Origin of the sequence: Paenibacillus sp. FSL R7-269 (assembly GCF_000517865.1) — a bacterium.
Classification (GTDB): Bacteria; Bacillota; Bacilli; order Paenibacillales; family Paenibacillaceae; genus Paenibacillus_AQ.
Genome location: NZ_ASPS01000047.1, coordinates 115,344 through 173,014 on the forward strand (window position 1 = coordinate 115,344; position 57,671 = coordinate 173,014).

Annotated in this window: 59 protein-coding genes (2 of these 59 cut by a window edge); 11 read left to right on the forward strand and 48 right to left on the reverse strand. The window is 54.5% G+C overall.

Translation table 11 applies throughout. From position 1 onward, the window contains the following. From C162_RS20910 to C162_RS21000, 19 genes are all read right to left on the reverse strand, one after another. A protein-coding gene (locus C162_RS20910) for a B12-binding domain-containing radical SAM protein (RefSeq protein ID WP_036697286.1) crosses the window boundary here: on the reverse strand, positions 1-423 show its beginning. The gene continues 864 nt to the left of window position 1, outside the view; the window shows 423 of its 1,287 coding nt (coding positions 1-423); it begins with the start codon at positions 421-423; its stop codon lies off the left edge, out of view. Between the two features lie 26 nt (positions 424-449). Then, positions 450-1,733 carry a B12-binding domain-containing radical SAM protein gene (locus C162_RS20915; RefSeq protein WP_051493799.1) on the reverse strand — a complete coding sequence of 428 codons (1,284 nt, stop codon included), beginning with the start codon at positions 1,731-1,733 and terminating at the stop codon, positions 450-452. A gap of 2 nt (positions 1,734-1,735) precedes the next feature. Then, on the reverse strand, positions 1,736-2,494 hold the full coding sequence (locus C162_RS20920; RefSeq protein ID WP_036697292.1) for an alpha/beta fold hydrolase: 759 nt from the start codon (positions 2,492-2,494) through the stop codon (positions 1,736-1,738). 39 nt (positions 2,495-2,533) lie between these two features. Next, positions 2,534-3,712, reverse strand: coding sequence for a flavodoxin family protein (locus tag C162_RS34530; protein WP_051493800.1), 1,179 nt, complete (start codon positions 3,710-3,712; stop codon positions 2,534-2,536). Continuing rightward, positions 3,709-5,151 (reverse strand): U32 family peptidase, encoded by a 1,443-nt coding sequence (locus C162_RS20930; RefSeq protein WP_036697293.1) that lies wholly within the window; start codon positions 5,149-5,151, stop codon positions 3,709-3,711. The genes C162_RS34530 and C162_RS20930 overlap by 4 nt, the downstream gene beginning before the upstream one ends. After that, positions 5,148-6,530 (reverse strand): radical SAM family heme chaperone HemW, encoded by a 1,383-nt coding sequence (hemW, locus tag C162_RS20935; RefSeq protein WP_036697296.1) that lies wholly within the window; start codon positions 6,528-6,530, stop codon positions 5,148-5,150. Before hemW (C162_RS20935) ends, C162_RS20930 begins: the two co-directional genes overlap by 4 nt. Further along, positions 6,520-6,837 (reverse strand): carboxymuconolactone decarboxylase family protein, encoded by a 318-nt coding sequence (locus C162_RS34535; RefSeq protein ID WP_051493801.1) that lies wholly within the window; start codon positions 6,835-6,837, stop codon positions 6,520-6,522. The genes hemW (C162_RS20935) and C162_RS34535 overlap by 11 nt, the downstream gene beginning before the upstream one ends. Positions 6,838-6,851: 14 nt before the next feature. Beyond that, positions 6,852-8,228 (reverse strand): radical SAM family heme chaperone HemW, encoded by a 1,377-nt coding sequence (gene hemW / locus C162_RS20945; RefSeq protein WP_036697298.1) that lies wholly within the window; start codon positions 8,226-8,228, stop codon positions 6,852-6,854. Between the two features lie 16 nt (positions 8,229-8,244). Continuing rightward, positions 8,245-8,553 carry a TIGR04076 family protein gene (locus C162_RS20950; RefSeq protein WP_036697299.1) on the reverse strand — a complete coding sequence of 103 codons (309 nt, stop codon included), beginning with the start codon at positions 8,551-8,553 and terminating at the stop codon, positions 8,245-8,247. A 64-nt stretch (positions 8,554-8,617) separates the two neighbouring features. After that, on the reverse strand, positions 8,618-9,379 hold the full coding sequence (locus C162_RS20955) for a cyclase family protein (RefSeq protein WP_036697300.1): 762 nt from the start codon (positions 9,377-9,379) through the stop codon (positions 8,618-8,620). Between the two features lie 8 nt (positions 9,380-9,387). Then, positions 9,388-10,353, reverse strand: a complete 966-nt coding sequence (locus C162_RS34540) for an amidohydrolase family protein (RefSeq protein WP_051493802.1) — start codon at positions 10,351-10,353, stop codon at positions 9,388-9,390. A gap of 50 nt (positions 10,354-10,403) precedes the next feature. Next, positions 10,404-10,784 (reverse strand): cupin domain-containing protein, encoded by a 381-nt coding sequence (locus C162_RS20965; protein ID WP_036697305.1) that lies wholly within the window; start codon positions 10,782-10,784, stop codon positions 10,404-10,406. Positions 10,785-10,794: 10 nt separating this feature from the next. Then, positions 10,795-11,994: an MFS transporter gene (locus tag C162_RS20970; RefSeq protein ID WP_036697307.1), complete on the reverse strand. Its 1,200-nt coding sequence runs from the start codon at positions 11,992-11,994 to the stop codon at positions 10,795-10,797. A gap of 20 nt (positions 11,995-12,014) precedes the next feature. Further along, on the reverse strand, positions 12,015-12,395 hold the full coding sequence (gene acpS / locus C162_RS20975; RefSeq protein WP_036697309.1) for a holo-ACP synthase: 381 nt from the start codon (positions 12,393-12,395) through the stop codon (positions 12,015-12,017). Next, entirely contained in the window at positions 12,392-12,610 is a 219-nt protein-coding gene (locus C162_RS20980; RefSeq protein WP_036697310.1) for a phosphopantetheine-binding protein, read from the reverse strand. The genes acpS and C162_RS20980 overlap by 4 nt, the downstream gene beginning before the upstream one ends. A 45-nt stretch (positions 12,611-12,655) precedes the next feature. Next, positions 12,656-13,903 carry a beta-ketoacyl-[acyl-carrier-protein] synthase family protein gene (locus tag C162_RS20985; RefSeq protein ID WP_036697312.1) on the reverse strand — a complete coding sequence of 416 codons (1,248 nt, stop codon included), beginning with the start codon at positions 13,901-13,903 and terminating at the stop codon, positions 12,656-12,658. Further along, positions 13,900-15,222: a beta-ketoacyl-[acyl-carrier-protein] synthase family protein gene (locus C162_RS20990; protein WP_051493803.1), complete on the reverse strand. Its 1,323-nt coding sequence runs from the start codon at positions 15,220-15,222 to the stop codon at positions 13,900-13,902. The genes C162_RS20985 and C162_RS20990 overlap by 4 nt, the downstream gene beginning before the upstream one ends. A gap of 8 nt (positions 15,223-15,230) precedes the next feature. Then, on the reverse strand, positions 15,231-15,686 hold the full coding sequence (locus tag C162_RS20995) for an SRPBCC family protein (protein WP_036697313.1): 456 nt from the start codon (positions 15,684-15,686) through the stop codon (positions 15,231-15,233). A gap of 172 nt (positions 15,687-15,858) precedes the next feature. Further along, a complete protein-coding gene (locus tag C162_RS21000; RefSeq protein WP_162174489.1) occupies positions 15,859-16,458 on the reverse strand; it encodes a winged helix-turn-helix domain-containing protein in 600 nt (199 codons plus the stop codon). 764 nt (positions 16,459-17,222) lie between these two features. Here C162_RS21000 and C162_RS21005 point away from each other — a divergent pair. Both C162_RS21005 and C162_RS21010 read left to right on the forward strand, forming a co-directional pair. Next, on the forward strand, positions 17,223-18,062 hold the full coding sequence (locus C162_RS21005) for an aldo/keto reductase (RefSeq protein WP_036697318.1): 840 nt from the start codon (positions 17,223-17,225) through the stop codon (positions 18,060-18,062). Positions 18,063-18,139: 77 nt separating this feature from the next. After that, positions 18,140-19,135, forward strand: coding sequence for an S-layer homology domain-containing protein (locus tag C162_RS21010; protein ID WP_083678201.1), 996 nt, complete (start codon positions 18,140-18,142; stop codon positions 19,133-19,135). 175 nt (positions 19,136-19,310) lie between these two features. Here the strand turns inward: C162_RS21010 and C162_RS21015 are convergent, their stop codons facing one another. The 4 genes from C162_RS21015 to C162_RS21030 are packed head-to-tail and all read right to left on the reverse strand — an operon-like array spanning position 19,311 to position 23,860. Continuing rightward, positions 19,311-20,246, reverse strand: coding sequence for a helix-turn-helix domain-containing protein (locus tag C162_RS21015; RefSeq protein ID WP_036697320.1), 936 nt, complete (start codon positions 20,244-20,246; stop codon positions 19,311-19,313). Positions 20,247-20,301: 55 nt separating this feature from the next. Next, positions 20,302-21,231 (reverse strand): carbohydrate ABC transporter permease, encoded by a 930-nt coding sequence (locus C162_RS36065; RefSeq protein WP_051493805.1) that lies wholly within the window; start codon positions 21,229-21,231, stop codon positions 20,302-20,304. A 12-nt stretch (positions 21,232-21,243) separates the two neighbouring features. Then, positions 21,244-22,197 carry an ABC transporter permease gene (locus C162_RS36070; RefSeq protein ID WP_083678199.1) on the reverse strand — a complete coding sequence of 318 codons (954 nt, stop codon included), beginning with the start codon at positions 22,195-22,197 and terminating at the stop codon, positions 21,244-21,246. A gap of 28 nt (positions 22,198-22,225) precedes the next feature. Then, positions 22,226-23,860 (reverse strand): ABC transporter substrate-binding protein, encoded by a 1,635-nt coding sequence (locus C162_RS21030; RefSeq protein ID WP_051493806.1) that lies wholly within the window; start codon positions 23,858-23,860, stop codon positions 22,226-22,228. 378 nt (positions 23,861-24,238) lie between these two features. Here C162_RS21030 and C162_RS21035 point away from each other — a divergent pair, with 378 nt between their 5' ends. Beyond that, positions 24,239-24,703, forward strand: coding sequence for a protease complex subunit PrcB family protein (locus C162_RS21035; protein WP_036697323.1), 465 nt, complete (start codon positions 24,239-24,241; stop codon positions 24,701-24,703). A 109-nt stretch (positions 24,704-24,812) separates the two neighbouring features. Here the strand turns inward: C162_RS21035 and C162_RS21040 are convergent, their stop codons facing one another. The 11 genes from C162_RS21040 to C162_RS21090 all read right to left on the reverse strand — a co-directional run bounded on the left by C162_RS21040 (position 24,813) and on the right by C162_RS21090 (position 37,088). Continuing rightward, positions 24,813-25,727, reverse strand: coding sequence for a GNAT family N-acetyltransferase (locus tag C162_RS21040; protein ID WP_036697325.1), 915 nt, complete (start codon positions 25,725-25,727; stop codon positions 24,813-24,815). 385 nt (positions 25,728-26,112) lie between these two features. Beyond that, entirely contained in the window at positions 26,113-28,317 is a 2,205-nt protein-coding gene (locus C162_RS21045) for a Tex family protein (RefSeq protein ID WP_036697454.1), read from the reverse strand. Positions 28,318-28,512: 195 nt separating this feature from the next. Continuing rightward, the gene (locus tag C162_RS21050; protein WP_036697327.1) at positions 28,513-29,724 is read right to left on the reverse strand and encodes an MFS transporter; all 1,212 of its coding nucleotides are present in this window, start codon (positions 29,722-29,724) and stop codon (positions 28,513-28,515) included. Positions 29,725-29,810: 86 nt separating this feature from the next. Beyond that, positions 29,811-30,416: a TetR/AcrR family transcriptional regulator gene (locus C162_RS21055; RefSeq protein ID WP_036697329.1), complete on the reverse strand. Its 606-nt coding sequence runs from the start codon at positions 30,414-30,416 to the stop codon at positions 29,811-29,813. A gap of 269 nt (positions 30,417-30,685) precedes the next feature. Beyond that, complete coding sequence (locus C162_RS21060) at positions 30,686-31,036, reverse strand: type II toxin-antitoxin system PemK/MazF family toxin (protein WP_036697332.1); 351 nt, start codon at positions 31,034-31,036, stop codon at positions 30,686-30,688. A 3-nt stretch (positions 31,037-31,039) separates the two neighbouring features. After that, positions 31,040-31,321, reverse strand: coding sequence for a CopG family ribbon-helix-helix protein (locus tag C162_RS21065; protein ID WP_036697455.1), 282 nt, complete (start codon positions 31,319-31,321; stop codon positions 31,040-31,042). A gap of 211 nt (positions 31,322-31,532) precedes the next feature. Then, positions 31,533-32,714, reverse strand: a complete 1,182-nt coding sequence (gene alr / locus C162_RS21070) for an alanine racemase (RefSeq protein ID WP_036697334.1) — start codon at positions 32,712-32,714, stop codon at positions 31,533-31,535. Between the two features lie 181 nt (positions 32,715-32,895). Beyond that, entirely contained in the window at positions 32,896-33,978 is a 1,083-nt protein-coding gene (locus tag C162_RS21075; protein WP_036697337.1) for a LolA family protein, read from the reverse strand. A 227-nt stretch (positions 33,979-34,205) separates the two neighbouring features. After that, a complete protein-coding gene (locus C162_RS21080; RefSeq protein ID WP_051493808.1) occupies positions 34,206-35,114 on the reverse strand; it encodes a DUF4367 domain-containing protein in 909 nt (302 codons plus the stop codon). Continuing rightward, positions 35,111-35,674, reverse strand: a complete 564-nt coding sequence (locus C162_RS21085) for a sigma-70 family RNA polymerase sigma factor (RefSeq protein ID WP_036697341.1) — start codon at positions 35,672-35,674, stop codon at positions 35,111-35,113. The genes C162_RS21080 and C162_RS21085 overlap by 4 nt, the downstream gene beginning before the upstream one ends. 193 nt (positions 35,675-35,867) lie before the next feature. Then, on the reverse strand, positions 35,868-37,088 hold the full coding sequence (locus C162_RS21090) for an MFS transporter (protein WP_036697344.1): 1,221 nt from the start codon (positions 37,086-37,088) through the stop codon (positions 35,868-35,870). Between the two features lie 152 nt (positions 37,089-37,240). Here C162_RS21090 and C162_RS21095 point away from each other — a divergent pair, with 152 nt between their 5' ends. Further along, a complete protein-coding gene (locus tag C162_RS21095; RefSeq protein WP_036697346.1) occupies positions 37,241-37,816 on the forward strand; it encodes a TetR/AcrR family transcriptional regulator in 576 nt (191 codons plus the stop codon). 95 nt (positions 37,817-37,911) lie between these two features. On the opposite strand, the gene C162_RS21100 is transcribed toward C162_RS21095, so the two are convergent. Both C162_RS21100 and C162_RS21105 read right to left on the reverse strand, forming a co-directional pair. After that, positions 37,912-38,556, reverse strand: coding sequence for a DUF3600 domain-containing protein (locus C162_RS21100; protein ID WP_036697349.1), 645 nt, complete (start codon positions 38,554-38,556; stop codon positions 37,912-37,914). A 103-nt stretch (positions 38,557-38,659) separates the two neighbouring features. Further along, positions 38,660-39,250, reverse strand: a complete 591-nt coding sequence (locus tag C162_RS21105) for a sigma-70 family RNA polymerase sigma factor (RefSeq protein WP_036697352.1) — start codon at positions 39,248-39,250, stop codon at positions 38,660-38,662. A 182-nt stretch (positions 39,251-39,432) separates the two neighbouring features. On the opposite strand from C162_RS21105, the gene C162_RS34545 reads away from it, so the two are divergent. After that, positions 39,433-40,554, forward strand: a complete 1,122-nt coding sequence (locus C162_RS34545; RefSeq protein WP_051493809.1) for a stalk domain-containing protein — start codon at positions 39,433-39,435, stop codon at positions 40,552-40,554. Positions 40,555-40,584: 30 nt separating this feature from the next. Then, a complete protein-coding gene (locus C162_RS21115; protein WP_051493810.1) occupies positions 40,585-41,364 on the forward strand; it encodes a TatD family hydrolase in 780 nt (259 codons plus the stop codon). A gap of 434 nt (positions 41,365-41,798) precedes the next feature. Here C162_RS21115 and C162_RS21120 read toward each other — a convergent pair whose 3' ends face one another. The 8 genes from C162_RS21120 to C162_RS34550 all read right to left on the reverse strand — a co-directional run bounded on the left by C162_RS21120 (position 41,799) and on the right by C162_RS34550 (position 48,793). Further along, complete coding sequence (locus C162_RS21120; RefSeq protein WP_036697355.1) at positions 41,799-42,365, reverse strand: histidine phosphatase family protein; 567 nt, start codon at positions 42,363-42,365, stop codon at positions 41,799-41,801. A gap of 48 nt (positions 42,366-42,413) precedes the next feature. Beyond that, the gene (locus C162_RS21125; protein ID WP_051493811.1) at positions 42,414-43,697 is read right to left on the reverse strand and encodes an MFS transporter; all 1,284 of its coding nucleotides are present in this window, start codon (positions 43,695-43,697) and stop codon (positions 42,414-42,416) included. An 82-nt stretch (positions 43,698-43,779) separates the two neighbouring features. Beyond that, positions 43,780-44,934 carry a winged helix-turn-helix domain-containing protein gene (locus tag C162_RS37365; protein WP_036697358.1) on the reverse strand — a complete coding sequence of 385 codons (1,155 nt, stop codon included), beginning with the start codon at positions 44,932-44,934 and terminating at the stop codon, positions 43,780-43,782. 406 nt (positions 44,935-45,340) lie between these two features. Beyond that, a complete protein-coding gene (locus C162_RS21135) occupies positions 45,341-46,093 on the reverse strand; it encodes a YjgB family protein (RefSeq protein WP_036697360.1) in 753 nt (250 codons plus the stop codon). A 120-nt stretch (positions 46,094-46,213) separates the two neighbouring features. After that, positions 46,214-46,783, reverse strand: a complete 570-nt coding sequence (locus tag C162_RS21140; RefSeq protein ID WP_036697362.1) for an RDD family protein — start codon at positions 46,781-46,783, stop codon at positions 46,214-46,216. Between the two features lie 33 nt (positions 46,784-46,816). Continuing rightward, entirely contained in the window at positions 46,817-47,122 is a 306-nt protein-coding gene (locus C162_RS21145; protein ID WP_036697365.1) for a hypothetical protein, read from the reverse strand. Positions 47,123-47,148: 26 nt separating this feature from the next. Then, positions 47,149-47,733 (reverse strand): hypothetical protein, encoded by a 585-nt coding sequence (locus tag C162_RS21150; protein ID WP_235218489.1) that lies wholly within the window; start codon positions 47,731-47,733, stop codon positions 47,149-47,151. 154 nt (positions 47,734-47,887) lie between these two features. Further along, positions 47,888-48,793, reverse strand: a complete 906-nt coding sequence (locus C162_RS34550; RefSeq protein WP_051493812.1) for a L,D-transpeptidase family protein — start codon at positions 48,791-48,793, stop codon at positions 47,888-47,890. Positions 48,794-49,050: 257 nt separating this feature from the next. On the opposite strand from C162_RS34550, the gene C162_RS36660 reads away from it, so the two are divergent. After that, positions 49,051-49,608: a hypothetical protein gene (locus C162_RS36660; RefSeq protein WP_063829045.1), complete on the forward strand. Its 558-nt coding sequence runs from the start codon at positions 49,051-49,053 to the stop codon at positions 49,606-49,608. Between the two features lie 118 nt (positions 49,609-49,726). Here the strand turns inward: C162_RS36660 and C162_RS21165 are convergent, their stop codons facing one another. Both C162_RS21165 and C162_RS21170 read right to left on the reverse strand, forming a co-directional pair. Beyond that, positions 49,727-50,710 carry a sugar kinase gene (locus C162_RS21165; protein WP_036697368.1) on the reverse strand — a complete coding sequence of 328 codons (984 nt, stop codon included), beginning with the start codon at positions 50,708-50,710 and terminating at the stop codon, positions 49,727-49,729. Further along, a complete protein-coding gene (locus C162_RS21170; RefSeq protein WP_036697369.1) occupies positions 50,707-51,762 on the reverse strand; it encodes an SPFH domain-containing protein in 1,056 nt (351 codons plus the stop codon). Before C162_RS21170 ends, C162_RS21165 begins: the two co-directional genes overlap by 4 nt. 282 nt (positions 51,763-52,044) lie before the next feature. Here C162_RS21170 and C162_RS21175 point away from each other — a divergent pair, with 282 nt between their 5' ends. Then, positions 52,045-53,049 carry an ABC transporter substrate-binding protein gene (locus C162_RS21175; protein ID WP_036697372.1) on the forward strand — a complete coding sequence of 335 codons (1,005 nt, stop codon included), beginning with the start codon at positions 52,045-52,047 and terminating at the stop codon, positions 53,047-53,049. A 137-nt stretch (positions 53,050-53,186) separates the two neighbouring features. Further along, the gene (locus tag C162_RS21180) at positions 53,187-54,878 is read left to right on the forward strand and encodes a helix-turn-helix domain-containing protein (RefSeq protein WP_235218490.1); all 1,692 of its coding nucleotides are present in this window, start codon (positions 53,187-53,189) and stop codon (positions 54,876-54,878) included. Between the two features lie 13 nt (positions 54,879-54,891). Here the strand turns inward: C162_RS21180 and C162_RS21185 are convergent, their stop codons facing one another. Beyond that, the gene (locus C162_RS21185) at positions 54,892-55,584 is read right to left on the reverse strand and encodes a copper homeostasis protein CutC (RefSeq protein WP_036697375.1); all 693 of its coding nucleotides are present in this window, start codon (positions 55,582-55,584) and stop codon (positions 54,892-54,894) included. 294 nt (positions 55,585-55,878) lie between these two features. On the opposite strand from C162_RS21185, the gene C162_RS21190 reads away from it, so the two are divergent. Both C162_RS21190 and C162_RS21195 read left to right on the forward strand, forming a co-directional pair. After that, complete coding sequence (locus C162_RS21190) at positions 55,879-56,550, forward strand: sensor domain-containing protein (RefSeq protein ID WP_083678247.1); 672 nt, start codon at positions 55,879-55,881, stop codon at positions 56,548-56,550. A 111-nt stretch (positions 56,551-56,661) separates the two neighbouring features. After that, positions 56,662-57,264 carry a hypothetical protein gene (locus C162_RS21195; protein WP_036697380.1) on the forward strand — a complete coding sequence of 201 codons (603 nt, stop codon included), beginning with the start codon at positions 56,662-56,664 and terminating at the stop codon, positions 57,262-57,264. Between the two features lie 28 nt (positions 57,265-57,292). Here the strand turns inward: C162_RS21195 and C162_RS21200 are convergent, their stop codons facing one another. Beyond that, positions 57,293-57,671, reverse strand: partial view of an NAD(+) diphosphatase gene (locus tag C162_RS21200; RefSeq protein ID WP_051493813.1) — the 3' portion only. The gene runs 149 nt beyond the window's last position; the window shows 379 of its 528 coding nt (coding positions 150-528); its start codon lies off the right edge, out of view — the gene reads right to left on this strand; the stop codon is at positions 57,293-57,295.

Here is a 57,671-nt window from a genome sequence, read left to right on the forward strand (position 1 = left end):
CTCGATCTCACGGGCCAGCCGTACCGCTTCTGCTTCGCTCCCGCTCCCCTTGATGCCGTAATCTGCCCCCAGCTCCTTCACCAGCTCGCCTGGCATCACCAGCATTGCAGCCCCGCCAAGCAGTACCTTGGCTGAACTGCAAGTACGGCATACCTGCATGACTTGCTGTAAGAAAGAGAGATAGCTCTCCGGCCGCTGGATCACCTGATTATCGATATTGCGCACCGAGAGGCAGATCAGATCCGCTCCGGTGACCAGCAGCTCCCCGCGGAGCGCCTCCAGCGGCTCAGCCACAAAAGCCAGATCCAGAAAGCGTGTCCTGAATCCGGCAGCGGTCAGAGCCGAGTAGACCATTCCCGCACCGACGGGAAGGACCGGCAGCGGCTTCAGCAGTGTATTCGTAGACACCACTAGGATTCTCATGCTTCACTCCACCCTGTCTTCCTCATTCATATGAACATCCAGTCGGGGTTGCGTTCCCGGTACGGCGCACAGATGCGGTTCGCCTGCTCCAGACTCAGCTGCGGGGACATGAAGAACTTCGGATGCAGCAGATCATCCGGCTCCGGCGAACCCACATAGCTATACATATCGGTGGACGGCAGAATACGGATGCCGAACAAGCCGAAGATGCGCTGCACCGCAAGCTCCTCCATCAGATCCAGCGTCTCCCGCAGGGTCTCCGGTGTCTCCTCCGGTCCCCCGATCAGGAGGCAGAAGCTGAAGTTCAGCTCCTGGCTGCGGCAGAGCTGGACCACCTTGCGGATCTCGCCCTGCCGGAAATTCTTCTTGAAGGATCTGAGGCAGATATCGCTGCCGGAATCAATCCCGAACTCCACCTCCGTACACCCGGCCTGCTTAAGCAGCCCGGCGAATGCTGCCGTGAAGAACCGCGGATTCAGGAAGCAGCCCCAGGATAACGGAAGCGTGCGCTTGATCAGCTCGCGGCAGATTTCTTCGGCATGCTCCAGCGGATAGTTGAAGACACTGTCCACGAAGTCAAATGAACCGATGTCATACTGAAGCGCCATCTGCTCAATCTCATCGGCCACCCCCTCCGGTGAGCGCAGGCGGACCGCCCGGCCCTCCAGTGACGGGTAAGCACAATAGGTGCAGCTTAGCGCACAGCCTCTTTTGGTCAATACATTATGGCGGACCTTGCGCTCTACATCATAGCTGTGCAGAAATCCGCTGCGGCTCGGGAAATACTCCTGATCCAGCTGCTCCGGTGCATATGGCGACCAGTAATTCCATTCCCCGGCCCTTGTTCTGAACATCAGCCCGCTCACTGCGGACGGCACCTGCCCCGCCTCCAGCTGGCCCAGCAGCTCCACGATACTGTCACAGCCGTCTCCGACAATGCCGTAATCGGCTCCTGTCTCCTGCAGCCACTGCCGGGGCAGAAGCGAGAAGCCCGCCCCTCCCAGAATAATGCGGGCGGTACAGTTCCATCCCCGGACCCAATCGACCAACGCACAGACCTGGTCCACGAAGCTCCGGGGGTACTGCATGCAGCAGTTATCGAGGTTGCGGATGGATAGACCGACATAATCCGGCATATAGGCATTGAGGTAATCCGTAACGGTCTCCCGGTTATACTCCAGCTGGGTCATGTCCAGCATGCCTGCTTCCCAGCCGGAAGCGACAAGACTGGCATGAATATAGCTAAGACCCAGCGGGAATACAGGCGGCCGCTTCTCCGTATTCGCCGAGATCAGCAGCACTCTGCCCATGCTCACTCCCCCTTAAGAAAAGTGAGCGTGGCAGCAGCTACATCCCCGCCCGCCTCAAGAAACATAAAGTGTCCGGCGCCTGGAACCGTATGCATCCGGGAGTCCGGCAAATACCGGTTCAGCTCCAGCGCCTTGTGCAGCGGCGTAATCCGGTCCGCTTCCCCGGTAATAATCAGCGATCTCTGCCGGATGCCCTGAAGGACCGGACGCAGGTCGGGATGCTTAATCTGAATCATCAGACGGTGGGTCGCGGCAGGCAGCCGGGACCAGCCCTCCAGAATCTGATGCTGAACTGCTTCATGCCCCTCGGTGAAAAAATACGGAACCGCCGCCGCATTCGTCTGCCGCACAGCATCCGGCGTAATCTCTTCCCCGTGCTCCGGCCGCTTGAACGGAACCGCGAAGGTGGCCGCAGCCCCCATCAATACCAGCTTCTTCACCCGGTCTGGCTCACGAGCGGAGAGCAGCAGAGCAAGCGTACTGCCCAGGGAATGCCCGATGATCGAGACCTGCTTCAGCCCCTGCTCATCCAGCAGCCTGAGAATATCATCGACCATGTCCTCAAGGGTGAAGGCAGGACCGGCGTATTCCGACTGGCCGTGTGCGCGCAAGTCCGCGCACAACACCTGATAATGAGGCGCAAGCGCCATGGCCAAATCCCGGAAGACAAGCGAAGAGTCGCGGTTACCGTGCAGGCACAGCACGGCTTCTCCGGTACCCTGAACAGTGTGATGTAAAGGTATCCCTTTAGTCTTCAACATGTAATTTGTATCCTCCCTTGAACTTCCCGGCCGGGCCGCTCATACGACAGCTTCCTCCAGATAGTCCACGACCCGGTCTATATCCCGGCCGTCTGCTTCATCCACTGCAAACAACCGCCACTCCCCGGGGCTTCTGCCTACCAGAATGGCCGGCTGTCCGGGCGCCAGGGTGCAGCGCGAGGCCAGCTTATCCTCCCAGTCATAGTACAGCGTGAAGCCGGGAACAGTCTGGCCTGTCTTCTCCTTCACGAATTCATGAGTGATGAAGTGGGGCAGCTGCCCCACCCTCGCAATCAGCGCACAGTCTGCGGTCCCGCCGAACTGCCGCTTCAGCTGCTCCAGCAGCGGCCCGCAGCGGAGGCTGGCCTGCTGATCGCCGATGACGAAGATCCTTGGCTGAATCGAAGCGAGTTCACCGAGCGTAACCTCCCCATCCCGGACGTCCTGTACAGTGAAGGCAGGCCAGGCTTCGCTTTGCTCCAGGCTCGCCAGCCCTTGCCCCTGCCCGTGGCTCTCCCCCGGATCACCGTTCACCTGCCCCCCTCCCGACTGCCCGGGAAGGTCGAAGTAAGAGAAGCCCAGGGAGGAGGCCACCCGCATCCCGACAGCCCGGGCCATCATCTTCGCCTCCTCCGCTTCTTCAATCGGCTTGCTCCAGGAGCGCTTGCGGATGCCAGGCTGCCCGTCATATTCAATCAGGCTGATGCCTGCGCTGGCAATCATCGACAGCTTGATCGCCGTGAAGCAGGGCATCAGCGAGGCCAGCGCCCATTCATGCCCCGGTCCCGCTGCGACAACAATCTGTCCGGCGACCTTACCCTTGAACGCCTTGCCCTTCACCCCGGCTACCCGGTCATAATTGTAGTACTCGAAGTCCAGATCCTCGTCGCTGCAAGGCTCGCAGCGGTCGATCCAGTTCTTCCAGACGGCCGGAAGCGAGAGCGCATAGACCGGAGAGGCGAAGACGAAGCCGTCCGCCTCCTTCAGCTTGTCGTACAGCTCCGTCAACTGGTCCTCCGGGTCCTTCAGCAGGTGGCAGTGCTTGCCGTTCATGCAATTGCCGCAGCCGTCACAGGGCAGAATGTTGTAATCATTCAGCCGCAGCAGCTCCGTCTGCACCCCCTGCTCCGCTGCGGCTTCAAGCGCAACAGAGAGCAGGTATTCACTGGAGCTGTGGCGCTTCTTCATGGACCCGGCGAGCCCGATGATCTTCTTCATCCGGCCGCCTCCTCTAAGTCCAGCTCAGCCGTATCGAAGCCCAGCGACCGCAGATCGCTGAGCGCGAACATCCGGAAGTCTGCCGGGGTACACAGTACGTTCGCTTTGGCGACATCCTGCCTTAAGACCTGGGCACTTCCGCGCGCCGTTGCCAGCTCCTCAGCCTTCTTACGGATCTCAGGCCCGGCCATATCGCGGATGAATTCCGGCTTGCGCCCGATGACCGCGTCGAACAGACTCTCGCCTTCCGCGCTCCAGGCCACCTTCATTCCTCCGGCCGCCGAATCGAAGAAGCTTCCCGAAGCCAGCGCCGCGAACAGCTGCTCGAATTCCTTCAGCGCCTCGTCCCCGGGCTTCGCCATGGACACCGTCCGGCTGGCCCATTCGGCACAGTAGCCGCACTTGTCACAGTCCATCCGGTCGCAGCGCTTCGAGCGGAAGCCCTCCAGGAAGCCTTCCAGGCTCTCGTTGTCGATGCTGGCCTGGAAGCTGAACAGCAGGCGGTAGACCTGTCTCATTTTCTCGGACGGAGCGAACTCCTCCTTGATATTCTTCGAGAAGTTGGGCATTTCGAAGTCGGCCTCTGCCATCCGCGAATTAAGCAGGCTCAGCAGGTTCCCCTGATACTTCCGCTGCGAATAGGACTGCGCGGTAGCCGCAATCTTCTCCGTGGTCTTCATCCGCTCGGTCAGCTTGAACTTGTGATAGCCCAGCTCCTCATAGATATGCATATCCTCCGGGCGAATCCACTGCGACTTCAGCAGCTCCTCGGGATGCTGGAGCTTGCGCTCCGTACAGCGCAGCATATAATAATCCAGCGCGAAGCCCTCCGTTACATGATTGCACTGCGAAGCATGGCTCTGGAAGTTCGCATGATTGTGGCGCATCGGGCAGTCCAGCATACAGTCATTGGTCGCAATGAGCTGATACTCACAGCGGGTATTCTTGCGCAGGCTCTCCAGGAAGGCGAAGTCGCGGTTCCGGCTCTCGGGCAGAGTAATCTCGCTGACGCCCTTTTCCTCGAAATACTGTGCCTGCCGCAGCGTATTCACATTGGCGAAGGTGGACAGGCTGATCTTCACATCGGGCAGCGCGGTGCGCACCATATCAATCAGCATCGGGAGGGATACGGTCACATATTCCGGCTGCAGCGTGCCGATCCATTCCAGCAGCTCGCGCAGGCGGTAATGGAAGTCCTTCGTGGTCTCCAGGTTATCCAGACAAGTGGCATTCAGCAGATAATTGAATTTGAAGCCATAGGCATGAAGGAGCTTCACATGCTCTTCCACCCTCGCCCGGTCAATCGTTGGCAGCGCGAAGGTCGGTCTCCCGCCGCCCACCAGATCAGAGGATAGCTTACCGTAGAAGACATCCACATGCGAATCCTTCAGCAGGATGGGCAACCGGTCATCAAAGTTGGTACCGACAGATAGCTTCATCCCTTCAGCTCCTCTCCGGCAGCCTCAGCCGGCTTTTGTCCGCGTGCCAGCTTCACACGGCTCTCGAAGGTCTGCTGGTTCGCTTCCGAGAAGAATTCCTTGCAGACGTTGTTGCCCCAGACAATCCCTCTGTCCGACAAGCGGATCTCATGGTCATCCGTTTCCAGCAGGCCTTTGGCTACCAGATCATCGATCGTCTGACCGAAGACCTCCTCCGGCTGATATCCGAACATTCCGGCGAAATCCTTCCGCTTCACTGAGAGCATCCGCAGACCCTTGGCCATCATCCCGTGCATCGCTTCCAAATCATCTGCCTGACTGGCAATGAAGACGGACAGGAACTGCTGCTGGAGCCGGTCGCTGTACTCCTGGATATCCCCCTGGTTGATATACATCAGCTTGTTGACGTACCCGAAGGCCGCCGGACCGTGCGCGAACAGATCCTTCTGCTGGGTATAGTACAAGAGAACATGCCGGTCCTCGAAGCCCGGCTTGGCGAAATCCCACACGCTGTACTGGACATAGCCTTCTTCCTGGAGCAGCCGCTTGGCTTCCAGATACATATCCACTTCCAGCTCGACGCTGCCGGTAGGCGGAATCTTGCCTTCCTTGATCATTTTGAACAGGGCAGTAAAGGGTACTACACACAGTGAAAATACCGTGATATGGTCGATGCCGAGCCGCACCGCCGTGCGGACATCCTCCAGCCACTCCTCCATGGTCTGCTCGGGCAGGTTGTACATCAGATCGATCCCAATATTCTCGAAGCCCGCTTCCTTCGCTTCCTCCAGCACCTCGAAGGCCCGCTTGGAATCATGGCTCATCCGCAGATGATGCCCCATCTTGTCGTTGAAGGTCTGGATGCCGATGCTGATCCGGTTCGCCCCCTGGGCGCGGATGGCCTGCATTTTTTCCAGCGTCAAGGTGGCCGGGCTGCCTTCAAAAGAGATCTGCGCATCCGGCGTCACCCGGTAACTCGCCTGGACGCTCTTCAGCATCTCCACCATCCGTTCAGCCGACAGAGCCGAAGGCGTACCGCCCCCGAACGTCACCGCACTGATCGTGGACTGCGAACCATACGGAGAAGAGGCATAGATGCCGATTTCGGCCTTGACGGCCTCCATGTACTGCTCCACCTGCTTTTCCTGATAGGCCATCTTGTTGAAGGGGCAGAAGATGCAGACGGACGCGCAGAAGGGAACATGCACATAGACTGCGCCCACATTATCCGCCGGAGGCTGGCCGCCAAGGCCCATCGTTCCATAGATATCAGCGGGGGCAACCTCGGTCACAGGGTTCGGATAGTGGGACACACAGATTGGATCTCTATGAGGATAGACGTTGTAGAAGCGTTCGTAGGCCGTGGTCTTAACCGACATGATGAACACCCCGCTTAGCTTCCACTGCCGACAAGGCCGCAGCCAGACCGGAAGAGACCGCCTCAATACCTGCCACAGGCAGACAATTCATCACCGTCTCTGTCACTTCCTCCGCGCTCGCCCCCAACTCATAAGCCTTCATTGCATGCAGCCGGATGCCGTAGGCAGAACGGTCTGTAACCACGCAAGCCAGCCGGATCAATTCCCGCACCTTGGGGTCAAGCGTCCCCGTGTCCTCAATCGACTTGCACATGCTCTCAAAAGCGTTCCCCACCTGCGGATTAACTCTCATCAACATATCGCTCATCAGCTATACCCTCCTTATGATTGTACCGACTGTACCGATTGTACCGACTGCACCGGGCGTCCCTTGGCCAGCTTCATCCGGTGCTGAAGCCCGTAATCCGCATATTTTGCGGAGAAAAATTGCTTGCTCACATTGTTGCCCCATATAATGCCGTCCTCAGTCAGCCGAATCCCTTCCGCATCCTGAATCAGCAGCCCGTCCTGCACCAGACGTTCGATCGTCTCCGGGAACAGCTCCTCCGGCTCCTGCCCGAACATCTTCACGAACCCGGCACGGTTAACGGACAGCATCCGCAGCCCCTTAGCCATGGCCCCGTGCGCCAGCTCCCGCTCATCCGCCTTCTCCCCGCAATTGACCGGCAGCAGCCCGTCCTGCACGCGGGTCATATATTCATTCAGATTGCCGCTGTTGATATACATATAGCCGTTGATGATGCCAAAAGCGGCCGCGCCGATCCCGATCATATGCGACTGCTCCGAGAAGTACAGGGTGGCGTGCCGGTCCGTCTTGCCCGGCTTGGCGAAATCGATGACGCTGTACTGCTCATACCCGGCTTCCAGCAGCATCTCCTTGGCGATGGTATACAGCTCGATCTCCCGGTAGACATCCCCGATGCCCGGGATCTTCCCTTCCGCTATACGCGAGGCAATTTGCGTATGCGGGACAACACAGAAGGAAATCACGCAGATATGGTCAATCTCCTGCTCGATGGAGGTGAGGATATCCGCCCGCCATTGATCCAGCGTCTGGCCCGGCAGATTGTACATCAGGTCAATGCCGACATTCTCAATGCCGCTGTTACGCGCATTCTTCACTAACGCGAATGAATCCTCGACACTGTGATACAGCCCCAGCACTTCGGCCAGCTCTTCCTGAAAGGTCTGCACCCCCACGCTGATCCGGTTGAGGCCCTGCAAAGCCAAGGCCTCCAGCTTGTCTGCCGTGAAATTCCGCGGGTTGCCTTCGATGAAGATCATGGCGTCCTCTTCCACGCGGAAGGCCTGCTTGATGTATTGCAGGACACCGGTCAGCTCTTCCGAGGACAGGCAGGAGGGAGTTCCGCCGCCGAGATTAATGGACGAGACCGTAATGCTGCTGCCAAACGGCGTAGCTGCATAGCTGTCCATCTCCTGCCGGACAGCGGCCAGGTAGCGGTCCACCTGATCCTGCCGCTTCAGATAACGGTTGAACGGGCAGAACGAGCAGGTGGCATCGCAAAAGGGAATATGCAGATACAGCGCTACCGGTGTATCCTTGGTATTCACCTGATTCAGCTCCATCAGCGACCTTACTTCAGACTCTTCGTGCTGAGAGACAGGTACAGGATAATGCGAGACACAGATCGAATCTCTCTCCTTGAACAATTCAACATATTGCTTCGCTCTGGTCATATGGAGCGTTCCCCCTTCATTTGGATTGCAGCATCCGGCCCGCATATGGGGAATCTTCGGACGGCTCCACCGGAATGCGGCGGATCTCCATCGTCATCTGGTTGCGCAGATCCGGGCAGGCCGAATGTACAATGTTGCCTTCCGGGTCCCACGGCAGCTTCGCATCCATGTTCAGCGCCAGCAGCATCGGAAAGACCGCATGAAACGCCGTTCCACACAGATTCCCTGCGTTCAACGGGGAGACCTTCATGATATCCCCTTCCTTATGCCCTGCCCGGCAATGCCCCTTAACACCCGTAACCTTAAGCTCAAATTCATAATTCATCCCTAATTCCTCCTCTTGGATTATGTGATTGGTATGTGACTCGTTTCACTTAACTTGTGATGTACTACTCAATAATGGCTACTACCCTTACCCAGGCCGCACCGGCCTGCCTGATCTTGATCGGAAAGCAAGCGACCTTGAACCCGTATGCCACCGGAATCCGGTCCAGATTCGCCAGGCGCTCCATATGGCAATACGTCTGTTCTCTGCCCCAGAAGTGAGCGGGGAACAGATAGGCGTTGTCGCCGGTCCGCTTATAATCGCTGATCATATGCTTGAACGGACGGTCGAACCCGTAGCTGTCGATGCCCATCAGCCTGATGCCTTGCCCGGTCAGGAATGCTGTAGCCTCCCTGCTCATGCCCGGATAATCCGTGAGATACCGGGGGGTTCCCCAGTGCCGGTCCGCACCTGTACGAATCAGCACAATATCCAGCGGCTTCAGTGTATACCCGATCCGCTCAAGCGCCTGTTCAATATCCTGCTGCCCGATGGATTCTCCTGCTTGCTTATGGGTGAAATCCAGCACCACCCCGTCGCCAAAGCACCATTCCAGCGGGACCTCGTCAATGGACGCTGCCGGTTCTCCCTCGCTCATGGAGCCGAAGTGCAGGGGGGCATCGAAGTGGGTCCCGGTATGCGTGGATGTGGTGATCATCTCCATGTTCAGGAACTCTTCGCCCGGAAAGTCCTTCCGGCTCCCGTCGAATTGGCGGGCGAAGCGGTCTGCCCCCTCCTGATGGCCGGTCTGCTCGAACCCGTACGGGGCCAGCTCGCCCGGATTCTGCTCCATCGGCACACTTAAATCAATGAACTGAACTGCCATGTCCTCACCTACTTCATAATTCTGAGTGCGTTACGCCCCAGGATGTTCTGGACATCCTCCCGCTTGATCTCCTTCACCCCCATCATCAGCTTCATGGGCAGCGGGATCACTACCTTCTGCATGTAATTCAGCACCTCGGCAATGTTCGGAGTGACTGTCCAGTCCGAGCCCCAGAGAATCTTGTGGCTGCCGCAGACCGAGATCATTTTGGCCAGCTCCATCCGGAACACCTTCGGGTTATTGTGAATCAGGATATTGGCTACCGCCGTGATGGTCACATACATATTGTCGTGCCGGCCGACCATGTAATAGCACAGGTCATTCCAGGGATGGCCCATATGCTCCACAATCAAGGTCAGGTCGGGAAAATCCACCGCCACATCATCAAGAAGAATCGGGTAGTTATGCTTCATCCGAAAAATACTGCCCGGCGTAATCCCGGTATGCACGCTGACCGGAATGCCCAGCTCACTGCACCGCTCATACAGCGGATACAGCAAATCCCGGTCATTCAGGACGAAGCCTCCGTAATCATTGGGGTTCAGCTTGAAGCCCTGCATGCCCAGCGTCTTAATGGCATAATCCAGCTCCGCCAGCGCTTCCTTCCCTTTGTAGGGATTGACGCTGGCGAAGCCGCGCAGCTTGTCGGGGTGGGCGCGGACCGCCTCGGCGATTTTCTCATTGGACAGCACCTCATAGCCGTAGACATCCTCGAAGCTGAGCTGATGCACCCAGCTCATGGCAATCTGGTTCTCGGCCATACAGTTCAGGTAATCCTCCAGCAGATTGTTGTCATCGACGAAGCCGTCCTGCGTGGCCCCCACCATCTTCTTCAGATACTGCAAGTCATCGAAGCCCTTCTGCTTCTTGTAATCCGGGACCGTCCCGGCCCCGGCCAGACTAAGCTCCAGGCTTTTGTTCTCCTTGACGGCGAAATGGGCATGAGTATCTACAATTACAAGATCGCTCTTCACGTTCGTCTTCTCACCACTTTGCTTAGAATTGGTATTGCAAGGCCGGGAGGCTAGACCTCTCTGTGCCCAATCTCCGGCCTCGGGGCCAGCGGCGCAGTGGCGAAGACCAGCTCCATCTCGCCCGGACCCTCATTGACGACCCGGTGCCGCTCACCCTTCCGCGCAATGAACAGGCTGTTCTCCCGGATGGCATGCGGAATATCCTCGATGACCGCCGTTCCCCGGCCCCGGATCACGAAGACATTCTCTTCGCCGTAATCATGAAGATGCTCCTTGATCTCTTCTCCCGGCTGGAGCAGAACATGGCCCATGATCAGCTGGGTGGACCCGACAGTCACCGGACTCGCCAGCACACGCATCTGCCCGCCTCTGGCATGAACCACCGGCACCTCCTCCATATGGACCACTGTATTCACTTTCACCTGATTCATACTGCACCCCTTATCCCGCAGATTTATATTCGGTGACACCGGCTTCTTCCTTTTTGCCAAGGCTTAGTGAGATCAGCAGCGTCAGCACCATCAGTCCGGCGGCCACCAGATAGCTGGGATGCGTGCCGATTCGGCTGTAGAAGAATCCGCCAAGCGTAGACCCCAGCGCAATCCCGACCCCCTGAAGAGTCCGGAAGGTTCCTAAGGCTGCGCCCATCTCCATCGGATTAATCTTGATGACCTTATCCGTAATAATCGTGTTGACCAGGGTAATAATCGGCCCTTCCGTGAGTCCGATCAGGGCATAGCCGAAGGTTAACAGCCAAGGATTGAAGTCAAGAGCATACAGCAGCACGAGCGCTCCTACACAGATCGACTGGGCCCAGATCAGCGGTGCATGTCTGCCTACCTTGTCCGAGATCCAGCCAACAAAGACCGCTCCGAACGAGGCTACTGCTTCATACGGAATGAAGAGCAAACTCAGCAGCACCAGGGAGATATCCTGTTCCTTAGCCGCGAACGGCACCAGGAAGGTGGTGAAGACACCCACCATGAAGCATAGAGTTCCGACAATCCCCGCCAGCAGGATTTCGCGGACGCCCAGCCATTTGAATGAGCTTTTGAAGGCTTGCCCGATGCTTCTGCTTGTATTCTTGACCCCGGTCTCCCTCAGCAGCACTGTGGTAACCAGCGTGGACAGCAGCAGCAGTGAAGCCAGCACCGCGAAGGAGGTATGCCAGCCGAAATAATTGCTCAGCAGCCCGCTAAGCACATACCCCAGCACCGACCCGGCACCAATCGCCCCGGACACAATACCCATCGCCCGGCCCCGCTCCTCGGGCTTGCACACATCCATCACCACCGCGAAGATCGGCGTGGACACGAACCCTCTGGCGAAGCCGAACAGCAGCCATCCAGCCGTGAACAGCAGCACTCCGTGGGATGCAGCCACCATAAATACAGCCACTGCCGATAATGCCATGGAGGCGATAATAATCTTCTTCCGCCCGTACCGGTCTGCGAAGACACCAGACGGAATGGACAGAAAGGTCATCACCAGCGAGGCAATCCCCGCTATGGTTCCAATCTCACCGGAGGTCATGCCGAGATCACTGCTGATCAGGGGTGCGATTGGGAAGATGCTGACCATAATAGAGAATACAAGCAGAATGTTGATGGCGAGTAGTGTGAATATTTTGTTGTTGCTCATGTGATTCGTCCTCCTCACAGTCATTGACTGCTCTCAATAATGATGAATGCAGCAGCATAATCACCGTGATGACTAATGCTTACGTGGATGCTCTCCTGCTGCTGTATATAAGACTCCAGTCTTCGGCTGCGGACCAGATAGGGCTGGCCGCTGGGAAGGCTCAGGAACTCCAGCTCATTCCAGTCCAGCTCACAGTTCATTCCGGTGCCGATGGCCTTCAGCAGCGCTTCTTTGGCGGCGAATCTACCGGCCAGGAACTGTTCTGCATGTCTTTTTTTACAGGCGAACAGTTCCCTTTCTTCCATTGAATAGTACTGCTGGATGAAGAGTTCACCGCACTTGGCCAGCATCTGCTCCACGAAGCTGATGCTGACCAGATCCATGCCGATCCCTCTGATCATGCCTTCAAGGCAACGGCTTCGATCACTTGGGCTACAGAATACGTCTTGAGCACCCGGCTCTCAATGAAGATGCCAAATGCCTTCGCCAGTGCTGTAGAGACCAGCGCCAGCTCTGTTGAATCCAGGGCCAAATCGTCATAGAGCCGCGATGATTCCGTAATTTCATCCTCAATGCCAATATCCTCAATGATTGCTTTTACCTTCTCGAATACCATTAGATACACCCTCCCGCTTAAGTTAATGTGCCGTAATGTTCACCCTTACAAGCCTTCAGCGTTCACAACCAGTGCCGAAGAGACACCACCCCTTCCTCTGGATATAATCAGTGAAGACTCCACAGCTGTTCGGCGGCTGATCCCTGGGACGAAGTTCAAGCCATTGTCCTGAACCGATTCTGCCAGATACGGAAGGCCGGGCAACTCCCCGTGATTCATAGCCAGCACACTCAGTGCCACATCGAACGCCCCTGCCGCTCCAATCGTGTTGCCGAAGACAGTCTTGGGGCAGCCCGCCCACTTGGCTTCTGTACTACTGCCGAAGACCTCTTGGATAGCCGAGCATTCAATTCCGTCTTCGCGGGCGGAAGCCGCCCCATCCAGCGACAGATAGCCGATCTGCTCCGGCTGCGTCTCCGAATGCTCAATGGCCAGCCGGATTGCCCTGGCACACTGCACTTCACTCTCTTCAGGCGGGGCTGCAGCCTGGCCGTCATTCGTGAAGCCGAAGCCCTGGATGCTCGCCCGTACCCGGCGGGACGCCTCTCGCTTCTGAAGGCTGCGCTCCGATTCGAGGCAGAGGAACGCGGCTCCTTCAGCCAGGGCCATCCCGCTGCGCGACTCCACAAATGGCTGGTATGCCGCCTGCGGGCGATCCGCCTTCAGATTCAGCAGCCCCTCCGTGTTATAGAAGGACAATGCCCACGGATCAAGCGGCGTCTCGGCTCCGCCCACAATAGCTGCATCGATAATCCCGCTGCGGATGGCTCTGGCCGCATAGGCAATGGCGAGCAGCCCGCTGCTCCGGTCGGCGATCACAGTCTTGCTGTAGCCCTTGATGTCGAAGGCCAGGGACATATGCCCTTGTGCCGCCGCCGGGAACCAGTTGCTCGCCAGGTTCGGGTCAATGAAGGGCGCCCCTTCGGTGTGCAAGACACGCAGGCCGTTCCGCGCACTCTCCCAGCCTCCCGAGTTGTTGCCGACGAAGATCCCGATCCGCTTGCGGCTCATCTGATCCAGCTCCCAGTGCGCATCATCCATGGCATCCTTCGCAGCCAGGATCGACATCACAGAGAAGCGGGAGCATTTCTTGAGCAGACGCTTCGAGATGACCCGCTCCGGCTCCATCCCGCTGACTTGTCCCGCGAAGGGAGGGGCGGCTCCGGTTGTATGCTCAAGCTGGAGCGGAGTCATATAATTGCGGCCGCTCAGGAGTCCCTCCCAGAAGGCCCCGGCACTATTCCCGCACGGCCCCACCATTCCTACTCCGGTTACGAATACTGTATTCTTCATAGGCTGCACATCCATTGTTCAGTCTGAAGCTTGCCCGCCTGATTACTGTATTCGTTCGCTGCCAGGATCATGGCGGAGTGAATGCCGGAGAATCCGCTGGCATTGGTCAGAATATGGTACAGGTCGCGCTGTATCGCATGCTTCGGTACATAGTTCAAATCACAGGCCGGGTCCGGCTCGTCCAGATTCGCGGTTGGCGGGATATATCCCTCGTTCAAGGCCAGCAGGCAGTGCACAATCTCAATGGCACTCGCTGCTGAGAGCGGATGGCCTACCATCGATTTCGTGGAGCTGATCGGGATAGAGTAGGCGAGCTCTCCGAACGTTCTTTTATAAGCGGCGGTCTCAAAAGCATCATTCTGCGGAGTCGAGCTTCCATGCGCGTTGATATATTGAATGTCCTCCGCTGTCAGGCCCGCGTGGCCCAGCGCCTCGTTCATCGTCAGACTGAGCGCATCCCCGTCCTGCGGCAGATCGGTCATATGAAAAGCGTTATTGGTACTTGCGAATCCGGTCACCTCGCCATAGATCGGCGCCTGCCGCCGGAGCGCATGCTCCAGCTCCTCTAGAACCACAACGGCACAGCCCTCACTGAGAACAAAGCCGCTGCGGTTCTTCTCAAACGGCCGCGAAGCCCGCTGCGGATCATCGTTGAACTTAGAGGTCAACGCACCAATGGCATCGAAGGAGGCAATGGTCATGGAGCTGACCGGTGCTTCCGCTGCGCCGCAGATCATTACGTCATGTTCCCCGGCTGTAATCGACTCATATCCATATCCGGCCGCATCAATGCCGCCCGTGCAGCCCGTAGACATGACCAGCGCCTCTCCCTGAAGTCCGAACTCATGCGCCACTTCGAAGGCAATATAAGAGAACATGCCCTTGCGGTACAAATCCTCCTGACAGAGTCCATGATCAATCGGCCCCTGCCCGCCCTCCGTCATCCGCAGGAAGGTTTGCTCCGAGAACGGGGTATCGGCAATCGCATTGGCGATGCAGACCCCAGAACGCTCCCGCAGCTCCTTCGTGAACACAAGCCCCGCATCGGCAACCGCCCTTATCGCGGCATTGACCGCCAGAATCCCCGGCCGCCCCATGCCTGCCCGCTGCGCTTCATCGGCTGTCCGGCCCAAATGCTCGAACTGCGGTATTGTGCCGGTAACTCGGCTTTTGAGCGCCATATGCTCATAGCCCTGCAAGCGGTCATATCCCACCTTGCCCTGCAGGCTGTTCCTCCAGAACTGCTCCAGCGTATTCCCCAGCGGGGTAAGCAGCCCCATTCCGGTGATCACGACTCTTTTTCCTGTCACCTTCTCCATGTAAGCCCTCAGCTCCGAACCGTTTGCTTCTCGATATTGTGCTTGATCGCTGCCATCTGCTCCTTAGTCGTGCGGTTCAGATGCGCTTCCACCTGATCCCCGGTCAGCCCGCTTGCCGGATCTACCTCGAATTCCTGAATCCAGGTCATGTACGTCCCTTCGTCCTTCTCCTCATAGAGCCATTCCAGATTCATATGCTTGAACGGCAGCAGCGGCGCAAGGCGTCTGGCCGTAATCCGGAAGTTCGGCCGGTCCAGCCAGCGTTCCGATTCCCATGTGCGCGAAGGCCGGTTCCCCTCGGGATGTGTCGTCAGCTCAAACCGGATGTAGGCGTCCCCTTGCTCCAGCACCCGCGTCTCCTTGTATTCCGTGAATAAATCTGTCCAGTGCGCAATATCATTCGTCCGCTCAAATACGGTGATCCGGTCTGCGTGAATCCAGACACTGTTCTGAATCGTTGCCACTTCATCTGCCTCCCCATTCGTATTAATGACATCGTAACGCCTAAGCCCGGAAGGGGACATAACCCGGCTGTTAAGCTTGCGTTAATTTACAGTTATTGTGCATTTCTGAGAGGAGACGGCAGAGTACAATCTATGTGTTTCCCGGGCACAAAAAAGACCTGACAGAACTCTGTCAGATCAATGGGTTCACCGAATATCCGATCCCCCGGCGAAACAGGATGATGTCGCTTCGTCCGGAGATGATCTCAATTTTGTGCCTCAGCTTGTATACGTACTGCCTCACAATCTCAGGGGATGTATACCTATCCCACAGATGGTGCAGAATCTGCTCGGTGGGAATGTATTGGCCTTGGCATTCCAGCAGCAGATCCAGGAGTTCGAACTCTTTACAGGTAAGCTCAATGACGAATTCTCCGACCTTCAGGGATTTGGAGTGCAGATGAAGGGCGATATCCTTGATTTGTCTGGTGTGGTGTGTGGGGAGGCCCAGTCCTTCGTCGAACCAGCAGCGCAACCGGCTGAACAATTCCTCTTGGAAGCCGTAACGCTCGAAGCTGCTGATATACATATGATTGGAAGGAAAGGGGACAGGGGTACCGTGCGCGCTGATCTCCTCTACAATGAAGAATATTCTCAGCGTAAGCATCTGCTGCAGGTACTGCACCGTGTGAATGAAGCCCGGGTTGAAGTCAGGGGTGCTGATCACCACACCATCGAGCCGGAGGCCCTCCTTCACAATATCGACGAGCGCCTCAAGCTCCTTGAAATGCAATACCTTACAACCGTACACCTGTGAAAAAAAAGAATGAACTTTCTTAAACCTGCAATCCTCACAAGGCTCTGTGGAATCTGCACAACACACCAGCGCAACACGCATGAACTTCTCTCCAATCCCATTCTTCTCAAATAAGCTTGGTTTCCCAAGATTGCATCTCCTATATTATAGTATTTTATGGGATTAAAAAGGAAAAATATCATAGTTTCTTATTCACAAAATGAACAATTTAAAAGTTTGGCAGTGTGTGATAATCCAGTTCCAAACTTCCCCTCCGCTTCTTTTTACTTAAGTGTATGTTTTACAACTAAATGGAAATTAGGCGCTACACTGGACGATTTAGTTGTACAGAATACACTTGAGCATATCGCTGGTAACTTAATGGCGGGACGACACCCTCAGCATGCGATTACGCTGGAACGAGAGTAACTGTAGTTTGTACAATAGAATGCTGTAAAAAAGGCTTCCAAATAGAATCTATTGTATTTGATACAACTGATGTTGGATAAAGGCCATATTTCGCTCAAAACGCAACATTCCACTGTACGAAATACAACAGAAGCACATTTCACGGTCAAATATGAGTTTTCTATTGCAGGAAATACAATCAGCCGTCTGCAGAACTATATTTCCCCTTCAAAATCCTACGAAGTACATCCGTCTCGATTTTCTTTCCCAATGAAGATTAGTTGCCTTCTTATGCTATAATCGTTCACCAAGAGGGATTGTTATCCGAACTTAGAAGGAAAGGAAGATGCTAAATGGAACACTTCGTTTTGAATAACGGAGTCCAGATGCCGAAGGTGGGTCTGGGTGTGTACAATATCAAAGACAATAATGAAGACGCTCTAGTATGGGCGCTCCAGAACGGGTACCGGCATCTGGATACGGCGGCAGCTTACCGCAACGAGGAGCTGATAGCCAGGGCTGTTCAGAAATCGGGTGTACCTCGAAGCGAGCTCTTTATTACGACCAAAGTATGGAGCACGGACCTGGGGCGAAAGACCCGGAAAGCCTTTGAAGCCAGTCTTCAAAAACTCCAAACGGATTATGTTGACCTCTACCTGATCCACTGGCCGGCTAAGCACTATCTGGAAAGCTGGCATATCCTGGAGTCTTTATACAAAGAGGGCAAGATCCGGGCGATCGGGGTGTCCAATTTTGAGCCGGAGCATCTGGACAAGGTCATGAAGCAGGGGACGATTGTCCCCGCAGTAAATCAAATTCAGACGAATCCGCTGCTCCAGCAAGGGTCGCTTCATGACTATATGAGGGGGCACGGTATCCGGCATGTCGCATGGAGCCCTTTTGGACACGGTAACTCGGAGATGCTTACCCATCCTGTGCTCACCGAAATGGCAGAGAGGTATGATAAAACAGCGGCGCAAGTCATCCTGCGATGGAACCTTGAGCGTGGTATCGCTGTCATACCGAAGTCGGTTACTCCTGCAAGGCTGAAACAAAATCTGGAGCTGTTTGATTTCTCCCTGTCCGATGAAGAGATGAAGAGAATCGCAGCCCTGGACCAGAATAAAAGAGGATTTACCGATCCGCAAAATAAATTTTACCTGTGGTCCACCCGGTTTATCCCGTTGTCCTAAGTTTATTCGTATTATTTTCCGGACAACTGCAACTTTTCGCCGTAAAGAACCATCTGAGTATATAGAGGTGATGCACAATGAAACCAACTAATCTAACGAAGCACGCAAAAAAAATGAGCATCGCGTGCGGAATCCTGGCTGCCAGTTTATCCTTCGGAGCGTCCGCATTTGCCTTCACGGACCTCAAGGGAAATTCAGCCGAAACCAAGATCAATTCACTGCATAGCGCAGGCGTAATTAACGGAATTACAAACGACCTGTTTGCCCCCAATGCCAAAGTGACGAATGCGCAAGCCGTACAGTTCCTTGTAAAAGGATTGGCGCTTGCGCCGAAAGCCGGTACTGACAGCAGTACTAAGGCCAGCCAGCTCTTCGACAATGTAAAAGATAATACCTGGTACGCCTCCTCCTTCGCCCTTGCGAAGCAGAGCGGCCTGACACTGGCAAAGGATATCAACCCGAATGCACCGATGACCCGTGCAGAATTCGCCCATCTGTTGACCCAAGCCTTGCAGAGCAAGGGCAATTTCCCGGTGACCAAGATGTTCTTCATGATCGAGGATGGCGATAAGCTTACTCCAGAGGTGAATTACAGCCTGCAGGTGCTGCTGAACACGAAGGTGCTCACACTGGATAACGGAAAATTCCGTCCGTCCGATGCGATTACCCGTGCTGAAGCCGCTGTCATGATCCATGATGCCGCTGAATTCGCCGACCGGGTGATTACGCCGAACAATCCGGGCAATGAGCCTTCTGAGCCGGAGCCGGTTCCGGCTAACAATTACGTCTCCGATGTAGTCCTGGACAAAGCCGCGGAAGGCGTCAACAAAGCCACCATCACCGTTGACAATCTGCCTAACCCCGGTTACGGCCTGACAGTAGAGCGTATCGAATTCACCAGCGCCACCAAAGCCGTAATCTACTTCAAGGTAACCCTGCCTGACCCGGATAAAATGTATCCGCAAGTGATCACCAAAGGCTCGGTATCCACGTACCTGCCCGCAGGTTACACTGCGACGGCTGAGCCTGTAATGGATTCACGCTGGCTTGAGCCATCGGCTCCAGCGAAGTAAGAGGTTCCCCTTCTATCAAGGCTTGCACAACTAGCAGGAAAAAGCAGTTCCCATACGGGAACTGCTTTTTCCTGCTTTGTATAGAAGTATTAATATTTTTTACGAAAAGCAAAAAAGAAGTTGAGTTCACCGCAGCGACGAACTCAGTTTCAAGTCGAATCTTAAGCTGCTCCGCCTACTTACTCTGCCGCAGCCTATTCCGGTAATCCATCGGGCGGCAGCCGTAGGTTTTCTTGAACATCTCCGTGAACCGGTTCACATTGCTGAAGCCGGTCATGCCGGAGATCTCCATGATCTTCTTATCCGTGGTCTCCAGCAGGCTGACTGCCTCCGAGATCCGGTATTCGTTCAGGAAATCCATCGGGGACAGGTCGAACTGCTTCTTCATGAAGCGGCAAAAGTACGACGGGCTCATATTGACCTGCTGGGCCATATCCGAGAGCGTTATCCGCTTGCTGTAGTTCTGCTGGACGTAGGCCAGCGTTTTTTTGGCCAGCATCGAGCTGTTGCCGCCCCGGGACTGCCCGGGCAGTCCTGCCCGCGGATGCTCAGCCGCACACTTTTCCAGCCGGTACAGTACCTCGAACAGCCTGGCCTTAATCAGCATCTCATAGCCGTGCGACTCCTGCTGATAGAGATCCCGCACCTCCTCCAACAGTGGGATAAGCCGCAGCTTCTCCTCCAGCTCCCGCCCGATCAGCAGCGGATAACGCCGGTTGTCGAGGAAGAGCGGGGATACAAACTGCTGCTGAATCTTGTCTCTCTCCAGGCTGGAGAGGAAATTGAAGTGCACCAGCACGGCGCAGAAAATGATCTCCTCCTGATCCACGCGGATCGCCGAATGCAGCATATTGGGCTGAATGAAGACTGCCTCTCCGCTCTGGACGACCAGCTTCTCCTGTCCCACATGGAATTTGGCCGTGCCCTTAATCATGAACAGCAGCTCCAGCTCTTCATGCCAGTGGGAATACAGCACCAGATTATTCATGGAGGGTACCTTGGTTACATGCACGCTCATGCGGAATTGTCTGCTGCCATGAATTAGCTTTTCCTTCATATCTTGAGATACAGGTTCGCCGATGGAATCGAGCAGTTCAAGACTTTTTTTCACTGAGGTTCCCTCCCTCCCGGCCCACCGGATGCTGCCCGCAGCGTCAGCTATACGCTCAGCCCTTCACCGCACCGATCATTACACCCTTCTCGAAGTACTTCTGGATAAACGGATAGATAATCAGCACCGGCACCGTCGATACGATAATGACCGCATATTTGATCTGATCCGCGAACTGCTGGGCATAGCTGCCCGCACCGGCACCGGCACCTGATCCGGCTCCACCCGCGAACGCCTGATTGGATAACAGAATATTGCGCAGGACGATCTGCAGCGGCTGTAAGCTATCCGTATTAATATAGAGCAGGGCGTTGAAGAAGTCGTTCCAGTGACCCACCACATAATAGAGCGTGATGACGGAGATCACCGCCTTGGACAGCGGAACCACCACCGAGATGAAGTAACGGAAGTGCGAGCAGCCATCCAAGGTTGCCGCTTCATGCAGCTCCTCTGGTATAGCGGTCTCGAAGAAGGTCCTTGTAATAATCAGATTGTATACACTAATAGCGCCGTTCACAATCATTACCCAAGGCGTATTCAGCAGATTCAGGTCACGGATAAGCAGATAGGTGGGAATCATGCCCCCGCCAAAATACATCGTGATCACGAATAGCGGCATAATGAATCTGCGTGCCCGGAATTTCCGCTGGGACAAGGCATACGCCGCAGGGAGTGTGACCAGCAGGTTGAGCAGCGTGCCCAGCACCGTATAAATAATCGTATTCTTATACCCCTGCCAAATCCGGGTGTCCTTGAATATCTGCTCATAACCATACAGGTTAATGTCCTTGGGCCATAGAATAACCTGTCCCTGATTCACCATGGTAGAGTTACTGACGGAAGCTATGATGATGAAATACAGCGGGTACGCGACCATGATGAACGCTGCGATGCTTATAACCGCAACCACCAGCGTATACAGCCTGTCTGCGATACCGCCCGAATGCTTAATCTTTTGCGAAGGAGCGGCTTGACTGTTTGACATCCCATTTCCTCCTTACATTAGACTGATTTTTGAAGTTTTTTTGGCCAGTGCATTCGCCAGCATCAGGAACGTGAAGTTGATCAGGGTATTGAATAGTCCGACCGCTGAACCGAAGCTGAACTGGTTGGATTTCACGCCCACATTGAAGACATACGTGGAGATGACCTCCGAGACAGGCTTGTTGAGACTATTTTGCATCAGAAAAGTCTTCTCGAAGCCTACACTGAGTATGCTGCCCATATTCATAATCAATAAAATAATAATGGTCGGCAGGATCGCCGGAATCTCGACATGCCATACCGTCTGCCAGCGGTTAGCCCCGTCAATCCGGGCGGCGTCATACTGCTGCGCATCCACCGAGGACAGGGCGGCGATGAAGATAATGCTATTCCAGCCGCAGGCCTGCCAGATGGCAGAGATGACATACACCGGAACGAAGGCGCCAGGGTCACCAATGAGGTTCGTATCCGCAGGGATCAGGTGCAGCGCCTTCAGGAAACCGTCAATCAGACCGGTGGTAGGAGACAGCATAATCTGCAATAGTGCGACCAGTACAACGGTGGAAATGAAATAAGGCATATACACCGTAGTCTGCAGGATACGCTTTCGTCTGTTGCTGCGGATTGAGTTGACCACCAGTGCCAGCAGAATCGGCATCGGGAAGCCCAGCAGGATGGAGAAAAAAGCAATTATAAACGTATTTCTCAGCGTAGGCCAGAACATCGGGCTGTTGAAATACTGCTCGAAATATTTGAGCCCGGCCCATTCCCCGCCCGTCAGTCCTTTGCTGAAATCAAATTCACGAAAAGCAAGCTGGATGCCATACATCGGACCATAGCAGAAAATGGCGATATAAATGACCGCAGGAAGCACCATCAGCCAAAGCTGATAATGCCCGGCATGCTTACGCAGCCATCCGTTCTCCCGCAGCGTCTGATGCGGCACCGTGGTCTGTGCTGGTTTCATTTGGGAGCGCCCCTTCCATTCAAGTCCACTATTTCAAGGTCGAGAGGTATTCGTCATACGCCTTTTGGCGGATTTGCAGGTTCTGCTCAAGACCGGAGCTATTAACGGAGGCGACATAGGCAGCCCACTCCTTCTCAATGTCTACCTTGGTGGTCAGCCAGGTGGCCCACTTTTGATCCGTGATATTATTGACGTTCGCCTGATTCATTGCCAGGGTGTTAGTGTCCTCTGTGCTGTATTTCATGAAGTTCTGCGGATAGACATTACTCTTCTCGTCTGCCTTGTTCAGCAGCTCATCATAGACAGCCTTCTCCTTCAGCACATTCTGCATATCCGACCCAAGCGTCACCTTGTCCTTCAGTGCATCGGCAATGTACATCGGACCGTTGTCCGCGAACGAATTCGTCCATTTCCATGAGCCGGGGTCGAGGGATGCATCTGCCGGAGGAAGAATCGCATACGTGCCATCCCCGTTATCCTTGATTCCCTTATCCGTGTCATTCATCCCGCCGAACAGAACCTGCAAGCTGACAACCGGCTCATAAAAACCATCAATGAACCGCATCGCAGCTTCCTTGTTCTTGGAGCGGGCACTGACCGACACCGCATTGGAGCCGTAATTCTGGTAGTAGTAGTCATTGCTCCAGTACAGCTCATCCGTAGAATCTGCATGCTGCTTCAGCTGCGGCAGGGTAACATATTGATCCTTCAGCTCGTTGCCGAAGCGGTCTCCTGTCTCCCAGCCCCAGGTGAATCCGACCTTGGCCGTAGCTCCATTCCCGCGGGCAACGGACTGGTATTTGGAGTAATCCTGCGTGACCACTTCCTTGCTGATCAGATTCTGGCTGTACAGCTTCTGCAGGAATTGCATGAGCGTCTTGAACCGTTCATCTACATAGAAATTCTTAACCTGCGCCCCTTCTGTAAAATAGCCGTCGCTCGCCCCGTTGGACAGAGGCAGCCCCAGACTGCCCAGCAGCAGCTTCGGCGTGAAGTCCCAGCCAATCGGGTTGAAATCCATCGGAATCTCATCCGTCTTGTCCCCGTTCTGATTCGGGTCGCCATCGCGGAAGGCAAGCAGCACCGTCTCTAGCTCATCCCAGTTCGTAGGCACCTGAAGGCCGAGATTGTCGAGCCAGGTTTTGTTAATGAACATCGAGGCGGTGGAGCCAGGCCAGATGCCCTTATAACGCGGAGTGCCGTAGAGCTTCCCGTCAATTTGAGTAGCAAGCGTTTTCAATTCCGGGTGCTCGCTGAACATTTTTTGAATATTAGGCGCGTCCTTCTCAATCAGCGGGCCCAGATCCTCGAACAACCCGTTGAATTGCACAAAATCAGAGTTCGAGGTCGCATTGAACAGCAAATCCGGAATTTCACCGCTGGCAAACAGGGCACTTTTCTTCTGATCCCAGTCCGCAGAGATTTGCTGCCATTCAATTTCGACATTCGCCTTCTCCTCTATTTCAGCGAGCCATTTCATTTGCGTGACATCTTTGGTTAATGAATGCTTCACGATAATCGCCTTCAGCTTCGTCTTCCCCTCCGGCGTATTGCTGCTGTCGTTCCCCACATCCGAGCTGTTCCCCTTACTGCTGCAGCCTGTGAGTGATAGCCCTGCCAGACAGCCTGCCAGCACCAAAGCAAGAATACTCTTTTTTCTCATTTGACTTACCCCCTTAGTAGGAATTCATAAATGATCTATGCTTAAGAGCGAGGCTCTGTTAGCCGGGAAACGTGGAACTATTAGGTCACAATACACTCAACAATACTCTCAGGTAAGACAAGCCATTCCTTCTTCGCAATATTAACGAAAGCGTTATCATTATTATAATTTTTCTTCTGCACCCTGTCTCACCGTATATTACCTTTCAATCATCGTATATTGACCTTTTTAGCTGCAATAGTAGCTGAATTCAGGCGAAGATTCGACTTCTGGTAGATGAAAATTGACACATGATGAATTGTTTTGGACCTCCGGCGAATCACCACTGCGGGGTTAGAGAATAATAATTCCATCTAAGAGGATACGAGGTGAAGTATAATGAAGAATACATTACCCCGGCTGCGCACGGCCATAATCCCGCTGGCCTGCTGCATTCTGGCGGCAACCATAGCTATCGGAGCACAGGCTTCCGCTTTCTCAGATCTGAAGGGCCATGCGGCCGTGAAGGAAGTGATTATGATGGATAAGAACATTGCTGCCCCGTCCGGCACATACGATGCAGCCGTTACACTGGACAAAGCAGCCGCTGGTGTCAACAAAGCTACGGTGACCGTATCCAATCTGCCGAATCCGGGATATGGCCTGGTCATTGAGCGGATTGAATTCAGCGCTGACAAAACTGCCGTGATCTACTTCAAGGTAACCTCACCGAAGCCCGGGTCTATGAACCCGCAGGTCATCTCGGCAGGTACCGCCGTCACCTATCTGCCGGAAGGCTATACCGCAGTAGCCCAAGCTACACCAGGCTCGGCAACCTCGGCTGCTTCCAGAGTCACAAAGTAATTGCCTTCACTTAACTTGCTGCATCGCAAAGAGCGCACCCCCGGATATCCGGCTGGTGCGCTCTTTGTGATATGTGATTGTACAGTCTCTATGATCAGGGAGTCGTTCGTTAGCACAGCTCCTTGGAGTATCTAATCTCCTGACGCCCAGTCTGGAAACCTACTGAATGGTACAGGGACAGTGCGGAATCATTCGTGGTCAATGCGACCAGCTGCGCCTGCTCCAGACCCTTCTCCTGAAGATACATTAACGCACGATTCAGCAGCGCCTTGGCAATGCCTCTTCTTCTCCAGGGCTTACAGACAAATACATCCTCAATGATGCCAAGCTCCTCTTCCTGCCAGACCATCAGACTGCCCGCCACCCGGCCTGCATCCCGCACAACCATCGATGCCCAGAGCGGATGCTCCTGATATTCCAGCAGACGCTCCATTCCAAGCGGGGTCTCCGGCCAGATCTCCGCTTCCAGCTCCAGATAAGCCGCCCGCTGCTCCGGTGATTCCATAGCCGAATTAGTTAATTCAAGACCTTCCTCCAGTTCCACCGCGTCGATGGGTTCACGAAGATCGCGCTGGAGCGTATACAAGCGGCTATGCGGCAGGTAACCGAGATGCTCTGCGAAATAAGCATGGCAACTCTCTTCCGCCGCATAATTGCCTGTGCACAGGAGGGTCCCATATTCCGGGGGCAGCGTACGCTTCAGCACCTGTACCCGTTCCAGCAGAAGGGCGTAGACGCTGTCAAGCAGCTCCAGATCATTTTCTCGTCCGGGCAACGTCTTCAGATTCACGAAAATCTTGTGTTTACTCTCCGCTGCGCGTCCCGGAGGCACCACATTAAAGAGCTGCAGCTGGCCTTTGGCCACCATCTGCTCCCCTTCAAAAGCACAGAAGACATTCTCCCAATTGTCCGCATCCCCCACCCACCAGAACAGTACATCCTCCTGCGCCGACACCTGCCCGTACATCACGCCAAGCGCCGCCATATCCTTCTCTTCAAACTGCCGGATCACTCTATTGCTCAATTCCCAACCGCCACCTTCTGTTTCTGTCTATCATAACACTGCCGGGCAGGGGGCTCCGTTCTTGAATAACTATAGTTGTTTTATACTGCTGAGCTGAATCTTCAGCTCAAATTCATCAGCCCTATTTCGCAAAAAAACTGTGCCATCCTGATGAAGGATAGCACAGCTTTTTTTTCGCTCCTCCGGTCTTTGCGGACCGGGATGCCGTTATTCTCTTAAAAAGGCCTCTTTTGTCAGCCTAAACGGACTCAAAAGACGCTAATGAGGCTGTGAGGCCTACTTACAGGCTTCGAAGCCTGTATTAACGGCTCCTGAGTCCGCAGCGGTCTACAAAACGCCGATTTCAGCAAAATAAGGTCCTCTGAGTCCGTAACGTCCTCTACTTCTACTCCCCGCTGCCCGCCGCCTCGCGCGGCTGGCGCATCGTCAGGCTGACGCGGCCCTTCTTCACATCTACGCCGAGCACCCATACGGTGACATTGTCTCCGACGGAGACAACATCCATCGGGTGCTTCACATAGCTGCCGCTAAGCTGGGAGATATGCACCAGCCCGTCGTTCTTGATCCCGATATCGACGAAGGCGCCGAAGTCGATTACGTTGCGCACCGTGCCCTGCATCTCCATGCCGGGCAGCAGGTCTTCCATCTTCAGCACATCCTTGCGGAAGATAGGCAGCGGCAGCTCCTCGCGCGGGTCGCGGCCCGGACGCTGAAGGCTCTCCAGGATGTCGCGCAGCGTAGGCACGCCCACCGCAAGCTTCACCGCAAGATCCGCCGCATCCTGAGCGCTTAGCTGCTCTGCAACCTCCTTGCTGCCAAGCTGCTTCACATCCAGCCCCAGCTCGCGGAACAACTTGTCGACCACCGCGTAGGATTCCGGGTGGATCGGCGTGCGGTCCAGCGTATTGTCCCCTCCGGGGATACGCAGGAAACCGATGCACTGCTCGTAGGATTTCGCGCCCAGGCGCGGCACCTTCTGCAGTGCCTTACGCGTAGTGAACTTGCCGTTCTCCTCGCGGAACTTCACAATATTCTTGGCAATCGTCGTATTCACTCCTGCCACATAGGAGAGCAGCGAGGCCGAAGCGGTATTCACGTCGACGCCGACATGGTTAACCGCCGACTCTACGACGCCCCTCAGACTCTCTTCCAGATGCTTCTGCGACACATCGTGCTGGTACTGCCCCACACCGATGGCCTTCGGGTCGATCTTGACCAGCTCCGCGAGCGGGTCCTGCACGCGGCGGGCGATGGAGGCGGCGCTGCGCTCCGCCACATCCAGATCCGGGAACTCCTCCTGCGCCAGCTTGGAGGCCGAATACACACTGGCCCCTGCCTCGTTAACGATCAGGTAGGCCAGGTCAGGGTCGCCGACCTCGGCAATGACCTCGGCCGTGAACTGCTCCGTCTCCCGCGAGCCGGTGCCGTTGCCGATCACGATGAGCTGGATGCCATATTTGGCGATCAGCTCCTTGAACTTGGCCGCCGCCTCGCGCTTCTTGTTGTTCGGCGGCGTCGGATACGTGACCGCTACCTCCAGCAGCTTGCCGGTATCGTCCACTACGGCCAGCTTGCAGCCGGTGCGGTAGGCCGGGTCGACGCCCAGAACATGGCGACCCTTCACCGGCGGCTGCAGCAGCAGGCTGCGCAGATTGCCAGAGAAGATGGAGATCGCCTGCGTCTCCCCCTTCTCGGTCATCTCCCCGCGCACCTCGCGCTCAACGGAAGGCGCAATCAGCCGCTTGTAGGCATCCTCGGTCACCGCTTCCAGCAGCTCCTTGACCGGAGAAGGCCCCTTCACCAGCTTGCGGATAATGAACGCATGAATCTTGTCCGGCACCACCTCTATGCCAACCTTGAGGATATTCTCCCGCTCCCCGCGGTTGATCGCGAGAATACGGTGCGGCGGCATCCGGTGCACAGGCTCCCGGTACGCATAATAATTCTCGTATACACTTTCCTGCTGGGCATCCTTGGCCTCGGAGACCAGAATCCCCTGACTCGCTGTATACTGGCGCACCCAGGAACGGATATCCGGATCATCGGCAATATTCTCGGCAATGATATCCATCCCCCCTTGCAGCGCCAGCTCGGCGCTCTCCACACCCCGGTCTGCATCGATATACTTCGCAGCCTCTTCCAGCGGAACCCCTTGGCGTCTCTGCTCCATCACCCAATCCGCCAGCGGTTCAAGTCCCCGTTCCTTGGCGACACTGGCCCGTGTCTTGCGCTTCTGCTTGAACGGACGGTACAGATCCTCCACTTCCTGCAGCTTCACAGCCTTCATGATACTCGCCTGCAGCTCAGGAGTTAGCTTGCCCTGCTCCTCGATGCTGCGGATCACATCCTTCTTGCGGTCACCGAGGTTACGCAGATATCCGAGCCGTTCTTCGACATCGCGGAGGACATTCTCGTCCAGCTCCCCGGTCATTTCCTTGCGGTATCTGGCGATGAACGGAATGGTGTTGCCCTCATCGAGCAGCCCCACCGTAGTTCTTACCTGCTTCAGACTGATGCTCAGCTCCTTCGCAATAGCTGCAAGTATCAGTTCCTGCTCCTGACGGGCAGCGGCATCTTCCGCCGCCTTCACCGCCTGATTCGTATCAACGCTCAAGTAGATCCCTCTTTCTATACACAGTCTGAGTTCATAGCTCTCTACTGAAATACTATCACAGTTTGCTGCAGGACCAAAGTCTGCCCCGTACAAAAACAAAAGCGGCTACACCATCCCCTCCGGGACAGCATAGCCGTATCATTGAGTGTTATTCTGTTCATTCCCCCGATATTAACGCACCGCAGGAACCTCTTTGCTTCTTCTACGTCTGGCATAGCCTACCGACAACATGAAGCTGAGGAACAAGACCAGCGCAGCCACCGCATAAGGGAAATTGATATCCAGGTCGAACAGGACCCCCGCCACAATCGGGCCAGCAATATTGCCAAGGCTCGTATAAGCGGAATTCATCCCCATCACGAGGCCCTGCTGCGATTCGTCAGCCATCTTGGAGAGCTGGGTGCCGACAGCCGGGCGAAGAATATCCATCGCCAGGAATACAACAAAGGTCACAGACACAATCATGGCGAAGCCATGCACGAACAGCGTCAGGAGAATCGACAGGCCCGCAATCAGCAGGCAGGCGGAAATGACCCGGCTCTCCCCGAATTTGTTCAGAATCCAGCTGAAGGCCGTTACCTGTACCACAGCCCCGGCAATGGAGCCAAATGTCAGGACAAACGCGATATCCTTAGGGGTGAACCCGAATTTATGATCTACAAATAGTCCGAATACCGTCTCATAGTTAGCCAGCCCGAAGGACAGCACGAATACAATAATCAAGCCGAAGAAATAAGGCTCACGATAAGAGTGCATAAGCTGCATGATTAGACTATCGTTATTGCCCTTCCGTGTTCTTGCTTCTTCCCGCAGCTCCGCCGAACGCGATTCCGGCAGGACCAGCAGGGTAATGACCGCAACGATGGCGGCAGCCCCCGCAGCAACCAAGAAGGGCACGCGGATGCCAAGCTCGGCCAGATAGCCGCCAATTCCCGGCCCGATGATGAAGCCGGTGGTAATCGCCGCGTTGATGAAGCCCATCCCCTTGGCCCGCTCCTCCGAGGAGGTGGTATCTGCCACATAAGCCATAACCGCAGGCATAATCATCGCGGCACCGATCCCGCCAAGCATTCTCGATACGAACAGCACCCAGGTGGCATCCGCGAGCCCGAACAGCAGCTCAGAGAACGCGAATACGGCCAGCCCGCCGACGATGATTTTTTTGCGGCCCATCTTATCCGACAGTCTTCCGGCGAAGGGCGAGACCAGCAGCTGCGTCAGCGAGAAAGCCGCCACCAATAGTCCGACTACACTCCCGCCGATGCCCAGCTCGTTCATGTACGTAGGCATAATAGGAACAACCAGACCAATCCCCGTGAACGCCAAAAAGATATTCATCATCAGGAGCAGCATCGCTCCCCGGTTTCTTAACAGTAATGACATGGTGTTTCCCTCCGTATATCCCGGAGCCGCATTGCAAGCTTCGGGTGTAATTCATCTATATCTGTCTATTGCTTATCGTCTGTTGCTCAATCTTTCGCGGACCGTATCCCCTGAAGCAGGATCTGAATTCCCGCACGGTAGTATGCCCTGATCGTCTCCGGGGTATCGGTCCGGCCTGTGATCTCATGGACCCGGCTGATTCCCTCCAGCATGGCGCTGAGCGTGATTACATAGTTCTCCAGATCACCACGGATCAAATAACCGGAATCCATCCCCTCTTGCAGCAGTACACGGCAGGCCTCTGTTACCGATTCGAAAATATGTGAGAGGCGCTCACGGATCTCCTCCGACAGCGTATGAGATCTTCCGTATTCCTCCAGGGCATGAATCAGCGGATTCTGGATATCTTTTGCATAATGATCCCCAAGCGCGTATAGACGGGCTTCCGTTCCGCTAATCCCGCTCCGCAGCTCCTCCCACTCCTTGAGCCACTTCAGGGTATCCACCTCCACTACGTACAGGAACAATTCATCCTTGCCCGGAAAATGGTGATACAGACTGCCCTTGCTGACCTTCGCGGCTGTGCAGACCTCGTTCATGCTTACAGCGCCATAGCCCTTTTGCGCAAATAAACTGGTGGCATGCTCCAGAATCCGGCTCTTCGTTTCTTCTCCATCTGAGCGTCCCTTCATTGTTAACCCTCCCCTAGACCGACCGATCGGTCTAATTATAGCACGCAGTTATGTCCATACACAACCCCCATCATCCATACTCATCTATCCCCTCGGTATATCAATAAGTATACATGGGACTAACGCCAAATAACCCCACAAAGTGGGGCTTTAGCTTCGATGATGACTCAGGTACTTTGCGGGGACCCCAAAACGCCAAAAAAGGCAGCACCGGAATATATCCAGCCTGCCTTTTATTACAATGGTTGATGTTATATCCCCCGTAGGGTTCAGAAATCAATCAGCCCCAGGCTGATTTGCAGCGAATCATCCACCAGCTTCATGGTTTCATCGTCCAGATGGGTGATTTTATCCGTTAAGCGTTGCTTGTCAATGGTACGAACCTGCTCCAGCAGAATCACGGAATCCCGGTCAAAGCCATGAGCTGCTGCATCAATCTCGACATGCGTCGGCAGCTTGGCCTTCTGGATCTGGGCAGTGATAGCTGCCACAATCACAGTCGGGCTGAAACGATTGCCAATATCGTTCTGAATGATCAGTACCGGCCTTACTCCACCTTGCTCAGAACCCACAACCGGTGAAAGGTCGGCAAAAAAAACGTCGCCGCGTTTAACAATCAATAGTTACACCCCGCTTACTAAGCGGCCAAGAGTACTGTCTGCATCTTCCTCTGCGAGAAAAGCCTCGCATGCCATGGTCAAATTAATCTTAGCCATTTCCATATAGCCCCGCTGCATGGACTCGCGGATGGTACGTTTCCTCCGATCGCTCAAGTACAGCTTCATGGCCTGCCTGATCAATTCACTACGGTTAGAGTTCTCCAGTTGAACGATCCCATCTACTTCCTGCAAGAGATGATCGGGCAAGCTGATCATGATTCTTTTGGTGTTCTGCAAATTGGCCACCTTCTCTTCCACCCCCACAAACCTTCTGCCCTTGTGTTCCAGTGTTACAATATACAAGGAATTTTATACAAGGAATATATGCCGCCAGTATATCAAGTATGCTGCATCCCATTATAAACTAGAAATGGCGGTTCGTATAGACTATAAGTCACAAGCTCTACACGGTACGTTCCTTATATTCAGTTCCTGTACTAGGTATCTGGTCAGGGTATTAGGCTTGCAGCAAAGGATTAACGAGGTTGGGTAGCATACCTTGGCGTACATACACGCGCGGTACCCGGTGAGCCAGCATACAGATTACTTCGTAGTGGATCGTCCCTAAATGGAGCGCCAGTTCATCTGCCGTAATCGACTCGGTGCCCTGGCGGCCGATGAGTACAACCTCTTCGCCTGCTTTGATTTGTTCCGCTTCTAGAGCGAAAGATTTGAGTGATACCATACACTGGTCCATGCAGATCGTTCCGACGACAGGAACGCGGCGTCCGCGTATTAGCACCTCCGCTTTGCCTGTTAGCATGCGGGAATATCCGTCAGCGTACCCCACGGGGAGCGTAGCGATGATCTCATCGCCTGCCGTGAAGTACCGGGTGCCGTAGCTGATGCCTGAGTCAGGCGGCAGGGTTTTGACATATACAGCCTGCGTCTTCAGCGTCATTACCGGGTGCAAGGCCACCAGCTCGCGGTTCACCTCAGCCGAGGGGTAGAATCCGTACAAGCTTATGCCTACACGCACCATGTTAATGGATAGTAGAGGTGTATCAATGGCCGTAGCGCTATTGCCCGTATGTATGATCGGGATGGTAATGTTCATGTCCCGAAGCGCCTCCGCCACGCTCATGAAACGTCGGTGCTGCATTAGTGTATAGCTTTTATTGTGTTCGTCTGCTCTGGCAAAATGGGTGAACATGCCCTCCAGCTCCGCCTGTGCCACCGCATGAACCTCAGCGATGAATGCAGGCGCATCCTCCGGCAATAATCCCAGTCTTCCCATTCCGCTGTCAATCTTGATGTGTACCTTCAGCCGGTGCTCCTTCTCTACAGGAAGAGCCCTAACCGCTTCCAGTACCTCCGGTGTGAACAGTGTAACGGTGATATTGTTCTCCCAGGCTACGGCAATGCCCTCCGGTGAAGTATAGCCCAGCACCAGGATAGGAAGTAGTATTCCCGCCTGACGCAGCTCCAATGCCTCATCCAGAAAAGCAACACTGACGTAATCTGCTCCAAGCCGCTCCAGCTCCCGCGTCACCTCCACTGCTCCATGTCCATACGCATTTCCTTTGACGCATCCCATGAACTTGGTCTCCTGCGGCAATACGCCGCGTAAAGCTTCGTAGTTGGCACGCAAATCATCCAGGTTAATCTCGGCTGCTGTCGGCCGATAGCTTGCCTTCACTTCAGGTCACCTTCTTACATTGTAGTAAAACATCTCTGCCTTGTTCGCACAGATCAGAAGTCTTACTGCCAATGGTAATGCTCGTGAAGGCCGCTGTCAATGTGAGCAATGTGTAGGGAAAAAACGGATACCGCGGGTAGTGGAATGATTCCCACCTTGCGCAGTATCCGCCCACTGATTTTTATTTACCCGATTGTTCCTCCATAGAAGCGGCTATTTGCATCATTTCCGTAACTGGCAGATTTGCGCTTGTAATCCGGTACTCTACACCCTCGCTCATCCAGGTCAGCGTCTGCTGCTCATCTCCGCTAAGCAGGCCTGCCGTGAAGCCCAGATCGACCAGTGTTCCGGGAGCCAGTGACACTGCACGGTCCAGCGGACGGGCTTCCATAATCGTATACTGGTAGACGCCGTCATAGCGGATCAGCACCGCATGGTCCTTGCTGCCTTCAATCTTATTGGTGTCCTTCAGCTTCACACCGGCCGGAATGTAAGCCGGCTCAATGATCCCGAAGTCGCCCAGCTCGGCCGTAACCGGCTCACCGGTCTGTTCACCATCTTCCGAGACCACCGGATTGCCATCCTGATCCACTTCCGCCATCGTATTCTCGGAAGGGCTGCCGGCCGCCATATTCTTCTGCATATCGAAGGAATCTGCTGTGAATTCCGGATCGAACTTGAAGCTGTCGAAGGTCACGTTCACCACAACCTTGGCTTCGGAATCCGATACCTGCACCTGCTTCGGCTCATAGGTCTTTTTGTTCAGCCAGATCTTCTGGCGGACCAGCGCACTGCTCTGATAGTTGGCAGCGACCTCGAACACATAATTATCCCCGTCCTCCACGAACTGCCGGTTGTTGTCTTTGACAATTCCCTTCAGCAGCGTCTGGTACAGATACACCTGACCCTGGCTGTCCGGCCAGTCGCTCTGGAAGCGGAAGCTTTTACCCAGGCTTGGGGTCAGGACGAATACGCCCTCATCATTGCGCAGCACAATCTGCTTCACGTCCTTCTGGACGTTAGACAGGCTGATCCGGTAATACGAAGGATTCTTATACCATACCTCCACCTTGTAATCCTGCGGCTGCTCCCCGGTGTACAAGGTCATCGTGCCTGAGCCCTGATAAGCTCCCTGCTTGCTCTCCAGCTTGTCAGACACTTGATTCAGATCCTTGACCACAGAGGCGGCATCCTTCTTCCCGCACCCCGCCAATACTAAGGCCACGCTCATAATGATCGCGAGTACCCATGTTATCCGGCGCATGACATCATCCCCTTAACCTGTTTTGAATGCCTTGATTAGTACATGTCTATGAAGGACTTGGCCTCAATATGCAGACGGGCATGACAAGCTTGAAGAATAGTAGAGACGCTATTACAAAAAAGCACCAGCCCGCAATCCCCGCCACGCTCTGGGGTTGCAGTCTGGTGCTCTGATTCATCCTATGCCTGCCTATGCCTCATACCTGTTCCTTTATCCGCTCCTCAGGCTTACCAGTTAATGGACTCTGCGATCTTCAGAACCTCAGCCCGGTCAAAGCCACGGGTGCTGAGGCCGTACATCACGCCGCTTGCTTCCCAGTCCAGGCTTCTGTCACTGACCAGAACCGCATCCGTCCCCTTAAGCTTCACCTGCTCCACCTTGTCGTCAGTTGCCATTGAAAAGGCATTCTCCTCATTGGCCAGGCGCAGCTGCATCCAGATCCGCTTATTCTTATCCTTGCTGGTGAAGAACAATTCAACAATCTGCCCGCTTACGCCCTCCTCATCCTTATAGAACTCTCCGTGGTCAAAGGCAAAGCCCTCAGGCAGGTATTCCGGCAGCTTCACCTTGAAGAGGGCGTATTGATCCAGCTTCGCTGCCTCCTTGACGGTAAACTTCTGCTCTGACGCTTCCTTGTCAAGCTGCTCCTGCTCACTCTTCGTAATGGGCTTATCCCCGTCGAAGCGTACGATGGCCTCCCCGGCTGCATTGAAGATGGCTGCAGGCATGGGGTTAAATGAGGTGACGGGATTCCCCTGCTTATCAAATATCTTGCCCTTCCAGGCTTCCGGAAACTCCGTAGGGTGGCTTCCGTCCATCTGAGCGACCTCGATATGTCCCAGATGGACGGAATTCAGCACACGCTCCAGCATTTCCTGTGCGAACGAGGGTCTCACGAAGGACACGCTCACCACGGCAGCCACCAGCAGTGAAGCTGCAATCATCACCGGACGTCTGATCCGTTGTTTGTTTTTCATTCTATTATCCTCCTGTTGTTTCTGAATGGAGCGGCTTCTCACCTGGCGGAGAACCGCCGCCGGATCGGACTCCCGGGAGAAGTCCTGGCGGGCCAGATAGTCTCCCAGCTCCTGAAGCTCCAGCTCAACTGCATGTTCGGCGCTCTTCTTGTTATTCATAGCTCTTCCACACTCCCTATTTCGGATTTCAATTTTCGCATGCTGCGATAGAGAATGACTCCGACATTGCTCTCCGAGATTCCGGTAATCCGGGCAATCTCCGTATTCTTCAGATCCGCCCCGAACTTCAGGGCGATGAGGTTACGTTCCTTCGGGCTGAGCGTGTCCAGCGCCATCTGTAGCCTATCGTTGCGCTCTCTGCCGAGGATGAGCGTCTCCGGTTCTTTTTTGCCAGACACCAGCTCCCGGATACTGTCCAGTGAGAAGAAGCGCTGCCGCGCGCGGCTCCGGTAATAATCATTCACAACGTTGCGGGCAATGGCGAACAGCCACACCTCAAGCGGCGCTTTCTCCGGGGAGTAACCGGGCAGCTTGGATAACGTTTTCTCGAACACCTGGCTGGCCAGATCTTCGGCGGTGTAACGGCAGCTCACCCGGTAGGCGATATAGTTGAATATCCGTTTATAATAGGCTTCAAAAACCGCTACAAACTCAAGCTCTGTCTCTATATGAGCAGGAACTCTATCATGTATCAAAGGCAGCAATGCGCGCTCTTGCATCCTTGTCGCACTCCTTTCCAGGAAGATTCTACTTGGCCAAGTAATTTACATGAGCTAATACGCTCTATCTACCGGATCCATTACATCTCTGAACAAAAAAAAGACAGAGGATCGAAGCTCCCCTGCCTACTGTAGTTTTTTTAGGAATTACTGGCTATGCGGATTATTGCTGAATGCGGCAAGGCTCCTTTTCTCAAGCGTGCTCCTTCTTCCCGGTCACAAAGTAGATCAGCGCCAGCACTGGCAGTGCCAGCCCGATTAGGGTTGTCAGACTCCAGCCGCCATAAGCGTACGCCCAGCCCCCGAGTGATGATCCCACGGCGCCTCCAATGAAGAAGATCGCCATGAACAAGCCGTTCAGCCGCCCCCGGGTCTCATTGCCCAGTGAATAGATCGCCCGCTGCCCCAGCACCAGGTTACCGGACACGCTCATATCGAGCAGAATCGCCGTCAGCACCAGCAGGCCTAGTGTAAGATTAGAGGAATCCCGCAGCAGATAGGCTAGGATAAAGGAGAGAACGGCCAGTGAAATGCCAAGACCGGTCAATAACCGGGTCCAGCCCTTGTCAGCCAATCTGCCCGCAATCGGCGCGGCTGCAGCTCCGCCCACACCAGCCAGGGCAAACAGGGCAATTCCTTGCTGGGACAAATGAAACTCGCTGGACAGGTGCAAGGGAACGGTCGTCCAGAACAGACTGAAGGCGCCGAACAGGCTGGCCTGGTATAGAGCGCGGCGCCGCAGCACCGGCGTGTGCGTGAGCAATGTGCCCAGAGAGCGGAGTAATTGTCCGTATCTCAAGCCGGGAGCGGGCTTCCGGGCGGGCAGAACACGGGATAGGAGCAGCGTCAGCAGCGCAGTAACGACAGCCGAGACCATGAAGATGGATTGCCAGCCCCAGAGTCCGGCCATGAAGCTGGCGACCGGGCGGGCGAACATAATACCCAGCAGCAGTCCGCTCATTACATTGCCTACTACGCGGCCGCGATCTTCCTCTGTGGCCAGATAGGAGGCATAGGGCACTAGGACCTGCGCTGCTACCGAGCCCAGTCCGATCAGCAAGGAAGCGGCCAGGAACAGCGGTGCATTTGGTGCCAGGACGGACAGCACCAGGGCAGCCACAACCAGAATCAGCGACATCACCGTCAGACGGCGGTTCTCAATAATATCGCTGAGGGGGACAATGAACAGCAGTCCGGCTACGTAACCGATCTGCGTCAGGGTAACGATTAGCCCTGCCGCTCCGGCCGACAGATGAATCGCCTGCCCGATGGGCCCAACCAGCGTCTGGGTATAATAGAGATTCGCCACGATCAGTCCGCAGGATACGGCTAGCAGAAATGTGATCCAGCCGGGAACAGCCTTGGCGGCTTCAGCGGAACCTGCTTGTTGTTGCACCCTAACTCCAGCCTTCATTTGAAACTCCACCTTCCATTTTTTAAATACTGAACGATAAGTTCACTAATTAGTTATGAACAAATAATATACTAAACGTTCAGTATTGTAAATAGGCGGTTTTATGGTATACTCCAATTAGAGTTGAACCAGCACTGTCAGGAGGAATCACCATGGAGAAAAAAAGAGGCCGTCCGCGCAACACCGAGGCCAAGAATGCTATTCTGAACGCTTCATATGAATTATTGCTGGAGACCGGCTTCGGCGCAGTTACCGTGGAGAAGATTGCAGAGCAGGCCCAGGTCAGTAAGGCAACGATCTATAAATGGTGGCCGAATAAAGCGGCGGTAGTGATGGACGGATATCTGTACGCTGCTAACGCCAGACTTCCGATCCCCGATACCGGTTCCGCCAAAGAGGACATTCTGATTCATGCAGGAACGCTCGCACAGTTCCTCACCAGCCGGGAAGGTAAAGTCATTACGGAGCTGATCGGTGAAGGGCAGTCCGATGCCGGACTGGCGGAGGCGTACCGGAGCAGATATTTCGGGCCGCGCCGCCAGGAGGCCTGGAAGCTGTTCGAACGGGGGATTGCCCAGGGGGAACTGAAGCAGGGACTCGATATCGGAAGTTGTATTGATCTCGTCTATGGCCCCATCTTCTACCGTCTGCTGCTGACCGGAGGAGAACTGAGCGAAGACTCCGTCAGAGCCCTGGTGTCACTTGCCCTTCAGGCGCTTGAGGCTTGAGGTTCCTCACCTCTGCTGAACAACAACATTTATAACGAGCACCCCCTTTCTAAAAGGGTCCCGCCATTTCAGAAAGAGGGTGCTATGATTGAATTTTAGCGAGTTGCAGGCTTAAACATGTACCCCATCTTTTTCAAATAGGGGTTCAGCTTGTCAAGTAGCGCAGTCTGTTCTGCAATCCTATCATCCGGTATACGATCCAACTGTCTGCCGTCCGGTCCGGTGAGTGACGCATTGTACTCCTTCCATTCCTCTATCAACAGTTGGACATTAGCCAGTTCCTCCCCGCTAAAAGTCTGTTCTGCCTTATCCAGCAACTGGTCACTGAAAGCGGCGAAATCAGAATCCGTCATAGTTGTTGCTGTGAGTGGAGCTGCAGCCTGATCGAGCTTGGTATTAAATGGCTTAACTTCAGCAGCCAGCTCCTTATAGCGTATCAAGTCTGCATCACTCAGCTTATCGAATTGCAGCACGCCCTGCTCATCTGCAATCTGCAGATTATAGACGGCTAACTCATGCAGCAAAGAGGTTAAGGCTTTGAAATCTTCCTCACTCAAGCTGGACTTTGACTGCTGAAGCTTAGCCTCAAGCCGATCATATTGCTGCTGGGCACCCTCAATCTTTGCCAAGTTATCCTGTGAGCCATATAGAGTATCCGCCAGATAGTTATAACCGGCATAAGCTCCGGTAGGAATAATTAAGGTCGCTGCTATTATAGCTGCCACCAGCCATTTTTTCATACGTCTACCTCCTTGTCCTGTTGGAATTCTGTCCAGAATCTTCTCTTTCAGTTCGGGGGGAGCATGTACATTCCCGGCTTCTTCCTGAAGAGCGCACCGTAAATCATGTCCTAGACTCATACAGCTCCTCCACCTTCCCCAATTTGATTGTATCCGCCTGATGCTTCCGTCTTAGCTTCTGCAGTGCGGCATGAAGCCGTGATTTCACCGTCCCGAGCGGGATCTGAAGAATTACCGATATCTCCTCCTGTGAGTACTCATGCAGGTAATGTAGAATAATGACTTGCTTCAGCTTATACGGCAAACGGCTAACCCCTTCGGTAAGTACCCGGTTTGTCATCCGCTCTACGACATCGCTGGAGAAATCCTGTACCATAGTCTCACTGGTCTGCTCCGCTTTGTTCATAATCCGCAGATGTCTCCAGTTTCTGCGCCTGTAAGCATGGACCTGCCGCATCGTGAGCCCCATAAGCCAGGGTCTAAAGGCTTGTGTCCTGTCAAATCTCCTTAGTGAGCGGTGCAGCTCAATATAAATTTCCTGTACAACATCCTCTGCATCTGAAAGCCCGGTAACGAGGAAACGCACGGTCTTATAGACATCATGAATGGTTGCCTCATATAACTCACCGTATGCTTCACGGCTGCCGGCTAGCGTGAGCTTGATGAGCTGCGAGTATGGATCAGTTGTCTTCATCCGTTATTCCCCCTTCAGGCTTACACTATTTATTGGAGGGATTCCGAGTTTTCGTTCGTTTTATTTTTGTTTTTGGGCTGTAACAGGCTTGTCTTATCTTTGTTAACAGAACGTGACCCGCGGGCGGAGTTTTTCATTTATAATACAAGAGATTGGAATTTCCAGACACCGGAGGTTATCTTATGAAAAAATTAATTACTGCTGCCGCTATTGCCCTGCTCCTCGCAGGCCATGCGGCGGGTTCATCCATAGATATTGCCCATTCTGCTGCTGCCCCTCTATCCCTTGTTGTGGACGGACAAGCCGTTCTCCCCGGGGCTCCCCCCTTCCACTCAGGCGGCACATTATACGTACCAGCCCGCACGCTGCTGGAATACTACCCGATAGAGCTGCAATGGAATAACACTCTCAAGCAACTTACTCTGTTCACGAGCTGGGACAAGACTATTCTTACGCCCGGTAGCGCCTCCAAACAAGTGACTTATACGCAAACGGATGGAGGATATCAAGAGGAGCTGGACTCTCCTGTGTTACTGAAGGCAGGCCGTGTATATATCGCGGCAGCTACCTTGGACTCCCTTACAGGAGCTGTTACAGAGCTGAATCCGGGAGGAAGCCGGGTTAACATTACCCCGGGCAGTCTTAGCACAACAGTAAGAGTACCCGCTGCCCCCCTTGCCGTTGCAGAGAATAACCCCAAGGTGAAGCTGTACGCCGCGCTCAAGGACGGCAATACCTACAAAGGATTCCTCCTTGAAGTGAACGGGAAAAAACAGCGCTTCAACTGGAATGTATCCAGAGACTACTCGCACCCGCCTCAGCTCTTCTATGCCGATGTAGATTCGGACGGCAAACCGGAGGTCACGGTTGTGTTCACCCTGGGAACCGGGACCTCGCTGGTCGCACAGGAGGTTCATGTGGTTAAGCCGGAACAGTGGAAGGAAATATCGGTGCCTGCTGCGGACAAAGCAGCCTCTGCTGTAGTATCTTCCAGTATTTCGCTGGATAAGGACGATGTCCTGCTGAAGCTTGAGCTTACAGGACCCAAGCCGTCCAAGGTGACGCTCAGACTCCCGGACCGTGCTGAGGACGGCATGAAGTATTTCGGCAGCAAAGCGGCCATTGGCGCAGTGACCTACTACTCAGTAGAGAATAACAAGCTGCTCGCAGATACCAGCCTGATGGTCGGGACGACCGAGAGTGTCGGTACCCTGAAGCTGGAGTATAAGGCAGGCAAGACGGGGATGGAGCTGGGGTCTATTGCTTTTGAGCCGGATGAACGCGGTGAAGCCATTGTGGAGTAAAAATCCGCCGCTGGAAGGAGAGGCTTGCAAATGATTGATGCCCATATTCATCTAGACCAATACGAGGATCAAGTAGTGTCCTCCATGCTGGAGGGACTGCGGGAGCAGGGCATTGAGGCCCTGATCGCCGTCTCGATGAATCTCGCTTCGAGCAAGCGAACGCTGGAGTTAGCAGCCAGCTATCCGGGCCTCGTGAAGCCTGCGTATGGCTTCCATCCAGAGCAGGCGCTGCCTACGGAGGAAGAGCTGAATTCGCTGCTGAAATGGATTACAGACCATGCGGACAATATGGCCGCTATTGGTGAAATCGGCCTTCCCTACTACTCCCGGGCCGAAGCAATCGCACGCGGTGAGGGCTGGGAGATGGAACCCTATCTCGGACTGCTGGGCAGACTTCTCAGGCTAGCTGCCCATTTAGCCAAGCCGGTTGTACTGCATGCTGTCTATGAGGATGCGTGGACCGTATGCGATCTGCTGGAGCAGCATGGCCTTACGCAGGCCCATTTCCACTGGTTCAAGGGGCCCGCTGCTACCGTTGACCGGATGATTAGCCGCGGTTACTACATTTCCTTCACTCCCGACATCCTCTATGAACCGGAGATTCAGGAGCTGGCACGCCGCTACCCGCCGGAGCTGGTCATGGCAGAGACAGACGGCCCATGGCCGTTTGAAGGACCATTCACCGGACGCACCACCCATCCGGCTATGGTCCATGACGTTGCCGCCGCCTGGGGGGCGCTGCATGGATATTCTGTTACCGAAGCCAGAGCGAAGCTGACGGCGAATACGGTGCGATTTTATGGGCTATAGGTATAGGGCCGCACTAATTATGTAGGACATCAGACCGGATTATGTGCAGGCGAAATGCTTAAGTGTATTCGGTACAACTAAATCGTTTGACTTACTGCCGAATAGCCGTTTAGTTGTATTTCATATATCTATAATGCCTCATTATCCGGGATCTCGCCCACTCGGGCAAATTTAGTTGTACAAACTACAGTTAGAAGAGGAAATCCTTCCTTTTGGCTGTTTTTAAATGTATAGAATACAACTATCCCCGAATGTCCAATATGTCCGCTTCGAACCCGGTCTTTGAAGATGTTTCTATTGCAAAGTAAGAAGACGCTGGTAGGCGCGCGCATGATTTTAAGAGGGAAATTCCGGACTATCCGTTTGCGGCCAGCTGATCAAGAAAAGCTAAATAGGCAGCCACCACATTGGTCGGCTGCCTTCTTGAATTTAGCTTACACAGGCATCCGCCGGATCAATACTTCATCTTCTTTGAACTCCATGACATAAATATCCGGCTTGGTCGTCTGCAGTAAGAAGTCCAGACCATATTCCGGGGAGAAATGGCCCATCATCAAGGACATCACCATGCCATGGGTGCCGATGGCCACTTTTTTCCCAGCATGGGTCCGCAGAACGTCCTGCAGCGCCTTCACTGCACGTGCCTGGCACTCCCGGTTGGATTCCCCGCCCGGCAGGGCGTAATCCGGATCGGTGTACATCTTCTGGAGTACTTGGTGTAAATCTTCGTCAGATAGCTGCTCGTTACCCTCCATCCAGACCTTTTCTCTCAGATCATCGATCAGAATGATTTCCTGCTCCAGTTGATCCGCCAAATCCGCAATTGTATTAACCGCCCGGATATACGGGCTGCTGTACAGCACATCTATCCCTTCATCCTTCAGGCATTCTGTGACCCGCAGGGCATCCTCCTCCCCCTTGGGCGACAGGCCGCGCGTCCATTCATCCACCCCGGTACGCAGCGAATCCCCGTGCCTTACCATATAGATATAAGTTGTCATAAGCTCCTCCTGTTCGTCCATACAGAAATTAGTGATCTATCAACCTTCTCAGCTACTCTCTACTGCCGGATGGGCGGCTTCCGCTTTAGACCTCGCCATCGGCCAGAGCTGCCGGCCAAACACCACACCTGTCAGACCCAGAAGCACCTGCAACAAGCCAATGTTGACAAAAATACGGGCCGGACCTGCATATTGCACCAGCACGCCGCCCAGCAGAGGCGCTACAATCATTACCGCGCTGAGTACGGTATTCTGGATGCCGAAGATACGGCCGGTCATGTGCGGCGGGGTTTCTTTTTGCAGACAATAATTGAACGTAACCATAAACATGCCGTTGCCGATCCCCAGCACAAATCCGATGAGCAGCACCCACAGCATCGATGCCCCCGGCCTAAGCAGACCCAGCGCGGCAATCGACCCGCCAATCAGCACGTACCCGAGGCCCAGCTTCCAGCCATACCGGCCTTCGGATTTCAGCTTGTTCAGAATCAGAATAATCAGCACGGCTCCAGCTCCCGTTGCGGCAACCATCCAGCCCAGCAGCGCTTCCCGCTCCGGGGCGAATATCCTGAACAGACTGGTGAACTGAAAATCAACCACCTGAATGACCATTGCTCCGGCAATTCCGAACAACATCGCAGTCAACAGCAGCCGGCTGCGCAACAGAAAGCCCCAGCCTTCCCGCCACATGGTGAGAAGCGGAATCTTACCTTGCTGCGCTTCAGACAGCTTTCTGTCTGCTTCATCCGTGCGGATATTCTTGACAGACAGCAACAGCAGGTAAGAACAGCCGCGCAGCAAGGCATTGAGCAGGATACACCACTGCGGCGTAAGGAAGGCGAGGGCCAGACCTCCGAGCAAGGGACCTGCGATTTTGGAGCCCTGGTTGACCAGTCCGTTGAGTGATGAGGCTTGCAGCAACTGGTCTTCTCTCACGAGACTGCGAGTCAGAGACTGCTGGGCCGGCATATTCAGTGTGGACAGCGCGGAGCGCAGGGCCAGCAGCGGCAGCAGCCAGACCATACTCGGCGCGAACAGCACCAGTAGGGTCAAGAGCGCGGTCAGCAGGTCGCAGGTACGCATCAGCTTCAGCTTGTTCATCCGGTCGGCGGCCGCGCCGGCAACCGAGCCGAGCAGAATGCTCGGCAGCGCCAGCGCTACCGGTATGAGCGCCAGCATCAGCGGGCTGGCCTGCCAGCGGTAGCCAACCAGCACCTGAATGGCTATCGCGTCGAACCAGTCGCCGAAGCTCGCCGTGGCAAAAGCGCTGTACACCCGCATATACGTTTTGTTATGAAGCAGGCTGTTCCCCTGCTTGGTTGATTGTTCCATCTGACATTCCTCCAGGTTACATAAGATCGTAGATGAAGCTCCATCTATGATTCTAAAGTAACGGAGAATTGTCAGAGAATTATCATGGGGTCTCCAGCAGCGGCAGCAGGATGTGTTCCAGGGTGTGTTCCAGTCTGGCCAGGCCACAAGCTTCAAGCTCGGCTACAAACAGGCTGTTATACTTTCGGTCCGAGGCACTTCCGCTCACGAACATCCGGCAAAAATGATGAATCTTGTACAGCGCATAGAAGCGCAATGGCACGAATCCCGACATATCCAGCACCTGCAATCCCTCATGGATAAGCCGCTCCCCCTCTATCCACTGTTCACGCTGCAGCTTCCAGAGTCCCTTCACGACCTTGTAATTGCCAATCTCCCGCAAAAAAGGCTTGTCCTGCAAAATCCGGCTGACAGCTTCATCCATCCGTTCGAGCTCTTCATCGCAAGCTCCCGCTGAGAGATGGATGAACAGCTCCGTGATTACCGTGACCGGGATGAAATTCTCGAAGCCGGGTTCGGAAATGACCTGGTAGGAACGCGTCAGACGTTCCAGCGCTTTTTCCGGCTGGCCTGCAAGGGTGTACATGTCCAGCATCGTGAGAATCTCCAGCTCCAGCTGCTCCGGCGGGTTCAGCAGACTCCGCGCAATCAGGCGCTCGGCGTACGCCACCTTCTCCCTGGGATCACCAATGAAGAAGTAGAACAGATTGAGGTAAAAGAGCCGGTCCTTTAACGGAATCTCGTCCGTATGAATCAGCCACTCCAAATCGCCCTGGACAAAATGAATAACCATAGAATAATGCGCGTCCAGCTCGTAGCCGAGGATGTCCTGCTGGCGGGCAAGGGTGAGCATGGAGTTCCCCTGGCCGTAGACATGGAACTTCATGAACACCTCTCGCATCGTGTCACGCAGCTCCGGGTCATTCGTTGCCGGATTCACAGCCACGCCCGCAAGGCTGCCCGGGATTGCCAGACTGTACCCGAATCCGCGAATCGTCTTAATGTCAATCCCACCCAGTAGACGCAGCTTCTTGCGCAGCCGGTAGATATGATCGTCAACGGTCCGTTCCACCGGATATTCCATCGGCCACACTTTATCCAGCAGCTGCTCCCGGCTGAAGGTCCGCCCCCGGTTACGGTACAGAAACTGCAGCAGTGCGAACTCCTTGGGCAGCAGCTCTACCGTTAATCCTCCGGCGGATACCTTAAATTCACTTCCGTTCAACTCCAGATGCATGGCCGTGCCTCATTTCTTCTGATTTCTTTCATAAGAGAAAGTATACATCATGCGTTGACTTTATTTAAGTACTCGCAACTGGTTAAGGCGGCCTGGCTCACGCACCAGCGCTTTTTTGATTACATTTCGCCTACGCGCCGTCCCTCGGTCCCATTGTGATCGGTTTTTCGATTACATTTCGCCTACGCGCCGCCCTCGGTCCCATTGTGATCGGTTTTTCGATTACATTTCGCCTACGCGCCGCCTTCGGTCCCGTTGTGATCGGTTTTCCGATTACATTTGGCCTTCGCGCCGCCTTCGGTCCCGTTGTGATCAGTTTTCCGATTACATGCCTGTAGACCGAAAAATCCCCCTGCAGTTGCTGCTGCAAGGGGATTCATAGTTGCTCTAAGATGCTCTCAGCTGACTAGCCTGCCATATTATTAATGGAGTCCTGCTCCGAGAACACCGAGATATGATCTACCGTCCCTGTGGATTCCGGGATGATGAATTTGAGCTGATACTGCTTGTTGGCCTGATAAATATAGATGTTATGCTCGCCATTCACAGTAGTATCATCCGGCTTGCCGAGGACTTCTTCAATCTGCTCCAGTGTGAGGTTACGCAGGTCCGGGGCGCTGGAGCGCACATCGAAAATCTTGCTGCCCTTATTGAAGCCGATTACCACCTGCTTGCCCGAATATGTGGAATAGATCCCTTTGCCTGCCGATTCCTTGAGGTCCGGCTCTCCCCACGCGGCTTCCACCTCATCAATAAGTCCGGTGTGTGCAGCATATTCGACACCGGGCACCTTGCCCTGCTTGGCAAGCTCCAGCAGTTCCTTCAGCTGCTTGCTCCGTTCCTGCGGGGTGGCGGGAGCTACGGTATCTGCTTCAGCCCCTGCAACCTCAGTAACCGTAGACTCTGATGAGGCTCCGGCTGCGGCTTCAGAGTCAGCAGTTACAGGCTCTGCGCCCGCAGCAGCACCTTCATCTGTACCGGATTCGCTTACCTGCGCACCTTTTGCTGCCGATGAAGCGCTATCCCCTGGCTGCACAGTTGCTGTAGCCGTAGCCGTATTGTTATACGATGGTTCCGTTTTGCCGGAATTACAGGCTGTAAGGCTGAGCATCGCCCCAACGATAAGAATACCTGTGATTGTTCTAATTGCTGTAGTCATGCCGCCATCTCCTTCGTTATGGGAAACATCCTCTTTTGTCTAAACTGTACCCTATGACGAAGTGCCTGTAACAAAGGTTGCAGGCGCAGACCTCCTGATCCAGGTATTATACGCATTGCCTTATGCTATGAATTTCCCTGTCTGATCACGGTCCAGCGCCGTTTTGTTCACCACATAAGTTCGGGCCATCAGATCATGCAGCGCCCGCTTGCGCTGGGTGAATGCGACGAACAGGCAATCCACAATCACTACCCAGCCAAAAAACACATTTATATCGGCCGCAAGCGGACTCCAGTTCACGAGACTGCTTGGTATGGCAGATAACGCCTCGGTATTCAGACTCACAACCACTGCCAGGAAGCTGTTAACAATAAAAAAACTATCCCTGATCAAAGCCTGCCGGAGCACCGGATATCTTCCATTCTCATCAACGATTCTTGCCCCCAGAAGCAGCCTGCCCGGCGTCCCGCCGTATCGGACAACCATAAATATATTGAACACCATAAGCAGTGCAAACTGTATAAAAAGCGGGAATGCTGACCCTGCCGACTCTGCCGCCGGCACTGAAATCCTGGTCAGTAAATAGGTAGGAAGAATAAGAATAAGTGAGTCAATGATATTAATCAGCACTCTTTTCCAAAAGCCTACAAATTCATATACATTAAGCTGCTCCTCGATCCACGGCTCCATACTTTCACCCCTTACGCAAAAGTAGTCCATCATTCATGCCCATATCCATAACCCTGGCAGCACAATCAGCAGCAGCGCAACGGCAATGAGACTCCGGGTCAAACCCGGGTTAAGCTTGCGGTTCTTCTCTGATTGGTACCAGCCTTTGAACTGCCAATAGTTGCGGTACATCACAAAGAACACCAGCAGATTACCAGGTACGGCAGTGTACAGGAAGCCTTCCCTTCCATATGCCATTTTGAATATCCACTGCTCCACGCCTCCTAGCACAAGCAGCGTAAGAATGAGCAGAATCACCAGACGCACCATCTCTACAATAAAAGTTGCCAATTTGCCCATGATGTCCTCCCGTATAATCGAATTAATCACTCGTTCCCAGCACACTCTTCCCCTGCACATACCTGCACATACCTGCCCACATGCTGCAAAATCTCACGATTCTGCTGCACGATGATCCGCTTAGCCTGATACTCCTCGGTTAATGCCATGATTGCAGGAATACCCTCCCTCCTGAAGCTGCGGTTCCATTCCAGCAGCATGATCCGGAGATACTTGAACGACTGCTTATAATTCCCCTGCTCCAGCCCCAGTCTGGTCTTCATGAACCTGCGGATGACCCGGGCATCCTGTACATAAGCCTTAGGCTGAATCAGAAAAATCAGATCCGCTTGCCGGAAGCTTTCTGTTCCCCATTTGTAATGTACGCCCTCTATAATCCACGACTCCGCATCCATAGCTTCCGCGAGCTTGGCATCCCGCACCTCCGGGGAGTTCTTGGTATTGTCCCTGCGATCCCAGACAAAATTATCCGTCTCATAGCAAGGAATTCCGTAACTTTGAGCTAATTTCCGGGCGATATATGTCTTCCCGCTCCCGCAGCCGCCTATAATCCGTACTCTAATCTTCAGTCCCTCCCCTGGAAGATCAAGAATATAACAAATCTCTCTCATATTACTATTCTCTATGTATCCTGTCACTCTACTCCACCCGGTTAAACATTTGAAGCCAGCCGATCAATGTTTGATAGGCTGGCTTCTGGAGCCGCAGTGTATGGCGGCATCTTGGTTGGATAATCCCTGGCTGGTGCAGCAGTATCCTGCTGCTTTACAGCTTCACTGCTCCCTCTTTAGCGTTCCAGGTGAACGGCAGGCCGAACAGCGGCGTTAAGCTGCCCAGCGGAATGTACAGGCGGCCGTCTACACTTTTGGAGGCTAGCATCTCCACTGTTTTGCCGTTCACTTTGGCTTTCGTGCTAAGCGGCTTGTGAACTGCTGTATTCTTGCCTATTGTGATGATAAGCGCTCCGGTTCCCGCCTCCTGCATCAGGCTTCCGCCCAGCAGCTTCACGGATTCACTCAGTGGAATATACACCCGCGAATCCTCCAGCAGGAAGGAATTCTTCACTTGCAGCTTCTCCCCGCCCTTGACAAAAGCTCCCGCAATCATTGTAGATCCCATACGGTAGCCGTTCTTCTCGGCAATGGCCGCCATCTCAAGCCCGGAGGTTGTAATGATGACCCGGGTGTTCTTCGCAATCTTCGGATACAGCCAGTGAATATCATCATTGTGCATGCGGATGCATCCGGCGCTGACATATTTACCGATAGAGGATTCATTGTTGTTGCCGTGAATGGCATAGGTGGTGCCGTAAGTGTCATTGACCTCCAGCCCCAGCCAGCGGTCCCCCAGCGGATTGGCCGGATCTCCTCCGGGAATCTTATCCTTGTAGTAGGGTCTGTTCTTGATTTTGACCACCATCTTGAAGCTGCCTTCAGGCGTCAGGCTTTTCGTTTTGCCAGTAGCGACCGGAAAAACCTTCACCAGCTTGCCATCGCTGTAATACGCCAGTTTGTTCGTTTTTTTGTTCACAATGATCAGATCTGAGGAAGACGATGCCGCCGCGGCCGATCCTGTGAAGCATGCGGTCAAAAGCATTACAAATACCAGTGTAAATGCGATGCTTTTGGGAAAATACATTTGAATCCGGCTTGCCTGTTCACGCTGACTCATAGTTGCCCCCACCTCCAGGTTATGGATGATTCTGGATTGTCTTTTCTACATAGACGTTCATTTGCCGCAATAGTTGCACAGCAGCCTGTACCTATTCTTATCAACTCGTCCCGCCCGGAGTGACGCAACGTTTGCAATATTGTAACCGTTCTTGGCGGAAGCGCCTCAATTGCACCCGAGGCATGAATATTCGCCAGTCCCATCAGAGATAATAAGCCCGCATGACCATAACACCCATCTCAAGGAGGCCAAAAATAGTGAATACCAACTCATCTGCACAGATCCGGGAATGCGAGCAAATCGTTCAGCAGCTGATGGCACAGACCCAGCAGGGAACGCAGAATTACCAGCAGCTTCTTCAGCAGGAGCAGCAGGATGCCGCCAAGCTCCAGGAGCTTAGCCAGCATAACAGCAAGGCCATTCAGATGATCCAGCAGGCGCTGCAGGGCCATCAGACCGCGATGCAGCAGCTAGAGCAGATCTCGCAGTCGGTCAGATCGATGGAGCAGTTCCCGCAGACTTCCGGCTTCAATACCCATACAAGCATTCCAAGCTTCAATTCCGGGAACCAGATGGGACTAATGCATTCTATGGGACAGAGCCAACCAATGGGGCAAAGCCACAATACAGGAATGGGAGGGTATAACTCTTCCTTCAGCCCGTCCTTCACTTCAAACAGCCAGCCGGTGAACTCACTGCATAGCCCGATTAATGCGGGGATCAACCACCAGCCGATGCATACGCCAATGCAGACACCAATGTCCGCAGGCTCCTCCTATAACACTCCAATGAATCAGGGACGAAGCTTCCAGTAGGAAGCGCGGGGAGCATATACGATTATATTTCGAAAAAGGGTTCTCTCAGACCGCAGCAGCGGAAGCTGAGAGAACCCTTTTGGCGTACGCGCCCCGCCATGAACGGTCTGCTCTTCGTCTAGACTACCAGCCTGCCCGTCTTCTCCGCCAGCCCAACCGTCGCTTCCACCCCGGAGTTGAACTCCAGATAATCGCTCTCCACTCCATCGCTGAAGATCACGCCGTCCTCCGGCATCTGCGAAGTGATGCGCAGCGGCAGACTGCTGCTGATTCTCCCGAATACCAGCTCTGCTGAAGTCGTCCGGCTTGGAAAAGGCTCCCGCACGGTGAAATACAGCTCGGGATGATTCCAGGCCAGCCCGCTGCCCGCGCTAACTGCGGCAATCTCCGCAGACACCCGGGCTGTCCGTTCAACCTCTGCATCCTTCATTTGTGCGGCACGGCTGACGATTCCTGCGGCTCCGGCGAGCACACTCTTGAGCCAACCCGTGGAGCCCAGGCCAGTCGAGACAATGATGCCGCTGGAGGATTGCTGCTCCAGCTGCCCGTTCAGCTCCAGCTGATACCGGGCTGAGACATGGGTCCGGCGGCCGATGAACAGATCGTTCACCCCGTATAGGCTCTGGCCGTCATTCAGCTCCACCTTGGCAAGGGTAACCTCACGGACCTGGCGCTGGGCGCGCAGCACCTCACTCACCACTTGCCGCACCTCCTTGACCCTGAAGGGCAACAGCACGCCATCCCAGCGCAGCGGATCAGGATTCACCCCGATCAGCGGCTGCTCGTGAAGGTATTTCAGCGTGTTGGCAACCAGACCGTCCTGGCCCAGGACCACTACGGTATCCTCGGCCCCAAAGATGAAATTCGGCACATGCTGCCGCTCCAGCACCTGGAGCCGGCCGATGGCGCTGAGCTCGGTCACTGCGGTCTCCACGGCTTTGCGGTATTGGAAATCCTCGCTTAAGTAGTCGCTGAAATCGGCTCCCAGCCGTTCAATATAGAACTGGGCCTGCTGGATCGTATTGTAGCGGACCACAAGCTCCTCCAGGCGAGTCTTGCGTTTGATCAGTATGATTTTGTTCTCCGATCCCCGGCTGCTCATCGTCCGTTACCTCCTCTGTCTGCTCCGGCTCCGCCTCCTGCGGAACCGGCCATGATTCCTTGCAGCAGATCCGGCGTAATGTTAAGCTGGCCGATCTTCCCGGCGTTCTCCGCCAGCTCCTGGAAGGCGATGGCGATTAGCTTATCCGGGTTCATGCCTACATTCGTCAGCGCCTGCAGGACGTTAGGCGATACATTTTGCAGCGAATTCATTACCGCCGTCAGCTCGTAAGCCTTGGCATCTGCTTCGGCTCTCTTATTCGCTATGGCCAGCTCAATCAGCGCCTGCTTCTTCTCCTCCAGCTCCGTATCAAAAATCAGCTGCTCTTCCTTCATCTCATTCTGCTTCTGCTTCGCTGAACGGTCAGAGTCAAGCAGCGCCTCACGCATCTGTCTCTTCTTCGTCTGAACGGCGATCTCCGTATTCAGCTCATTCTCCTTCACCCGCCGCTCCTGCTCGATCGAAGCATTGCGCCGCTCATATAGCGCATTATCCGCGCTGCGGAGCATCTCCTCCCTGGCCTGCGCCTCCAAGGCCCGCAGCGTCTCCTTATTCGGTACAATTGCCAGAATGGACAAGCCCATCAGCTCAATGCCCAGCTTCTCAATCTCCGCACTCTGGCCGATTTCATGAGTAATCATCTTGGCAAGACGTTCACTCGACTGGATAGCCTCCTTCAGCGGGAGCTGCCCGAGCTGCTTCTTGGTCAGGACCTTGGCGATATTAATCACCCGCTGGGCCAGCTTGTGCGGATCGTCGGAGAGATAGGTGTTCTTTTTGAGATTATAGGTGTAGTTAAGGATCTGGGTGGTCTTGCGGTAATCGGCAATCCGGTAGGTCAGCTGTCCCTGGACGGTTACCGTCTGATAATCCGCCGTAATTTCCTCGAACATGAAGGGAACATCTATCGAAGAGACAGGCACCACAACCACCGAAGTCGTCGGCGCATAATAATGAAAAGAAAGCCCGACCCCTTCACGTACTACCTTGCCATTCTTCACCTTAAGCACATAATCACTGGGCTGAAATTTCACGAACCGGAATCCGAACATGGTCATTACCTCCTATGGGTTGTATTCTGAGTCATCTGCTAAGCAGAGGGGAACCCAGTTATTAATTAGTTGTTATTATTAATTTATTATTAACAACATCATAGCAGACTATGTTGATATTATCAATATGTCATTAACAAAACAAGCAATTTTTTTTGTACAAAATCAATTCCTGCATTGCGTTTTGTCTATTGAGTAACTCCTGACTATAATTTATGATGACTTCAACGAGAATGATTATCATTATTAGTAATTACACTACCTTTGGGAGGCATACATATCATGAACAAGGCAAGATCCACCTTAGCCATCCTGTGCATCATCTTCCTGATGAGCACCTTACTGCTCGGCTGCAGCAGCAATAAGGAGCAGAACAGCCAGGCATCGGCACCTACCGCCGCTCCTGCTGCGGAAGCTACTGCTGAAGCTTCGGCCACGGCTGCGGCTGTAGCTGCAACCCGATCATACACGGATTACAAAGGCCATACGGCGGAGATTCCTGTGCATCCGCAGCGGATTATCTACTCTGGAGAAACGTACGGCGATCTGACCGCAATCGGTGTACAGGCCATCGGCTATCCGCTCTCCATGGCTGAAGGCCAGGTATTCGAGGACAAGCTCACTGGCGTGGAAGATGTAGGATTCCCGATTAACCTGGAGAAGACGATTGAGCTTCAGCCCGACCTGATCATCTATGCCGGCATTGAGGAAGCAGATTACGAGGCTCTGTCCAAAATTGCTCCAACAATTATCTTCAACACCTTCGCCCCGCTGAAGGAACGGATGCTGGAAATTGGAGATATCCTGGGCAAGAAGCCTGAAGCGGAGGCTTGGCTGGCACAGTATGCGGCGAAGGAAGAGGCGATGTGGGCGCAGCTTAAGGCTTCGGGCATGAAGGACGGCGAGACGGCTTCCGTCTTCACTTATTATCCGGGAGACCGGCTGTTTGTAATGGCAACGACCGGCCTCTCGCAGGTGTTGTACGGAGAGCAAGGCTTCAAGCCTTCCCCAGCCATTCAACAGGTACTGGACGACGATATGGGCTTTCAGGAAATCTCGCTGGAGGTGCTGCAGGAATATGCCGGGGACCGGATCTTCCTCCTGACTCCGGTAGCGGAAGAGGCTAAGCAATCCACTGATAAGCTGCTGGAAAGCGCGGTGTGGACAAGCCTGCCCGCCGTCAAAAACGGCTTCGTCTACACACAGGACATCATGAAGACCTCCAGTGATGCTACTACAAGAGAATGGCTGCTCGGTGAGATTCCTGCCATGCTGGGCAAGCAATAGTCGCGGTGGCAGACAGACTGAAAAGCAGCTTATCAACGCCTGTTGATAAGCTGCTTTATTTTATATACAATATTGTTTATTGATAATCATTCTCAATATATTTCAATTCTGATCTGCCCTGAAAGGAGAACCAAGCCTTGCGCCAGCCTGCCCATCCCGCTCAACCTCTGTCGCCGCCCCCGCCTGCCCCTCTCCGTTCTCTGCTGTTTCAAATGAAGGGCATTGAGCTGGTGATGCAGAGCGCTGACACCGTTTCGGCCGTGCGGACTGCGGAGCAGCATACACTTCTGCTGTTTACAGGCGGACGCGGTGAACTCCGCATCACAGATCAGGTCACACTCTCTGTACATACGGACAAGTGTTGTCTGCTGCCTCCCGGAACCTCGTACAGTCTGGATAACCGGGAGCTGACGCTTTATTATTATGTGCTGACTTTTGCCGCTTTTACTACAGGGGATTCCCCTGCATTCTGCCTGGATGAACTGCTCCCGGGGCAAAAGGAGCTGATTGTCCACCCCTTCACCAGAGTGATCCGGCTGGCCGAAGAGCTGCTTGCACACCCTAACGGCGGGGATGACCTCCAGTATGTCAGACAACAGCTCCGCTTCCAGGAGCTGCTGCTCCTGCTGCTTGAACAGAACTACTCCACCCGCCAACTGCCTAGTCCGGCGCAATCGGTGGAGAGCACTGTACACTTCATGCAGCAGCATTATAGGGAGAGCATCACGGTGAAGCAGCTCGCGGAGCTGGCAGGTGTCTCCCCCTGGCAATACACTCCGATCTTCCAGAAACTGACCGGACAGCGCCCGCTCGATTATCTGACAGATGTGCGCATTGGGCACTCGAAGACTTATCTGCTTGAATCCTCTGAGCCGCTTCGCGAGATTGCCCGGCGGGTCGGCTTCTCCGACGAATACTACTTCAGCCGCCGCTTCCGGCAGAAGACGGGAGTGACTCCCGGGCAATATGCCCGTTCGCAGCAGCGCCGGATTACCGTCACGGACTGGACCGGACATTCGGTGGACATCCCGGAGCGTCCGAAGCGCGTTGTCTACCACGGGGAGACCCTGGGCGATGTGCTGGCACTGGGGGTGAAGCCTGTCGGCGGCGGCGAGGCGTTCGCCCGGGGCAGCGTCTATAGCCACCGGGTCAAGCGCTTAGCCAATGTGGGGTTTCCGCTGGACCCGCAGTTGACCCGTTCCGTCCGCCCTGACCTGATCATCCTCGCAAGCCCGGATGAACAGGTCTACCGCGGGGTATCCGGCATTGCGCCGTCCCTCACCTTCGACTCCTTCGCACCGCTGGAGCAGCGGCTGCGGACGCTGGGGGAGTGGCTCGGGAAGCAGCGCGAAGCTGAGGTCTGGCTGCAAGCCTACCATGCGAAGAACGCCGCCATGTGGCAGCGTCTGTACGCCGGAGGGCTGCGGGCTGGTGAAACAGCTTCGGCACTGTTCTATGACCATGGCAACCATCTATACGCCATGGGAATGACCGGCTTGTCCACGGCCCTGTATGCCCCTGGCGGCCTGCAGCCGACAGCGGCGATCAAGGACATTCTGGACAAGGACCTGGGGTTCCGCGAAGTGGACCCTGCGATGCTGCACAGCTACGCCGGGGACCGTGTCTTCATGCTGATTCCAGAGCGGGAGGACTCGCGGGAAGCCATGCAGGAGCTGCTCCAGACAGAGCTCTGGAGTAGTCTGCCTGCCGTGGAGCAGGGCCATGCCTACATGCTGGATGGAGCCAAATGGAATTCCGGCGATGCGCTGACCCGGGAGCGGCTGCTCACACTGCTGCCCAGACTGCTGGGCGCTCAGAAAGGGGAGTAGCCTGAGCACCCTTCTAGGGCTTGAGAAGAGCACGTATGGCTGCGAGCCGCTCCGGGTCTATCGGCTTCAGCGGGTCGCCGTCCTCCCGGACTGCCGAACCAAAGTGTACCCGGCGGACGCCGGTCCGTGTAACGAAATCCTTCAGGTCAGCGGCATTCAACCCGCTGCCTGCCAGGATGGAGAGGGAAGAACCGGCAGACAGCCGTTCCAGTACAGCAAGTCTCACCATACCGCCAGGCGTATTGGCAGCAGCAGTCCCGCCGGACGTCAGGATATCCGTAATCTGCGGATAGCGCTTCAGAACCTCTAGAGCTTCAAGCTGGTCCTGCACCTCGTCGAAAGCACGGTGGAAGGTAACCTCCATCCCCGCTGCCCTATCCAGCAGCCGGCTCAGCAGCTCTTCGTCTATCGTCCGGTCCTCCCGGAGCATTCCCATCACCACAGACAGCCCGCCTACCCCGGCTATATGGCGGATATCGCGCAGCATGGTCTCCACATCGGATGCATTATACACGAAGGAACGTGCATGCGGCCTCACCATTACTCTCACCGGAATACTGACCTGCTCCCGGACCGCTTCAATCAGGCCCAGACTGGGCGTTAATCCGCCCTCCCTGATGCCTGTGACCAGTTCAATCCGGTCAGCACCATAATGCTCCGCTATAACCGCATCACTTACCGTAGTAGCTATAACCTCTAACAGCATAAATTGCTCCACTCCCCTTCTTGGTTGTAATCCTTGTAAACTGCCTTACCCTTCGATCCGTCCAATCTGCTCTATCAGTCACGGGGATATATAGAGGCCGGGCAAATTCCTGACTATGTCATTTCTTCCAGCGGAGGCATGGATGCCACGGTAATCTATTACAAACAGCAATAATCAGAAACTGCACTAGACCAGAGACCAGGATTTTTCCCGCCTTTTGGAGAGTGTGTTCTCTGGATGAAGCCTCTATACTGAAGAAGTTGAAATTTGGAAATTCGGAATGGAGCGGTCTGAATGATAAGACAAAGTATATACGCGTGGAAAATATTGATGCTCTCCCTGCCCAAAGGAATCATTGCCTTCGTCATTGCTGTTACGGGTCTGAGTGCAAGCCTGCCTCTGATTATTGTATGGGTGGGGTTGCCTCTGCTGGCCCTGACCTTGGCCTGGTGCCGCAGGATGATGTCCGGTGAACACAAGGTGATTGAAGCCTGGTCCAGCGGTAACAGCCGCCGGGGAGCCGGGCAGCCTGCTGCCGCAGATCATGCCCCCGCCTTCCACTGGGAGGGGCTGCGGACATTAGGACACCAGCTCCGCGAAAGGGAGTCGTACCGGGGAATCCTGTACAGCCTCCTCCAGCTGCCCGCAGGCATTCTCGGCTTCACACTTGCGCTGGTCCTGCCTACGGTTGCCTTCAGCGCTCTTCTGTCGCCTTTGGCCCAGCGAATCAGTGCATCGATATTCTCCTATGATTTGAATATGCTGGACCCGGAGTTCTTCTTCTTCCTATCCGGCACAACCTCGGACGAACGCTCGTGGATTCTATGCGGAACCGGATTTGTGCTGCTGCTGATTCTACCGCTGCTGCTTGTGGGTCTTGGACGTTTGTACGCGGCCTGGATCAGTGCAGTCTCAGGCACACATGTGAATTCCAGCAATACCCCGCTTGAAGTCATACATACCTGATCTCTTCCCGCATATCTATTAATAGTTCACTTGCCAAAGCTTACGAAGCGGGTTGTCCCCAAAGTAATTGCAGAAAGGGCGGCCCGCACAACCTTGTGAGGAGGCGGTTCAGTGCTCATGATCCTGGTGTATCTGTTTGCTGTGCTTGGCGTGTCTCTCCTGCTCTTGGCTGCGGTTCTTCAGTACAGACTCTCCCGTCCCAGGGCAGCGGGCCATAGCGGGGCTACCTATGCCCTGTCATCCTTCAGCCTGAAATTCCCCCAGCGGTTCATTACCCCGGACGAATCCCATCTGATTGCCCTGGACGAAGAAGGCCAGGCACTGGCCATCGGGCTGCTGCATCCGGGTAAGCCGGAGCCGGCGACAGCCACCATGTATACGTTCGATGCCATCCTTGGAGCAGAGATTGTCGAGAATTCCTTGACGCTCAGTAAAGTCAGCAAGACCAGCCGGATTACCACCAGTGCACCAAGAGTACGGGCAGGCGCTGCCGCTAGTTATGAATTTACAGACGCTGTGCCGGAAGGCAGTCCTGCCGAAGAGATCCGCGAGCTGACACTCAGAATCTATTTTAGCAGCGCAGATACGCCTGTGGTATCCATCCCTTTTCTCCCGCCGCTCCTGCCGGCCCGCAAAACAGATCTGCAATATTCCGCAGCCTTCCTGGAGGTGCAGCAGGTACATGAAAGAATCCGCGACATCGTCTCTGCATAAGGAAAACCGTAGCCTTCAGAATTCGCAATTACCGGACAACCGCTGTAAAATCCTCCAGAGCCCTCCCCTGTCTCAGCTTATCAATGATGGTGAGCAGGAAGCTCTCCGCGAGGCTGCCTGGTAATATGGCGTCAACAGCTTCATCCAGCGTGAACCAGGCGGCGTGGTCCAGCTCGTCGCTCATGGCACTTAAGTCATCCGTGTCAGCCACACTGATGTAATTGAGCATTAAAGTATTAGACGGGGCGAAATACTGGCTGCGCATATATTCATAAGCAATCACCTCAAGCCCCGCTTCTTCCTTCACTTCACGGATCAGGGCCGCTTCGGCGTTCTCTCCCTTATTCACATACCCGGCGAGCAGAATGTAATCCTTGCGCTTATGCTGCTGGATGAGCAGGATTCTA

Coding starts and splice junctions, on each gene's coding strand:
- C162_RS20915 (WP_051493799.1), bottom strand. CDS start 1,733: ATGGGCAGAGTGCTGCTGATCTCGGCGAATACGGAGAAGCGGCCGCCT.
- C162_RS20920 (WP_036697292.1), bottom strand. CDS start 2,494: ATGTTGAAGACTAAAGGGATACCTTTACATCACACTGTTCAGGGTACC.
- C162_RS34530 (WP_051493800.1), bottom strand. CDS start 3,712: ATGAAGAAGATCATCGGGCTCGCCGGGTCCATGAAGAAGCGCCACAGC.
- C162_RS20930 (WP_036697293.1), bottom strand. CDS start 5,151: ATGAAGCTATCTGTCGGTACCAACTTTGATGACCGGTTGCCCATCCTG.
- hemW (WP_036697296.1), bottom strand. CDS start 6,530: ATGTCGGTTAAGACCACGGCCTACGAACGCTTCTACAACGTCTATCCT.
- C162_RS34535 (WP_051493801.1), bottom strand. CDS start 6,837: ATGAGCGATATGTTGATGAGAGTTAATCCGCAGGTGGGGAACGCTTTT.
- hemW (WP_036697298.1), bottom strand. CDS start 8,228: ATGACCAGAGCGAAGCAATATGTTGAATTGTTCAAGGAGAGAGATTCG.
- C162_RS20950 (WP_036697299.1), bottom strand. CDS start 8,553: ATGAATTATGAATTTGAGCTTAAGGTTACGGGTGTTAAGGGGCATTGC.
- C162_RS20955 (WP_036697300.1), bottom strand. CDS start 9,379: ATGGCAGTTCAGTTCATTGATTTAAGTGTGCCGATGGAGCAGAATCCG.
- C162_RS20965 (WP_036697305.1), bottom strand. CDS start 10,784: ATGAATCAGGTGAAAGTGAATACAGTGGTCCATATGGAGGAGGTGCCG.
- C162_RS20970 (WP_036697307.1), bottom strand. CDS start 11,994: ATGAGCAACAACAAAATATTCACACTACTCGCCATCAACATTCTGCTT.
- acpS (WP_036697309.1), bottom strand. CDS start 12,395: ATGATCAGAGGGATCGGCATGGATCTGGTCAGCATCAGCTTCGTGGAG.
- C162_RS20980 (WP_036697310.1), bottom strand. CDS start 12,610: ATGGTATTCGAGAAGGTAAAAGCAATCATTGAGGATATTGGCATTGAG.
- C162_RS20985 (WP_036697312.1), bottom strand. CDS start 13,903: ATGAAGAATACAGTATTCGTAACCGGAGTAGGAATGGTGGGGCCGTGC.
- C162_RS20990 (WP_051493803.1), bottom strand. CDS start 15,222: ATGGAGAAGGTGACAGGAAAAAGAGTCGTGATCACCGGAATGGGGCTG.
- C162_RS21005 (WP_036697318.1), top strand. CDS start 17,223: ATGGAACACTTCGTTTTGAATAACGGAGTCCAGATGCCGAAGGTGGGT.
- C162_RS21010 (WP_083678201.1), top strand. CDS start 18,140: ATGAAACCAACTAATCTAACGAAGCACGCAAAAAAAATGAGCATCGCG.
- C162_RS36065 (WP_051493805.1), bottom strand. CDS start 21,231: ATGTCAAACAGTCAAGCCGCTCCTTCGCAAAAGATTAAGCATTCGGGC.
- C162_RS36070 (WP_083678199.1), bottom strand. CDS start 22,197: ATGAAACCAGCACAGACCACGGTGCCGCATCAGACGCTGCGGGAGAAC.
- C162_RS21030 (WP_051493806.1), bottom strand. CDS start 23,860: ATGAGAAAAAAGAGTATTCTTGCTTTGGTGCTGGCAGGCTGTCTGGCA.
- C162_RS21035 (WP_036697323.1), top strand. CDS start 24,239: ATGAAGAATACATTACCCCGGCTGCGCACGGCCATAATCCCGCTGGCC.
- C162_RS21050 (WP_036697327.1), bottom strand. CDS start 29,724: ATGTCATTACTGTTAAGAAACCGGGGAGCGATGCTGCTCCTGATGATG.
- C162_RS21055 (WP_036697329.1), bottom strand. CDS start 30,416: ATGAAGGGACGCTCAGATGGAGAAGAAACGAAGAGCCGGATTCTGGAG.
- C162_RS21075 (WP_036697337.1), bottom strand. CDS start 33,978: ATGCGCCGGATAACATGGGTACTCGCGATCATTATGAGCGTGGCCTTA.
- C162_RS21080 (WP_051493808.1), bottom strand. CDS start 35,114: ATGAATAACAAGAAGAGCGCCGAACATGCAGTTGAGCTGGAGCTTCAG.
- C162_RS21085 (WP_036697341.1), bottom strand. CDS start 35,674: ATGCAAGAGCGCGCATTGCTGCCTTTGATACATGATAGAGTTCCTGCT.
- C162_RS21090 (WP_036697344.1), bottom strand. CDS start 37,088: ATGAAGGCTGGAGTTAGGGTGCAACAACAAGCAGGTTCCGCTGAAGCC.
- C162_RS21095 (WP_036697346.1), top strand. CDS start 37,241: ATGGAGAAAAAAAGAGGCCGTCCGCGCAACACCGAGGCCAAGAATGCT.
- C162_RS21100 (WP_036697349.1), bottom strand. CDS start 38,556: ATGAAAAAATGGCTGGTGGCAGCTATAATAGCAGCGACCTTAATTATT.
- C162_RS21105 (WP_036697352.1), bottom strand. CDS start 39,250: ATGAAGACAACTGATCCATACTCGCAGCTCATCAAGCTCACGCTAGCC.
- C162_RS34545 (WP_051493809.1), top strand. CDS start 39,433: ATGAAAAAATTAATTACTGCTGCCGCTATTGCCCTGCTCCTCGCAGGC.
- C162_RS21115 (WP_051493810.1), top strand. CDS start 40,585: ATGATTGATGCCCATATTCATCTAGACCAATACGAGGATCAAGTAGTG.
- C162_RS21120 (WP_036697355.1), bottom strand. CDS start 42,365: ATGACAACTTATATCTATATGGTAAGGCACGGGGATTCGCTGCGTACC.
- C162_RS21125 (WP_051493811.1), bottom strand. CDS start 43,697: ATGGAACAATCAACCAAGCAGGGGAACAGCCTGCTTCATAACAAAACG.
- C162_RS37365 (WP_036697358.1), bottom strand. CDS start 44,934: ATGCATCTGGAGTTGAACGGAAGTGAATTTAAGGTATCCGCCGGAGGA.
- C162_RS21135 (WP_036697360.1), bottom strand. CDS start 46,093: ATGACTACAGCAATTAGAACAATCACAGGTATTCTTATCGTTGGGGCG.
- C162_RS21140 (WP_036697362.1), bottom strand. CDS start 46,783: ATGGAGCCGTGGATCGAGGAGCAGCTTAATGTATATGAATTTGTAGGC.
- C162_RS21145 (WP_036697365.1), bottom strand. CDS start 47,122: ATGGGCAAATTGGCAACTTTTATTGTAGAGATGGTGCGTCTGGTGATT.
- C162_RS21150 (WP_235218489.1), bottom strand. CDS start 47,733: ATGAGAGAGATTTGTTATATTCTTGATCTTCCAGGGGAGGGACTGAAG.
- C162_RS34550 (WP_051493812.1), bottom strand. CDS start 48,793: ATGAGTCAGCGTGAACAGGCAAGCCGGATTCAAATGTATTTTCCCAAA.
- C162_RS21165 (WP_036697368.1), bottom strand. CDS start 50,710: ATGAGCAGCCGGGGATCGGAGAACAAAATCATACTGATCAAACGCAAG.
- C162_RS21170 (WP_036697369.1), bottom strand. CDS start 51,762: ATGTTCGGATTCCGGTTCGTGAAATTTCAGCCCAGTGATTATGTGCTT.
- C162_RS21175 (WP_036697372.1), top strand. CDS start 52,045: ATGAACAAGGCAAGATCCACCTTAGCCATCCTGTGCATCATCTTCCTG.
- C162_RS21185 (WP_036697375.1), bottom strand. CDS start 55,584: ATGCTGTTAGAGGTTATAGCTACTACGGTAAGTGATGCGGTTATAGCG.
- C162_RS21190 (WP_083678247.1), top strand. CDS start 55,879: ATGATAAGACAAAGTATATACGCGTGGAAAATATTGATGCTCTCCCTG.